Annotated in this window: 57 protein-coding genes, 1 tRNA gene and 3 pseudogenes (2 of these 61 only partly in view); 39 read left to right on the plus strand and 22 right to left on the minus strand. The window is 74.8% G+C overall.

What is annotated here, in order from left to right; all coding sequences use genetic code 11:
* On the plus strand, window positions 1-408 hold the 3' portion of the coding sequence (locus FB586_RS11705; protein WP_281276666.1) for an NAD(P)H-dependent glycerol-3-phosphate dehydrogenase. Its footprint begins 612 nt before the window's first position; 408 of the gene's 1,020 nt are visible here — the last part of the coding sequence; its start codon lies beyond the left edge, outside the window; it ends in the stop codon at window positions 406-408.
* A gap of 36 nt (window positions 409-444) precedes the next feature.
* Here FB586_RS11705 and FB586_RS11710 read toward each other — a convergent pair whose 3' ends face one another.
* Window positions 445-1,674: a trans-sulfuration enzyme family protein gene (locus FB586_RS11710; protein WP_136519468.1), complete on the minus strand. Its 1,230-nt coding sequence runs from the start codon at window positions 1,672-1,674 to the stop codon at window positions 445-447.
* A gap of 74 nt (window positions 1,675-1,748) precedes the next feature.
* On the opposite strand from FB586_RS11710, the gene FB586_RS11715 reads away from it, so the two are divergent.
* The gene (locus tag FB586_RS11715; RefSeq protein WP_136519469.1) at window positions 1,749-2,912 is read left to right on the plus strand and encodes a D-alanine--D-alanine ligase family protein; all 1,164 of its coding nucleotides are present in this window, start codon (window positions 1,749-1,751) and stop codon (window positions 2,910-2,912) included.
* Window positions 2,913-2,958: 46 nt separating this feature from the next.
* Here FB586_RS11715 and FB586_RS11720 read toward each other — a convergent pair whose 3' ends face one another.
* A complete protein-coding gene (locus FB586_RS11720; RefSeq protein WP_136519470.1) occupies window positions 2,959-3,426 on the minus strand; it encodes a DUF3515 family protein in 468 nt (155 codons plus the stop codon).
* A 77-nt stretch (window positions 3,427-3,503) separates the two neighbouring features.
* Here FB586_RS11720 and FB586_RS11725 point away from each other — a divergent pair, with 77 nt between their 5' ends.
* Window positions 3,504-4,481 (plus strand): thiamine-phosphate kinase, encoded by a 978-nt coding sequence (locus FB586_RS11725; protein WP_136519471.1) that lies wholly within the window; start codon window positions 3,504-3,506, stop codon window positions 4,479-4,481.
* A gap of 41 nt (window positions 4,482-4,522) precedes the next feature.
* Here FB586_RS11725 and FB586_RS11730 read toward each other — a convergent pair whose 3' ends face one another.
* Together FB586_RS11730 and rpmB are read right to left on the minus strand one after the other, a co-directional pair.
* A complete protein-coding gene (locus FB586_RS11730) occupies window positions 4,523-5,047 on the minus strand; it encodes a GNAT family N-acetyltransferase (RefSeq protein WP_136519472.1) in 525 nt (174 codons plus the stop codon).
* Between the two features lie 143 nt (window positions 5,048-5,190).
* A complete protein-coding gene (gene rpmB / locus FB586_RS11735; RefSeq protein WP_135974635.1) occupies window positions 5,191-5,382 on the minus strand; it encodes a 50S ribosomal protein L28 in 192 nt (63 codons plus the stop codon).
* A 327-nt stretch (window positions 5,383-5,709) separates the two neighbouring features.
* Here rpmB and FB586_RS11740 point away from each other — a divergent pair, with 327 nt between their 5' ends.
* Genes FB586_RS11740 through rsmD form a run of 5 tightly spaced genes read left to right on the plus strand, consistent with a single transcriptional unit; the run spans window position 5,710 to window position 12,478 of the window.
* The gene (locus tag FB586_RS11740; protein ID WP_136519473.1) at window positions 5,710-7,314 is read left to right on the plus strand and encodes a DAK2 domain-containing protein; all 1,605 of its coding nucleotides are present in this window, start codon (window positions 5,710-5,712) and stop codon (window positions 7,312-7,314) included.
* 55 nt (window positions 7,315-7,369) lie between these two features.
* The gene (locus tag FB586_RS11745; RefSeq protein ID WP_136519474.1) at window positions 7,370-9,619 is read left to right on the plus strand and encodes an ATP-dependent DNA helicase RecG; all 2,250 of its coding nucleotides are present in this window, start codon (window positions 7,370-7,372) and stop codon (window positions 9,617-9,619) included.
* A gap of 14 nt (window positions 9,620-9,633) precedes the next feature.
* Window positions 9,634-10,323, plus strand: coding sequence for an ABC transporter ATP-binding protein (locus FB586_RS11750; protein WP_136519475.1), 690 nt, complete (start codon window positions 9,634-9,636; stop codon window positions 10,321-10,323).
* On the plus strand, window positions 10,320-11,927 hold the full coding sequence (locus FB586_RS11755; RefSeq protein ID WP_136519476.1) for a DUF6297 family protein: 1,608 nt from the start codon (window positions 10,320-10,322) through the stop codon (window positions 11,925-11,927). Before FB586_RS11750 ends, FB586_RS11755 begins: the two co-directional genes overlap by 4 nt.
* A complete protein-coding gene (rsmD, locus tag FB586_RS11760; protein ID WP_136519477.1) occupies window positions 11,924-12,478 on the plus strand; it encodes a 16S rRNA (guanine(966)-N(2))-methyltransferase RsmD in 555 nt (184 codons plus the stop codon). The genes FB586_RS11755 and rsmD overlap by 4 nt, the downstream gene beginning before the upstream one ends.
* Window positions 12,479-12,527: 49 nt before the next feature.
* Here rsmD and FB586_RS11765 read toward each other — a convergent pair whose 3' ends face one another.
* Entirely contained in the window at window positions 12,528-13,166 is a 639-nt protein-coding gene (locus FB586_RS11765; RefSeq protein ID WP_136519478.1) for a GNAT family N-acetyltransferase, read from the minus strand.
* A 111-nt stretch (window positions 13,167-13,277) separates the two neighbouring features.
* Here FB586_RS11765 and coaD point away from each other — a divergent pair, with 111 nt between their 5' ends.
* The 6 genes from coaD (at window position 13,278) to mutM (ending at window position 17,023) form a co-directional block, all read left to right on the plus strand.
* A complete protein-coding gene (gene coaD, locus FB586_RS11770) occupies window positions 13,278-13,781 on the plus strand; it encodes a pantetheine-phosphate adenylyltransferase (RefSeq protein WP_136519479.1) in 504 nt (167 codons plus the stop codon).
* Window positions 13,778-14,293 (plus strand): hypothetical protein, encoded by a 516-nt coding sequence (locus tag FB586_RS11775; protein WP_136519480.1) that lies wholly within the window; start codon window positions 13,778-13,780, stop codon window positions 14,291-14,293. The genes coaD and FB586_RS11775 overlap by 4 nt, the downstream gene beginning before the upstream one ends.
* A gap of 199 nt (window positions 14,294-14,492) precedes the next feature.
* Window positions 14,493-15,068 carry a YceD family protein gene (locus FB586_RS11780; RefSeq protein ID WP_246036711.1) on the plus strand — a complete coding sequence of 192 codons (576 nt, stop codon included), beginning with the start codon at window positions 14,493-14,495 and terminating at the stop codon, window positions 15,066-15,068.
* 2 nt (window positions 15,069-15,070) lie between these two features.
* The gene (gene rpmF, locus FB586_RS11785) at window positions 15,071-15,268 is read left to right on the plus strand and encodes a 50S ribosomal protein L32 (RefSeq protein ID WP_136519482.1); all 198 of its coding nucleotides are present in this window, start codon (window positions 15,071-15,073) and stop codon (window positions 15,266-15,268) included.
* 13 nt (window positions 15,269-15,281) lie between these two features.
* On the plus strand, window positions 15,282-16,049 hold the full coding sequence (gene rnc / locus FB586_RS11790) for a ribonuclease III (RefSeq protein WP_136519483.1): 768 nt from the start codon (window positions 15,282-15,284) through the stop codon (window positions 16,047-16,049).
* Between the two features lie 5 nt (window positions 16,050-16,054).
* Complete coding sequence (gene mutM / locus FB586_RS11795; RefSeq protein ID WP_136519484.1) at window positions 16,055-17,023, plus strand: bifunctional DNA-formamidopyrimidine glycosylase/DNA-(apurinic or apyrimidinic site) lyase; 969 nt, start codon at window positions 16,055-16,057, stop codon at window positions 17,021-17,023.
* Window positions 17,024-17,026: 3 nt separating this feature from the next.
* Here the strand turns inward: mutM and FB586_RS11800 are convergent, their stop codons facing one another.
* The gene (locus FB586_RS11800) at window positions 17,027-17,971 is read right to left on the minus strand and encodes an NAD(P)-dependent oxidoreductase (protein ID WP_246036712.1); all 945 of its coding nucleotides are present in this window, start codon (window positions 17,969-17,971) and stop codon (window positions 17,027-17,029) included.
* An 82-nt stretch (window positions 17,972-18,053) separates the two neighbouring features.
* Between FB586_RS11800 and FB586_RS11805 the strand changes: the two genes are divergently transcribed.
* Window positions 18,054-18,680, plus strand: a complete 627-nt coding sequence (locus tag FB586_RS11805) for a response regulator (protein ID WP_136519486.1) — start codon at window positions 18,054-18,056, stop codon at window positions 18,678-18,680.
* Between the two features lie 12 nt (window positions 18,681-18,692).
* Here FB586_RS11805 and FB586_RS11810 read toward each other — a convergent pair whose 3' ends face one another.
* From FB586_RS11810 to FB586_RS11830, 5 genes are read right to left on the minus strand one after another with little or no spacing between them, the layout of a single operon-like run.
* Entirely contained in the window at window positions 18,693-20,465 is a 1,773-nt protein-coding gene (locus FB586_RS11810) for a sensor histidine kinase (protein WP_136519487.1), read from the minus strand.
* Window positions 20,462-22,294, minus strand: a complete 1,833-nt coding sequence (gene cydC, locus FB586_RS11815) for a thiol reductant ABC exporter subunit CydC (RefSeq protein WP_136519488.1) — start codon at window positions 22,292-22,294, stop codon at window positions 20,462-20,464. Before cydC ends, FB586_RS11810 begins: the two co-directional genes overlap by 4 nt.
* Window positions 22,291-23,955, minus strand: coding sequence for a thiol reductant ABC exporter subunit CydD (gene cydD / locus FB586_RS11820; protein ID WP_136519489.1), 1,665 nt, complete (start codon window positions 23,953-23,955; stop codon window positions 22,291-22,293). Before cydD ends, cydC begins: the two co-directional genes overlap by 4 nt.
* Before the next feature lie 25 nt (window positions 23,956-23,980).
* A complete protein-coding gene (gene cydB, locus FB586_RS11825) occupies window positions 23,981-25,027 on the minus strand; it encodes a cytochrome d ubiquinol oxidase subunit II (protein WP_136519490.1) in 1,047 nt (348 codons plus the stop codon).
* Window positions 25,028-25,037: 10 nt separating this feature from the next.
* Window positions 25,038-26,564, minus strand: coding sequence for a cytochrome ubiquinol oxidase subunit I (locus tag FB586_RS11830; protein ID WP_136519491.1), 1,527 nt, complete (start codon window positions 26,562-26,564; stop codon window positions 25,038-25,040).
* Window positions 26,565-27,018: 454 nt separating this feature from the next.
* Here FB586_RS11830 and FB586_RS11835 point away from each other — a divergent pair, with 454 nt between their 5' ends.
* The 14 genes and pseudogenes from FB586_RS11835 to FB586_RS11895 all read left to right on the plus strand — a co-directional run bounded on the left by FB586_RS11835 (window position 27,019) and on the right by FB586_RS11895 (window position 40,442).
* Window positions 27,019-30,516 (plus strand): Rne/Rng family ribonuclease, encoded by a 3,498-nt coding sequence (locus FB586_RS11835; protein WP_370741073.1) that lies wholly within the window; start codon window positions 27,019-27,021, stop codon window positions 30,514-30,516.
* A gap of 235 nt (window positions 30,517-30,751) precedes the next feature.
* On the plus strand, window positions 30,752-31,060 hold the full coding sequence (gene rplU / locus FB586_RS11840; protein WP_222928360.1) for a 50S ribosomal protein L21: 309 nt from the start codon (window positions 30,752-30,754) through the stop codon (window positions 31,058-31,060).
* Window positions 31,061-31,118: 58 nt separating this feature from the next.
* Window positions 31,119-31,373 carry a 50S ribosomal protein L27 gene (gene rpmA / locus FB586_RS11845; RefSeq protein ID WP_136519493.1) on the plus strand — a complete coding sequence of 85 codons (255 nt, stop codon included), beginning with the start codon at window positions 31,119-31,121 and terminating at the stop codon, window positions 31,371-31,373.
* A 187-nt stretch (window positions 31,374-31,560) separates the two neighbouring features.
* Window positions 31,561-33,075, plus strand: coding sequence for a GTPase ObgE (obgE, locus tag FB586_RS11850; protein ID WP_136519494.1), 1,515 nt, complete (start codon window positions 31,561-31,563; stop codon window positions 33,073-33,075).
* A 68-nt stretch (window positions 33,076-33,143) separates the two neighbouring features.
* Complete coding sequence (gene proB, locus FB586_RS11855) at window positions 33,144-34,283, plus strand: glutamate 5-kinase (protein WP_136519495.1); 1,140 nt, start codon at window positions 33,144-33,146, stop codon at window positions 34,281-34,283.
* Window positions 34,284-34,349: 66 nt separating this feature from the next.
* Window positions 34,350-35,678 carry a glutamate-5-semialdehyde dehydrogenase gene (locus FB586_RS11860; protein WP_136519496.1) on the plus strand — a complete coding sequence of 443 codons (1,329 nt, stop codon included), beginning with the start codon at window positions 34,350-34,352 and terminating at the stop codon, window positions 35,676-35,678.
* A 106-nt stretch (window positions 35,679-35,784) separates the two neighbouring features.
* Window positions 35,785-35,940, plus strand: a complete 156-nt coding sequence (locus tag FB586_RS19425) for a hypothetical protein (protein WP_168800537.1) — start codon at window positions 35,785-35,787, stop codon at window positions 35,938-35,940.
* A 26-nt stretch (window positions 35,941-35,966) separates the two neighbouring features.
* A complete protein-coding gene (gene nadD / locus FB586_RS11865; RefSeq protein WP_136519497.1) occupies window positions 35,967-36,557 on the plus strand; it encodes a nicotinate-nucleotide adenylyltransferase in 591 nt (196 codons plus the stop codon).
* Window positions 36,550-37,782 (plus strand): hypothetical protein, encoded by a 1,233-nt coding sequence (locus FB586_RS11870; RefSeq protein WP_136519498.1) that lies wholly within the window; start codon window positions 36,550-36,552, stop codon window positions 37,780-37,782. The genes nadD and FB586_RS11870 overlap by 8 nt, the downstream gene beginning before the upstream one ends.
* A 72-nt stretch (window positions 37,783-37,854) precedes the next feature.
* A complete protein-coding gene (gene rsfS / locus FB586_RS11875) occupies window positions 37,855-38,241 on the plus strand; it encodes a ribosome silencing factor (protein ID WP_136519499.1) in 387 nt (128 codons plus the stop codon).
* Window positions 38,238-38,951, plus strand: coding sequence for a histidine phosphatase family protein (locus FB586_RS11880; protein WP_136519500.1), 714 nt, complete (start codon window positions 38,238-38,240; stop codon window positions 38,949-38,951). The genes rsfS and FB586_RS11880 overlap by 4 nt, the downstream gene beginning before the upstream one ends.
* Window positions 38,952-39,020: 69 nt before the next feature.
* A tRNA-Ala gene (locus FB586_RS11885) sits at window positions 39,021-39,093 on the plus strand.
* Window positions 39,094-39,289: 196 nt separating this feature from the next.
* Window positions 39,290-39,421: pseudogene (locus tag FB586_RS20315) on the plus strand (helix-turn-helix transcriptional regulator); the annotation flags it as partial.
* 55 nt (window positions 39,422-39,476) lie between these two features.
* Complete coding sequence (locus tag FB586_RS11895; protein WP_136519501.1) at window positions 39,477-40,442, plus strand: site-specific integrase; 966 nt, start codon at window positions 39,477-39,479, stop codon at window positions 40,440-40,442.
* 105 nt (window positions 40,443-40,547) lie between these two features.
* Here FB586_RS11895 and FB586_RS11900 read toward each other — a convergent pair whose 3' ends face one another.
* Window positions 40,548-41,393, minus strand: coding sequence for an alpha/beta fold hydrolase (locus tag FB586_RS11900; RefSeq protein WP_136519502.1), 846 nt, complete (start codon window positions 41,391-41,393; stop codon window positions 40,548-40,550).
* Between the two features lie 108 nt (window positions 41,394-41,501).
* Here FB586_RS11900 and FB586_RS11905 point away from each other — a divergent pair.
* Window positions 41,502-41,834, plus strand: a pseudogene (locus FB586_RS11905) (recombinase family protein); the annotation flags it as partial.
* Between the two features lie 175 nt (window positions 41,835-42,009).
* On the opposite strand, the gene FB586_RS11910 reads toward FB586_RS11905, so the two are convergent.
* Complete coding sequence (locus FB586_RS11910) at window positions 42,010-43,317, minus strand: MFS transporter (RefSeq protein WP_222928347.1); 1,308 nt, start codon at window positions 43,315-43,317, stop codon at window positions 42,010-42,012.
* Window positions 43,318-43,406: 89 nt separating this feature from the next.
* Between FB586_RS11910 and FB586_RS11915 the strand changes: the two genes are divergently transcribed.
* Window positions 43,407-44,330 carry a LysR family transcriptional regulator gene (locus tag FB586_RS11915; protein ID WP_222928348.1) on the plus strand — a complete coding sequence of 308 codons (924 nt, stop codon included), beginning with the start codon at window positions 43,407-43,409 and terminating at the stop codon, window positions 44,328-44,330.
* 492 nt (window positions 44,331-44,822) lie between these two features.
* Here the strand turns inward: FB586_RS11915 and FB586_RS11920 are convergent, their stop codons facing one another.
* A complete protein-coding gene (locus FB586_RS11920) occupies window positions 44,823-45,803 on the minus strand; it encodes an oxidoreductase (protein WP_136519505.1) in 981 nt (326 codons plus the stop codon).
* 52 nt (window positions 45,804-45,855) lie between these two features.
* On the opposite strand from FB586_RS11920, the gene FB586_RS11925 reads away from it, so the two are divergent.
* Window positions 45,856-46,323 (plus strand): MerR family transcriptional regulator, encoded by a 468-nt coding sequence (locus FB586_RS11925; protein ID WP_187697867.1) that lies wholly within the window; start codon window positions 45,856-45,858, stop codon window positions 46,321-46,323.
* Window positions 46,324-46,408: 85 nt separating this feature from the next.
* Here the strand turns inward: FB586_RS11925 and FB586_RS11930 are convergent, their stop codons facing one another.
* Window positions 46,409-47,122 (minus strand): LysR substrate-binding domain-containing protein, encoded by a 714-nt coding sequence (locus tag FB586_RS11930; RefSeq protein ID WP_136519506.1) that lies wholly within the window; start codon window positions 47,120-47,122, stop codon window positions 46,409-46,411.
* A 128-nt stretch (window positions 47,123-47,250) separates the two neighbouring features.
* Window positions 47,251-47,832: an RBBP9/YdeN family alpha/beta hydrolase gene (locus FB586_RS11935; RefSeq protein WP_136519507.1), complete on the minus strand. Its 582-nt coding sequence runs from the start codon at window positions 47,830-47,832 to the stop codon at window positions 47,251-47,253.
* 29 nt (window positions 47,833-47,861) lie between these two features.
* On the opposite strand from FB586_RS11935, the gene FB586_RS11940 reads away from it, so the two are divergent.
* Window positions 47,862-48,248, plus strand: a complete 387-nt coding sequence (locus FB586_RS11940; protein ID WP_222928349.1) for a MerR family transcriptional regulator — start codon at window positions 47,862-47,864, stop codon at window positions 48,246-48,248.
* A 332-nt stretch (window positions 48,249-48,580) separates the two neighbouring features.
* Here FB586_RS11940 and FB586_RS11945 read toward each other — a convergent pair whose 3' ends face one another.
* The 3 genes from FB586_RS11945 to FB586_RS11955 are packed head-to-tail and all read right to left on the minus strand — an operon-like array spanning window position 48,581 to window position 51,833.
* Window positions 48,581-50,443 carry a hypothetical protein gene (locus tag FB586_RS11945; protein ID WP_136519508.1) on the minus strand — a complete coding sequence of 621 codons (1,863 nt, stop codon included), beginning with the start codon at window positions 50,441-50,443 and terminating at the stop codon, window positions 48,581-48,583.
* A complete protein-coding gene (locus tag FB586_RS11950; RefSeq protein WP_136519509.1) occupies window positions 50,431-51,219 on the minus strand; it encodes an ABC transporter ATP-binding protein in 789 nt (262 codons plus the stop codon). Before FB586_RS11950 ends, FB586_RS11945 begins: the two co-directional genes overlap by 13 nt.
* Before the next feature lie 26 nt (window positions 51,220-51,245).
* On the minus strand, window positions 51,246-51,833 hold the full coding sequence (locus FB586_RS11955; protein WP_306419162.1) for a dihydrofolate reductase family protein: 588 nt from the start codon (window positions 51,831-51,833) through the stop codon (window positions 51,246-51,248).
* Between the two features lie 66 nt (window positions 51,834-51,899).
* Here FB586_RS11955 and FB586_RS20045 point away from each other — a divergent pair.
* A pseudogene (locus tag FB586_RS20045) lies at window positions 51,900-52,058 on the plus strand (TetR family transcriptional regulator); the annotation flags it as partial.
* 12 nt (window positions 52,059-52,070) lie between these two features.
* Window positions 52,071-52,466 (plus strand): hypothetical protein, encoded by a 396-nt coding sequence (locus FB586_RS11960; protein ID WP_246036738.1) that lies wholly within the window; start codon window positions 52,071-52,073, stop codon window positions 52,464-52,466.
* Window positions 52,467-52,524: 58 nt separating this feature from the next.
* On the opposite strand, the gene FB586_RS11965 is transcribed toward FB586_RS11960, so the two are convergent.
* The gene (locus FB586_RS11965; protein WP_136519511.1) at window positions 52,525-52,839 is read right to left on the minus strand and encodes an AzlD domain-containing protein; all 315 of its coding nucleotides are present in this window, start codon (window positions 52,837-52,839) and stop codon (window positions 52,525-52,527) included.
* Window positions 52,836-53,567 carry an AzlC family ABC transporter permease gene (locus tag FB586_RS11970; protein WP_370741079.1) on the minus strand — a complete coding sequence of 244 codons (732 nt, stop codon included), beginning with the start codon at window positions 53,565-53,567 and terminating at the stop codon, window positions 52,836-52,838. Before FB586_RS11970 ends, FB586_RS11965 begins: the two co-directional genes overlap by 4 nt.
* Before the next feature lie 65 nt (window positions 53,568-53,632).
* On the opposite strand from FB586_RS11970, the gene FB586_RS11975 reads away from it, so the two are divergent.
* A complete protein-coding gene (locus tag FB586_RS11975) occupies window positions 53,633-54,181 on the plus strand; it encodes a helix-turn-helix domain-containing protein (RefSeq protein WP_136519513.1) in 549 nt (182 codons plus the stop codon).
* On the opposite strand, the gene FB586_RS20320 is transcribed toward FB586_RS11975, so the two are convergent.
* On the minus strand, window positions 54,094-54,462 hold the full coding sequence (locus FB586_RS20320; protein WP_222928350.1) for an MmyB family transcriptional regulator: 369 nt from the start codon (window positions 54,460-54,462) through the stop codon (window positions 54,094-54,096). The two genes, FB586_RS11975 and FB586_RS20320, sit on opposite strands and share 88 nt — an antisense overlap.
* 435 nt (window positions 54,463-54,897) lie before the next feature.
* On the opposite strand from FB586_RS20320, the gene FB586_RS20325 reads away from it, so the two are divergent.
* The 3 genes from FB586_RS20325 to FB586_RS11995 form a co-directional block, all read left to right on the plus strand.
* Entirely contained in the window at window positions 54,898-55,389 is a 492-nt protein-coding gene (locus FB586_RS20325; RefSeq protein WP_370741080.1) for a MerR family transcriptional regulator, read from the plus strand.
* Entirely contained in the window at window positions 55,271-55,720 is a 450-nt protein-coding gene (locus tag FB586_RS11990) for a VOC family protein (RefSeq protein WP_370741081.1), read from the plus strand. The genes FB586_RS20325 and FB586_RS11990 overlap by 119 nt, the downstream gene beginning before the upstream one ends.
* 149 nt (window positions 55,721-55,869) lie before the next feature.
* Window positions 55,870-56,430: the 5' portion of an alpha/beta fold hydrolase gene (locus tag FB586_RS11995; RefSeq protein WP_136519516.1), read on the plus strand. The gene runs 180 nt beyond the window's last position; the window shows 561 of its 741 coding nt (coding positions 1-561); it begins with the start codon at window positions 55,870-55,872; its stop codon lies off the right edge, out of view.

The raw sequence follows: 56,430 nt of genomic DNA on the forward strand, positions 1-56,430 counted from the left end.
GGCATCTCGCAGGGGCGCGGCATGGGCTACAACACGATGGCGACGGTCATCACCCGCGGCCTGGTGGAGATCACACGGCTCGGTCTGGCGCTGGGCGCCGACGCGGAGACGTTCCCGGGGCTCGCGGGCATGGGCGACCTCATGGCCACGTGCGCGTCACCGGACTCGCGCAACCACAGCCTGGGGGTGCACATCGGCCGCGGCATGAGCCTCGACGAGGCCCTCGTCGCCACGGGGGGGACCGCGGAGGGTGTGAAGTCGTGCCGCTCGGTGCTCGAGCTCGCGACCTCGCTGGGCGTCGACATGCCGATCACGGCGGCCGTGGTGCAGGTGCTGCACGAGGGGCTGCCGGTCGACCGGCTCGCCGGCCTGCTGCTCGCCCGCCCGCACAAGGCCGAGGGCGTCTGACGCGCGCGGGCCGTCGGGCGCGGCCCGCGCGTCACGTCACACCGCGTCGGCGTCCGCAGCGGTCCGTGCCGCGTCGAGCCCGACCTCCAGGTCGGCCCACAGGTCGTCGACGTCCTCGATGCCGACGCTCATCCGCACGAGGTCCTCGGGCACCGTGAGCGACTCGGTGGCGAAGCGGCGGCGCCGTTCCAGCATCGACTCGACGCCGCCGAGGCTCGTGGCGGGCACCCACAGGCGCACGGCCGCGACGAGCGCGTCCGCACCGGCGGTGCCGCCCACGGGCCGCACCCCCAGCACCGAGCCGTAGCCGTCCATCTGCGCGCTCGCGCGGGCGTGGCCGGGGTCGTCCGGCAGGCTCGGGTGGCGCACCTCGACGACCGCGGGGTGCGCCGACAGGCGGCGCGCCAGCTCGGCGGCGTTCTGCTGCGCCCGCTCGACCCGCAGCGCCAGCGTCCGCAGGCCGCGCAGCGCGAGCCAGACCTCGAACGGGCCGGCGATCGCGCCGTGGTTCGTGCGGTGCGCGACGAGCCGCGCGTGCAGGTCGGGGTCGTCCGTCACCACGGCGCCCAGGACGACGTCCGAGTGCCCGGCGAGGTACTTCGTCACCGAGTGCACGACCAGGTCGGCGCCGAGCGCCAGCGGACGCTGCACCAGCGGTGTCGCGAACGTGTTGTCGACGGCGACGCGCGTGCCCACCTCGTGGGCGGCCGCGACGAGCGCGGCGACGTCCGCGACCTCGAGCATCGGGTTCGTCGGCGACTCCAGCCACAGCAGGTCCGCCGCAGGCACGTCCTGCCCGCCGCGGACGGCCGCGACGACCGCGTCGGTGTCCGCCACGTCCACGAGCTCGACCGTGAGCGAGCCGCGGTCCGCGAGCTCGCGCAGCAGCACGAGGGTCACCTGGTAGGCGTGCCGGGGCACCACGACGCGTCCGCCGACGGGCACGAGCGCGAGGACGGCGGCGATCGCGGCCATGCCCGACGCGAGCACGACGGCCGGCGGCCCGTCGGTCGGGAGCCCGGCCTCGGCGTGACCGGCCCGCTCGAGCGTCGCGAGCGCCTGCTCGAACGGCTCCCAGGTGGGCGTGCTCGACCGGCCGTACAGGTGCTCGCCGGCGACCGGGACGCCCTGCGAGACGAACGTGGAGGAGAGCACCACCGGCTCGTTCACGGGCGCACCCGGGGTGCGGTCCGGACGCCCGGCGCTGACGGCCAGCGTGCCGGGGGAGAGGCGGGCGGGGTGCGACGGGCTGTGCGGACGGTCCACCCGGGCAGGGTAGCCCGCGCGGCGCGGCCGCCCGCGCCGCCGCCTGCGCCGGCGCCCGGTAGGGTCGGGCGGCGATGGACGCCACGACCGCACCCAGCACCGACGCCCCGGCCAGCGGCCACCCCGACGGGGGGGCCCGACCGCGGGTGATGGTCCTCTTCGGCGGCCGCTCCGGAGAGCACGCCATCTCCTGCGCGACCGCGGGCGGCGTCCTGCGGGCGCTGGACCGCGACCGCTACGACGTCGTCGCCGTCGGCATCACACCGGACGGGCAGTGGGTGCTCGCGGACGACGACCCCGCGCGCTGGGTCATCGAGGACGGCCGCCTGCCCCGTGTCGAGGACACCGCGACCCGGGTCCTGCTGCCGCAGGGCACCGTCGAGCGGGACGTGCAGGTCGTCGAGAGCGGGCGGCTCGCGCGCACGCTCGGGGTGGTCGACGTCGTGTTCCCGCTGCTGCACGGGCCGTTCGGCGAGGACGGCACGCTCCAGGGTCTCCTCGAGCTCGCCGACGTGCGGTACGTCGGCTCCGGGGTGCTCGCGTCGGCGGTGGGCATGGACAAGCACATGATGAAGCTCGTCCTCGCCGGGTCCGGGCTGCGCGTCGGGCCGTTCCGGGTGCTGCCCGCCGGCGCCGGCCCCGACGCGGCGACGCTCGACGCGCTCGTCGCGGACCTGGGCCTGCCGCTGTTCGTCAAGCCGGCCCGCGCCGGGTCGAGCCTCGGCATCACGCGCGTCGACCGGCGGGACCAGCTCGAGGAGGCCGTCGCCGAGGCCCGGCGGCACGACCCCAAGGTCGTCGTCGAGACGGCGCTCGTGGGACGCGAGGTGGAGTGCGGCGTCCTCGGGGGGCGGGACGGGGCCCCGGCGCGCGCCTCGCTGCCCGGTGAGGTCGTCGTCACCGACGACCGGCACACGTTCTACGACTTCGAGGCGAAGTACCTCGACGAGGCCGGCGTGACGCTGTCCTGCCCCGCCGACCTGCCCGAGGACGTGACGGACCGCGTCCGTGAGGTCGCCGTTCGGGCTTTCGACGCCGTCGGGTGCGAGGGCCTCGCACGCGTCGACGTGTTCGTCACGCCCGACGACGAGGTCGTCGTCAACGAGATCAACACCATGCCCGGCTTCACGCCGTACTCCATGTACCCGCGCATGTGGGAGGCGACGGGCATGAGCTACCCCGAGCTGGTCGACGAGCTCGTCGGGCTCGCGCTCGCGCGCCCCACCGGTCTGCGCTGACAGAGGGGCCCGGCGTCGTCCGCGGGCGGGCGGAGGGCCGCAGCGGTCAGAGGCAGGTGCGCTCCTGCTCGGTGAGCGCGACCGCCGGTCCGAGCAGGTCGACGAACGACGTCGTGCTGAACGCCGTCACCGCCTCCGGGACGAGCACCTCGACGGCGGGCACCCGCCCGTACGTCGTGAAGCGCCAGTCGCCGGACTCCTCCACGACGACCCAGTCGATCGTCGGGCCGTTCGGCGTGCTCACCGACTGGCAGCGCTCCGTGGTCGGTCCGAGCGGCTCGACCCCGCAGCGCAGCACGACGGCGGCGTCGGGACGGCCCCAGGCCGTCGTCGCCTGCGCGTCCGTCTTCAGGCGCGGCAGGGCGTCCGACAGCTGCTGGGGCAGCGCGAGCACCACGGACGCGCAGACGGGGTCGGTCGCGTGCGGGGCGGCGTCGACCGCGACGACCGGGGCGCAGGCCGTCAGGGCCAGGAGCGCCGCGGCGGCGAGGGGCAGGGCGCGGCGGGGTGACACGTCCCCACGGTACCCGGCGGCGCGCGGGCTCCCGGGCGCCGGTGCGACCGCGCCGGCGGAGCGTCTAGCGTGTGCGGGTGCCCGCCGAGAGTCCCCGCGTCCGTGACCTCGCCGAGCAGGACCTGCTCGACCGGATCTTCCCGCACCTGCCCGTCGGGTCGCGCACCCTCGTGCCGCCGGGGGACGACGCGGCCGTCGTGACCGCCCCCGACGGGCGCGTCGTCGTCACGTGCGACGTGCTCGTCGAGGACGTGCACTTCCGGCGCGCCTGGTCCAGCGGCGACGACGTCGGCCGACGCGCGGCCATGCAGAACCTCGCCGACGTCGCCGCGATGGGGGCGCGACCCACCGCCCTCGTCGTGGGGCTGGTCGTCCCCGGGGACACCCCGGTGAGCTGGGTCGAGGGCCTGGCGCGGGGCCTGGGTGCGGCGTGCCGGCCGCTCGACGTCGGCGTCGTCGGTGGCGACCTGTCCTCGGGGCCGGTGCTGGTCGTGTCCGTGACCGCCCACGGCGACCTCGAGGGCCGGCCGGCCGTCCGGCGCACGGGGGCCCGGCCGGGCGACGTCGTCGCGCTCGCGGGGCGCTGCGGGTGGTCGGGGGCGGGGTGGGCGCTGCTCAAGGCGGGCCGCGCGGACGTCGACGCGGAGGTCGTCGCGGCGTACCTCGCGCCCGAGCCGCCCGTGGCGGCCGGACCCGCGGCGGCGCGCGCGGGCGCGACCGCGATGCTCGACCTCTCCGACGGGCTGCTGCGCGACGGGCGCCGCCTCGCGCGCGCCAGCGGTGTGACGCTCGACCTGGGGGCGCTCGCCGACGTGCTGGCGGACGACGCGGCCCGGCTGCGACCGGTCGCCGCCGCGCTGAACGTGCCCGTGGAGGACTGGCTGCTCGCCGGCGGGGAGGACCACGGCCTGCTCGCGACGTTCCCGCCGGGGGCGGCGCTGCCGGACGGCTTCCGGCCGCTCGGCGTGGTCCGCGAGCGGTCGGAGGAGCTCGTCCTGGTGGACGGCCGACCGCCGCGCACCGGCTCGCCCGGGTGGGACCACTTCGGGGCGTGAGCCCGCCCCGGGCCGGCCGGCCCGGTCGGCGGCCGGCGCGGTCAGCCGCGGCGGTAGCGGATCTCGAGGAGCTGGGCGCCGCCGACGTCGTCGAGACGCTCGACGCCGTCCGGCTGGAAGCCGTGGCGCCGGTAGAAGTGCCGCGCGCGCTCGTTCTTCGCGAGCACCCACAGGGTCAGGGGCGTCTGCTCGCCGACCTCCGCGACGAGGGTGCGGATGAGCTCGCGCGCGACACCGCTGCCCCACGTGCCGGGGTCGAGGTAGATCGAGTAGATCTCGCGCTCGCCGCGGCGCGCGTCCTCGTCGCGGGACGGGCCGTAGGACGCGAACCCGAGCAGCCGGTCGCCCGACTGGGCCACGAGGGTGCGGACGCGGTCCTCGGGGCCCGCCTCGAGCAGCTCGCGCCAGCGGTGGGCGCGCTGCTCGCTGTCGAGGGAGCTGAGGTAGTCGTCGGGCACGATCCCGGCGTAGGCCTCCTGCCAGGAGCGCACGTGCACGTCGGCGATGGCGGCGGCGTCGTCGGGCGTGGCGGGGCGGATGAGGACCTCGTCGATCGGCTCGACCATGGGGTCAGCGTGCCACACGGCCGAGGGGCGGCACAGGCGTACGGGGTGTTCCGGGCGCAGCACGAGGGCCCGTGAGCGGTTGCTCACGGGCCCTCGTCACGGTTCCTGCGGGCGGACGCCCCGTGGGGCGTCCGTGCACGACCTCAGACGGCGCGCTGGACCTTGCCGGCCTTGAGGCACGAGGTGCACACGTTGAGGCGCTTCGGGGTACCCGCCACGACGACGCGGACCCGCTGGATGTTCGGGTTCCAGCGGCGCTTCGTGCGCACGTGCGAGTGCGAGATGCTGTGCCCGAAGCTCGGGCCCTTGGCGCAGACGTCGCAGTTGGCAGCCACGATCTTCTCCTGGTTCTGGTCTGTCCCGGACCGGCGCGCGGCCCGGTTCGTGCACGACCCGCGCACACGGCCTCGGCCGGGCCCGTCATCCGCCTGGGATGACCGGCCTCGACCGCACGACGGTGCGTCGGGAAGTCGGTGGGGATGCCGGACGGGGTCCGGGCAACCGGACAAGGCTAGCCCACAGTTGGGGTGGCGCCCAAATGTGGGCGGTGTGAGGCACAGTGCTCCGGTGCTCGGCACCGTGGATGCGTCGGGCCGGTGCGGTCCCTGGGCGGCACGATCGGGGCGGGCGTCACGCGGGCGCCGGTCGACGGAAGGGTGCGGATGAGGGTGCTGGGGGCGGACGGCGCGCGCGACGGCGGCGACCGTCCGGCGGACGGTGGTGCCCAGGGGCTGGGCGACGTCGCGGTCCTGCGTGCGTGGGCGGCCGGTGCGCAGGCGGCGTCCGCCGCCACCCGCGCGCGGGTCGACGCCGTGAACGTGTTCCCGGTCCCCGACGCCGACACCGGCTCGAACGTCCACCGCACGCTGGCCGGCGGGGGCGAGGCCGTCGCCGGGCTGCCCGCCGATGCCGACGCCGCACGGGTGGCGCGCGCGTTCGCCGCCGGCGCGGCCGAGTCGGCCCGGGGCAGCTCGGGGGTGATCGTCAGCCAGTGGCTCGGCGGGCTCGCCGCGGCGGTCGGGGCGGCCGCGGACCTGCCCGCGGCGCTCGCCCGGGCGGCGACCGCCGCGCGCTCCGCCGTCCCGGACCCGCAGGAGGGCACCGTCCTGACCGTCGCGCGGGACGTCGCCGACCACGCGGGCACCGCGACGACGGCGGGTGCGACGCCGGCCGACGCGCTCGCGGCGGCCACCGCGGCCGCACGGGCCGACCTGGGCCGGGTCAGCGCCTGCCACGACGTCCTGCGCGCCGCCCGCGTCGTGGACGCCGGGGCGTGCGCGCTGCTCGTCCTGCTCGACGCGCTCACGCACGCGCTGCGCACCGGGTGCGCCGCGCAGCCCGACGACCTCGACCTCTCGTGGCTGCCCGAGACCGGCCCGTCGGCCCTCCCCGACGACGCGCACGGGCACGGCGGGAGCGGGGCGTTCGAGGTCCTGCTGCAGGTCCCGTCGAGCCCGGTGGACGGCGGGACCGCGGCCACCGCGCCCGCCGTCGGTGCCGCGGGGCTCGCGGACGCCCTGCGCGGCGTGGGCGACGCCGTCGCGGTCGCGGAGGTCGGGGGGCGTCTGCACGCGCACGTCCACACGGACGACCCCGCGGCGGCGCTCGCGCTCGTGGCGCCCGGGGTGCGTGAGCAGGTCGTGGTCCGGGCGGTGGACCTCGGGCCCGACGGGGGACCGGGGATCGTGGTGCTGACGCCGTCGCCCGGGCTGGCGGGCTGGTACGCGACGGCCGGGGCGGTGACGCTCGTCGTCGCGCCGGGCGCGGCGGTTCCCGGCGCGCAGGTGCGGCGCGCGGTGACGGACGCGGGAAGCGGTCCGGTGCTGGTGCTCGACGCGGCCGGGGCGGGGCTGGACGAGCGTGCGCTCGCGCGACGGGGCGGTACGGCCACGGCAGCTCAGCCCCCGGTGGCGGTGCTCGACGGGGCACCGGACGGCGTCGCCGTCGTCGCGTGCCTCGCCGTGCTCGCCGCCGCCCCCGGGGCGGGCGAGGCCGCCGCGCGGGCCGCCACGCACCGGCTGCGACACCGGCTCCTGCCCGCCTCGGGCGACGACGCCGGGTCGTCGGCGGCGCTCGTGCGCGCAGCGGTCGACCAGCTCGCGGCGGCCGGGGACGAGCCGCAGGCGGTGACCCTGGTGCACGGCGGCGACGTCCCGGCCCCGGTCGTGGAGGCCGTGACGGAGGCGGTGCGGGCGGCGCGGCCCGAGCTCGAGGTGGTCGTCGTCGGCCCGGCCGGGGACCCCGGCTGGTGGGTCGGGGTGGACTGAGCGACGGACCGGCCGGGACAGGACGAGAGGTGAGGGGACGAGAGGTGGGGCGCGGATGCTGACGACGGACCCGCTGGCGGTGCCGCTCGCGCGCGCGACGAACCCGCGCACGGGCAAGGCGCTCGGCAAGCTCGGGCTCGAGACGGCCGAGGACCTGCTGCGGCACTACCCGCGCCGGTACGCCGAGCCGGGGACCCTCACCGACGTCTCCCGCCTCGCGGTCGGCGAGCACGTGACGGTGGTGGCGGAGGTCCTGCGGACGTCCCTGCGCACGACGTCGCAGGGCAAGGGCCTGCTCCAGTCGACGATCACGGACGGGACCAGCCGGCTCGAGCTCACGTTCTTCGCGACGCACAAGCGCAAGCTCGAGTGGCGCGAGAGCCAGCTGCGCACCGGGCGGCGCGGGCTGTTCACGGGGGTCGTCTCGCTGTACCGGGGGACCCTGCAGCTCATGCACCCCGAGTGCCGCCTCTTCGGCGCCGAGGACGACGCGCACGACGAGGAGGAGGCGCTGCTCGACGCGAGCCGCCCGATCCCCGTCTACCCGGCGTTCGCGGGCTTCGAGTCGTGGAAGGTCGCGCAGGCCGTGCGCACGGTGCTCGACCCGCTGCGCGAGGAGGACGTGCCCGACCCGGTGCCGGCGGACCTGCGCGCCGCGCACGGCCTGCCGACGCTGCTCGAGGCGCTGCGGCTGGTGCACCTGCCGGCCGACGAGCAGGACTGGCGCCGCGGCCGGGACCGGCTCCGCTACGAGGAGGCGCTCGTGCTGCAGGCCGAGCTCGCCCGGCGTCGCGCCCGCACCGCACGCGAGGAGGCGGTCGCGCGACCCCGGCGGAGCGGCGGCCTGCTCGACGCGTTCGACGCGCGGCTGCCGTTCGAGCTCACGGCAGGGCAGCGCACCGTCGGCGAGGAGATCGCCGCCGAGCTCGCGGCCCCGCGGCCCATGCAGCGCCTGCTGCAGGGCGAGGTGGGCTCGGGCAAGACGGTGGTGGCGCTGCGCGCCATGCTCCAGGTCGTCGACGCCGGCGGGCAGGCGGCACTGCTGGCACCGACGGAGGTGCTCGCCGCGCAGCACGCGCGGACCCTGCGCAACCTGCTCGGCGACCTCGCCGACGGGGGCTTCCTGGGCGGTGCCGAGGACGCCACCCGCGTCGCGCTGCTGACCGGCTCCCTGCCGGCGGCGGCCCGGCGTGAGGCCCTGCTCGACGCCGCGAGCGGCCGCGCGGGGATCGTCGTGGGCACCCACGCGCTGCTGTCCGAGCACGTGCAGCTCGCCGACCTGGGGCTCGTGGTCGTCGACGAGCAGCACCGGTTCGGCGTCGAGCAGCGCGACGCGTTGCGCGCCAAGGCGGCACGCACACCGCACACGCTGGTCATGACCGCGACACCCATCCCGCGCACCGTCGCCATGACCGTGTTCGGCGACCTCGAGACGTCGGTGCTCGACCAGGTGCCCGCGGGGCGCCAGGGCATCACGACGCACGCCGTCCCGGCGGACAACCCGCGGTGGACCGACCGCACCTGGCAGCGGGTGCGCGAGGAGGTCGACCGCGGCGGGCGGGCCTACGTGGTGTGCGCCCGCATCGACGCGGACGACGCCCCGGCCGGGGGCGCTCCCGCCCCGGACGACGAGGGCACCGACCTGCTCGCCGCGGCACAGGACACGGTGGGGGGCACCGCACCGCGCCGTCCGCTGCGCGCCGTCACGGAGGTGGTCGAGGAGCTGCGCGGACGACCCGAGCTCGCGGGTGTCGAGGTGGGGCTGCTGCACGGCCGCATGACGCCGGACGAGAAGGACCGCGCGTTCGCGGCGTTCGCGTCCGGGGCCGCGCCCGTGCTCGTCTCGACGACCGTGATCGAGGTCGGCGTCGACGTGCCGGAGGCCACCGTCATGGTCGTGCTGGACGCCGACCGGTTCGGGATCTCCCAGCTGCACCAGCTGCGGGGGCGCGTGGGCCGCGGCACCCGGCCGGGCCTGTGCCTGCTCGTCAGCGCCGCGGAGCCCGGCACGGATGCGCACGCGCGGCTCGAGACGCTCGCCGCCACGACCGACGGCTTCGCGCTGGCGGCCCTGGACCTCGAGCTGCGGCACGAGGGCGACGTGCTGGGCGCCGCCCAGCACGGCCGCGGGAGCTCGCTGCGCCTGCTGCGCGTCACGCGCGACGCCGACGTGATCGACCGCGCCCGCACCGACGCGCGGGCGCTCGTCGACGCGGACCCCGAGCTCGGCACGTGGCCGGCGCTGCAGGACGCGATCGCCCGCTCGCTCGCGGGCGAGCGGGAGGAGTACCTGGACCGCGCGTGACTACCCTGACCGCCATGGCGACACCCGCGGTCCGTGCGCACGACGTCGAGGTCGGCTACGGCGCCGCGCCCGTGTGCCCCCCGGTCTCCTTCACGCTCGAGCCGGGCCGCGCCGTCGCGCTCGTCGGCGCGAACGGGTCCGGCAAGTCCACGGTTCTCAAGACCGTGCTCGGTCTGCTCCCGACCCTCGCCGGCACCGTGGAGGTCCTCGGCCGGCCCGTGGACGAGCGCGAGGCGGACTTCCGCCGCCAGGTCGCGGCCGTGCTGGACGACGACGCGTACTTCCCGGCGCTGACGGTCGCCGAGCACCTCTACCTCACGGCCCGGGGTCACGGCGTCCTCGACGCACGCGAGCACGTGGCCGACCTGCTGGAGGAGTTCGGGCTGGCGGACCACGCGCAGGCCCTGCCGGTCGCGCTCTCGTCGGGGCAGCGCCGGCGCCTGCTGCTCGCCGCGGGGTTCGCCCGCCCGCGGTCGCTGCTCGTCCTCGACGAGCCGGAGCAGCGCCTCGACCGTCGCATGCGCACCCGCCTGGCCGAGCGGCTGCGGGCGGAGACGGCGGCCGGCGGGGCCGTCCTGCTCGCCACCCACGACCCGGACCTCGTGCTCGAGGTGTGCGACGAGGCTGTCCACGTCGACGAGCGCGCCGTCGAGGTCGTGCCCGCCGGTGAGGCGGCCGCCCGGATCGCGCGGGTCGTGCTGTGACGGCGGTGCAGGCGTACCCCGTCGGCACCGTCCCCGCGGCACGCTCGATCCGTCGATTCACCGCCCGGGCGCCGCGCGGCCGGGGCGAGGGACGTCTGGGTGCCCTGCTCGGCGACCTGTACACCGCGCTGGTCAGCGTCGCGGTGTCGGCCGGCGTGGGGCTCGGCGCGGTGCAGCAGCTGCGCGTGGCGCTGCCGCCGCCGCCCGAGGTCCCGCCGCCCGTGGGGCTGAGCCTGCCGGTCGTCGTCGCGGTCCTCCTCGTGGGGGCCGCCGGCGCGCTGCTCTCGCTCGCCGGACGGCTCGGCCCCGTGGGTGCCGGCGGTGCCGAGGCCGTGTGGTGGCTGACGCTGCCCGTGGAGCGGCGCGGACTGCTGCGCCCGGCTGCCGCCCGGCTGCCGGTCCTGGCCGCGCCCGCGGCGGCCGTCCTCGTCACGCTCCTGTCCGCCGGCCTGCTCGGGCACACCGGCGCCGGCCTGCTGCGCGCGGCGCTGGTCGCGGCGCTGGGGGCCGCCGCGGTCGTGCTCGCCGCGGCGCTCGTGCAGTCCGCCGGCCTGCCGCGCCGGGCGACGGCGCTGACCGGGGACCTCCTCATGGTCGCGGCGCCGGTCGGGGCCGCGGTGCTCGCGCTGTCCGGTGCGGCGCCCTCGACCCTGCCGGTCCCCGGGTGGGCCGTGGTCGTCGCCGTCGCGCTCGTCGTCGCCGCGCTCGCGGCCGTGCTCGACGCGCGACTCGGGCGGCTGCCGGCCCGCACCGTGCGCGACAGCGGGTCCGTGGCGGCGCAGGCCCTCGGCGCCGTCGTCTCCCTCGACTCGCGCGAGCTCGGGCGGGCCCTCGCGGGCGCCGTGCTGCGGCCCGGCCGGCGGTGGTCGTCCCGGCTGCGGACGGTCCGGGGCCCGGCGACGGCGCTCGTGACCGCCGACCTCGTGCTCCTGCGGCGCTCGACGCGGCACCTGGTGCAGCTGGGCGTCGCGGTGCTCGTGCCGGTCCTCGTGACCGTGGTGCCGCAGCTCGCGAGCCCCGTGGGAGTCCTGGTCGCGGTGCTCGTCGCCGGTGCGGCGGCGGCGAGCGCGGCGGCGGACGGCGCCCGGTGGGCGCAGATGGCGCCGGTGCTCGACCGTTCCCTGCCGCTGCGGCACACCACCGTGCGGCGGCTGCGCATGGTCGTGCCGGGCCTGGTGGCTCTCGGGTGGTCCGCGGTCACGCTGGGTGCGGTCGCGCTGTGGTCCGAGGGTCCCCTCCTCGACTGGCTCGTCCTGGCCGTCGCGTCGGCGCCGGTCTGGGCCGCGGCCGCCGTGCGTGCCGCGTACCGCCCCGCGCCCGAGTGGGGCGGGCGCCTGGTCATCACGGAGGCCGGTGCGCTCCCGCTGGGAGCGCTGGCCGTCCTGTCCAAGGGGCCCGACCTCGTCGCGCTGTGCCTGCTGCCGCTGTGGGTCGCGATCGGGGTCGCGGCGGTGACGACCCCCGTCGTGACGGCGCAGGTCGTGCTGTCGGCGGTGGCCGTCCTGGTCGCGTCCTCGACGCACGAGAAGGGCTGGTTCGAGCGGTCGCTCGAGGGGGAGCAGCGCGGCCGCCCCGCCGCCGGAGGAGCAGGGGGCGCGGCATGACGCGGATCGTGGCGGGCACGGCCGGGGGCCGGACGCTCGTGGTCCCCGCCAAGGGCACGCGCCCGACGAGCGAGCGGGTCCGGGAGGCCCTGTTCTCCCGGCTCGAGCACCTCGACGCCGTCGACGGCGCGCGTGTGCTCGACCTCTACGCCGGCTCCGGTGCGCTGGGGCTCGAGGCGGCCAGCCGCGGCGCCGCCCACGTCGTCCTGGTGGACAGCGCGCGCGTCGCGGTCGACGCGTGCCGGCGCAACGTCCGCGCCCTCGGGCTCGCGGACCGGGTCGACGTCGTCGCGGACACCGTGGACCGCTACGTCGCCCGCCTGGACCAGCCGCTCTTCGACCTCGTCCTGCTCGACCCGCCGTACGACCTCGGGGACGCGGCGCTCGCGTCCGCCCTCGAGGGGGTGGCGCGGGGCACCGCGCCCGGGGCCGTCGTCGTCGTGGAGCGCTCGGCGCGCGCGGCGGCGCCGCGCTGGCCGGCACCGCTCGTCGCGCTCGACGACCGGCGGTACGGGGAGACGCAGGTGTGGTTCGGCGAGCACCCCGCCTGACGCGTGCGCGCGGCGCCGGCGCGCCGACCCCGCGGTCGGCGCGGCCGCCTCAGCCGCGGCCGTGCATCACCGTCAGCCGCGGGCCGTCGGTGCCGAGCGTGAACGCGCCGGCCGCCGCGAAGCCGTGCCGTGCGTAGAAGGGCACGTTGGTGGGGTCGCTCGTCGCGAGCCACGGCGTGCCGCGCCAGGGGGAGCCGGCGAGGGCGCGCAGGCCGTGGCGCAGCAGCGTCCCGCCCAGGCCGCGCCGCTGGTACGCGGGGTGCACCGCGAGGTAGTTGAGGTACGCACCCGGCCGGGCGGGGGCGTGGGCCCCGGTCGCGGCGAGGGCGGACAGCACCTCGTCCGCCCGCGAGGGCCCGACGAGGGCGCGCAGGACCCCGGCCGGGCGCGGCAGCCGCAGCGGGGGCTCGGGTGCCCCGTCCGCCGCCCGGGGGCGCCACGCCGCGACCGCGACCACCTCGTCGGCGTCCCCGGCGGGTGCACCGACCGCGCCGGCCGTCAGCACGTCGACGTGCCCGACCGCGAGGTAGCGCTCGAGCGCCGGCCCGAGCCAGGCCGCGCACGCGTCCTCCCGCGTCGAGCGCACGGGCAGCACCCACGCCATCAGGGGGTTCTCCGCGTACGCCAGCGCGCAGACGGTGCGGATCGCGGGCAGGTCCTCCGCGCGTGCCGGTCGCGGGTCGTCCATGCGACCGGACCGTACTGCGGCCGCCCGCGGGGGACGAGCACCGTGCGGGTGGTGCGCCGCGCCGGGGGCACGGCGGGTGCCGTCGCGGGTCCGTGACGTAGGTTGGCGTGCGTGAGGATCGCCGTGTGCCCCGGGTCGTTCGACCCGCTGACGCTCGGACACGTGGACGTCGTCCACCGCGCGCGCACCCTGTTCGACGAGGTCGTGGTCGCGGTGGCGCACAACTCCACCAAGCAGCCGCTCCTCGCCGCCGACGAGCGCGTCGCCCTGGCGTCGCAGGCGCTCGCGGGCGTCGACGGCGTGCGGGTCGTCGGCACGCAGGGCCTGCTGGTCGACCTCGTGCGCGACCTCGGCGCGTGCGCGGTCGTCAAGGGCCTGCGCGGGGGTGCGGACGTGGACGCCGAGGTGCCGATGGCGCTGATGAACCGGCACCTGTCCGGGGTCGAGACGGTGTTCGTGCTCGGTGACCCGGCGCTGGCGCACGTGGCGTCCTCGCTGGTCAAGGACGTGGCGCGGCACGGGGGACGGATCGACGACCTCGTGCCGGAGCCGGTGGCGGCGGCGGTGCACCGGGCGCTGGACGCGCGGGCCCGCCAGGGAGGGGACGGACGATGAGCGAGGACGTGCGGGGCGTGGTGCACGAGCCGGACGAGGAGCGCACGGGCGGGGTCGCCGGCGTGCTGGACGCCATCGAGCAGGCCGTCGTGGCGGCCCGCGCGATGCCGATGTCGTCGTCGGTGCTGGTGAACCGGGCGGAGATCCTCGAGCTCGTCGACCAGGTGCGGGCCGCGCTGCCCACCCAGCTGCACCGGGCGGACGCGGTCCTCGCGGACGCGGACGCCGCGCGTGCGGCCGCCCAGGCGGAGGCGGAGGCCGTGCTGGCGCGTGCGCGTGCCCGCGCCGCCGAGCTGGTCGAGCAGGAGGCGGTCGTCGCGGAGGCGCAGGCGCGGGCCGCGCAGATCGTGGCGGACGCGCAGGAGAACGCGGAGGCGCTGCGGCGCGACGCGGACGACTACTGCGACCGCCGGCTGGCCGACTTCGAGATCGACCTCGGCAAGGTGCTCAGCCAGGTGCAGGCGGGCCGCGCGAAGCTCGCGGGCCGGCTGGCGCCGGGCGAGGGCGCCTGACTCGACCCGCCCGCCGTCGAGGGCTGCGCGGTCGCCCGCGGGACGTCACAACGCCCGCGGTTTGGGAGCCCCGCCGCCGTGCCGTACAGTTGACGGTTGGCTCGGCCGGTTGCGGCGGGGCCGACTCGTCATGACATCGCCACCCGACGTCCGGCGCGCCCACGCGCACCGGACGCCCAGGAACGAGGGGGACCGCACCGTGCGCCCGACCCACCTCGATCCCCGCTCGCCGTTCGTGCTCGACACCCACGAGCTCGGCCGACGTCCGGGATCGACGCGGACCGTGCAGCGGACGCTCCCCGCACCCGACGAGCTCGGCACCGGCATGATCGGCGTGCCGTCCGGGAGCGACCTCGAGCTGGACCTGCGGCTCGAGGCGGTCATGGAAGGCGTCCTGGTCACCGGCTCGATCCGCGGCGAGGCCGTCGGGGAGTGCGTGCGGTGCCTGGAGCGTGTCGTCGAGCCCCTCGACGTCCCGCTGCAGGAGCTGTACGTCTACCCCGAGCGTGCCGAGGCGGCGCAGACGGCGGGCGACGAGGACGAGGACGTGCGTGAGCTCGAGGACGACCTGGTCGACCTCGAGCCCGCGCTGCGGGACGCGGTCGTGACCGCGCTGCCGTTCCGGCCCCTGTGCGGGCCGGACTGCCCGGGCCTGTGCTCGGAGTGCGGCGCGCGGCTCGCGGACGACCCGGACCACCAGCACGAGACGATCGACCCTCGCTGGGCAGCCCTCGGCAGCCTGGTGAGCACTGACGACGAACAGAGAGAGAGCTGACCGTGGCGGTTCCCAAGCGCAAGATGTCGCGCAGCAACACCCGTGCGCGTCGGTCGCAGTGGAAGACCACTGCCACGACGCTCACGACGTGCCCCCAGTGCAAGTCGCAGACGAAGCCGCACGTCGCGTGCCCGTCCTGCGGCGCCTACAACGGCCGCCGCTACGCGGAGGCCGTGCGCAGCGAGCACGACGCCGGCTGACGCCCGCGGCCCGATGACCGGCACACCTGACGCCCGCCGCGGCGCCCGTGCGGTCACGGCTGCCGACTCGCTCCTCGAGAAGCTCGGGGTCCGCCTGGACCCCGAGCTTCTCGTGCTCGCGCTGACGCACCGGTCGTTCGCGCACGAGGCGGGTGGCATCCCGACCAACGAGCGGCTCGAGTTCCTCGGCGACACCGTCCTGGGGCTCGTGGTCACCGAGCACCTGTACCGCGCGTACCCGGACCTGTCCGAGGGCGACCTGGCGAAGATGCGGGCCGCGACGGTCTCCCAGCGTGCGCTCGCACGCGTGGCGCGCACGCTCGACCTCGGCGCGTACGTGCTGCTCGGCAAGGGCGAGCTCGCCACCGGCGGCGCCGACAAGGACTCGATCCTGTCCGACATGCTCGAGGCGCTCTTCGGTGCGGTCTACCTCTCGCACGGGCTCGAGACGGCGCGCGAGCTCGTCGACCGGCTCGTGAGCCCGACGCTCGAGGCCGCCGCCGACCTCGGCGCGGGCCTCGACTGGAAGACCTCGCTGCAGGAGCTGTCCGCCCTCCTGGGCCTCGGCGCACCGCAGTACGACGTCACCGGCGAGGGACCGGACCACGCGCGCACGTTCACCGCCCACGCGGTCGTGGGTGGCGAGGTGCGCGGCACCGGCACGGGCACGGCCAAGAAGCTCGCGGAGCAGGAGGCCGCCGCCGCGGCGTACGCGACCCTGTCGGCCGCGCGCGAGGCCGCGGCCCCGGCGCCCGAGGTGCCGGTCGCGCCCGAGGCCTGACCGGCGTGCCCGAGCTCCCCGAGGTCGAGACCGTCCGTGACGGGCTCGCGCGGCACGTCCTCGGGCGCACGGTGCTCGACGTCGACGTCCGCCGGGACTACTCGGTGCGCCGCCACGAGGGCGGACCGGCGGACTTCGCGGCCCGCCTGCGGGGGCGCCGGCTGGACGCGGCCGTCCGGCGGGGCAAGTTCCTGTGGCTCCTGCTCGACGAGGGCAGCGGGCGCGGGGACGACGCGCTCCTCGCGCACCTCGGGATGAGCGGCCAGCTGCTCGTCCGCGGCCCGGCCGCCACGGGAGGCGACGCCGCGACGCCCCTCGACCCCGTCGCCGCCCCGGGGCCGCCCGGGCCGGTCGAGCACCCGCACCTGCGGGTGCGGCTGGCGCTCGACGACGGCTCCACGCTCGACTTCGTCGACCAGCGCACGTTCGGGCACCTGTCCGTCCCGGACCTGGTCGCGACGCCCGACGGCGCTCCCGGCGGCCTCGGCTCCGCGCGGGCGGTCGTCCCGGTGCCGGTGGCGCACATCGCCCGGGACCTGCTCGACCCGGCGCTGGACCGACCGGCCCTCGTCGAGGCGGTGCGCCGACGGCGCACCGGCGTCAAGCGCGCGCTGCTCGACCAGACGCTCGTCTCCGGGATCGGCAACATCTACGCGGACGAGGGCCTCTGGCGCGCCCGGCTGCACTACGCGCGGGCCACGGACACCCTCCGCCGCCCCGAGGTGCTGCGTGCCCTCGACGGCGCGACCGAGGTGATGACGGCCGCGCTCGCCGCCGGCGGGACGAGCTTCGACGCCCTCTACGTCAACGTGAACGGCGCCTCCGGGTACTTCGACCGGTCGCTGGCCGTCTACGGCCAGGAGGGCCGCCCGTGCCCGCGCTGCGGCACGCCCGTGCGCCGGGACGCGTTCATGAACCGCTCGTCGTACACGTGCCCGCGCTGCCAGCCGCGGCCGCGGCACGGGCGCTGGTAGCGCCTACCGCTCGACGACGTTGCGCAGCGGACGGCCGGCGACGAACCGTGCCGCGTTGTCCGCGACGAGGTCCTCCCAGCCGACGGGCCTCCCGCCGGCCGCGTGCGGGCTGACCAGCACGCGCGGCTCGTCCCACAGCGGCGAGTCGGCCGGCAGCGGCTCGGTCGCGAACACGTCGAGCGCCGCCCCGCCGAGCCGTCCGCCGCGGACGGCCGCGAGCAGCGCGTCCTCGTCGAGCGTGCTGCCGCGCCCCGCGTTCACCAGCCACGCGCCCGTGGGCAGCAGGTCGAGGACGTGCGCGTCGATGGCGCCGCGCGTGCCGGGCAGGTCGGGCAGCAGCCCGACGAGCACGTCGGTGCGGGGCAGCACGTCGGGCAGGTCGTCCGCCGTGACCACGCGCGTGCCGTGGCGCTCGCCGGCCGTGCGGGCCACGCCCGTGACCTCGGCGCCGAGGGCCCGCAGCACCGGCGCCAGCCGGGCGGCGATCGACCCGAAGCCCCACACGGTGACGTGCGCGCCGAGCAGCGTGCGCACCTCGCCGGCGGGGTGCAGGGGCTGCAGGCCGCCGAGCTCGCCGGCCCACCGGTGCTCCTGCTGGGCGCGCACGAGGTCGGGCACGCGGCGCACCCCGGCGAGCAGGAGCGCGAGCACGTGCTCGGTCACCGTGGCGTCGTGCAGGCCGCGTCCCGAGGTCACGACCGCGTCGTCCGGGAAGCCCGCGGCGAGGACGGCGTCCGGGCCCGCCATGAGGGTCTGCACCCAGCGCACGCTCCGCGCGGCGGCCGCGAGCTCGCGCAGCCGCTCCGCCGGGTTGCCCCACACGACGACGACCTCGGCGTCGGCGGCCTCCGGCGGCGGGGGGGCGGCGACGTCGTAGCGGACCACCCGCACCCCGTCGGGCAGGTCCGGCACGCCGTCGACGGTCGTGGGCAGCAGGATCGTCGTCACGCCTCGATACGATGCCACGGTGTCCGCGACCAGCCACTCGACGCCGACGCCCACGGGCGCGCGGCCGACGCCCGTGACCGTGATGATCGTCGACGACCACGAGGTGGTGCGGCGGGGGATCGCGGAGGTGGTGGAGCGGACCGACGGCATGACGGTCGTCGCCGAGGCGGGGTCCGTGGCCGACGGCGTGCGCCGCGCCACGCTGGTCCGGCCGCAGGTGCTGCTCGTGGACCTGCAGCTGCCCGACGGCACCGGCATCGACCTCATCACCGCGCTGCGGGAGCAGCTGCCGTCGGCACGTCCGGTCGTCCTCACGTCGTTCGACGACGACGACGCCCTCGCCGCGGCGCTGGAGGCCGGTGCGGTGGCGTACCTGCTCAAGAGCGTCCGGGGCGCCGAGATCACGGACGTGATCCGCGCCGTCGCGGCGGGCCGCACGCTGCTGGACGAGCGCACGGTGGCCCGCCGGCGGGCGGGGCACGAGGACCCCACCGAGGGCCTGACGCCCAGCGAGCTGCGCGTGCTCGACCTCATCGGCGAGGGCCTGTCGAACCGGGAGATCGCCGAGCGCCTCGGCGTCGCCGAGAAGACCGTGAAGAACCACATCACGTCGCTGCTGTCGAAGATGGGCCTGCAGCGGCGCACGCAGGTCGCGGCGTGGGTGGCGTCCCGCAAGCACGCCGGCTGGCGGTCCGAGCCCGGGCACTGACGCCCGCGCGCGTCAGCCCAGGGGGGCCTGCCAGGTCAGCAGCGCGCCCCGGCCGCTGGGCGCCGTGCCGAGCGTGAAGGTGCCGCCGTGGCGCCGCGCGCGCGAGGCGAGGTTGCCGGTGCCCGAGCTGCGGTCGCGCACGGCCGGCAGGCCGGCGCCGTCGTCCTCGACCTCGATCGCCACGGAGCCGGTCGGCCCGCGCCCGCGGACCGCGACCCGCACGGCCACGGACGACGCGTGCGCGTGCCGGGCGGCGTTGGCCAGCCCCTCGCGCACGACGGCGACGACGTCGTCCGTCAGGTCGGCGTCGAGGCGCTCGTCGAGCAGGTCCTCCGCCTCGCCGTCGCCCGGTGCGAGCGGCGTGCCGTCGAGCGTGAGGACGAGCGACGGCGCGAAGCCGAGGCCGGTGCGCGCGAGGGAGGCCTCGCGCCGCAGCCGCTCGACGAGGGCGGTCGCGGCGTCGGGGTCGCGCAGCGCGTGCACGATCTGCCGGATCTGCCGCACCGAGCTGTCGACGTTGTCGAGGGCCTCCTCGACGATGTCGGTCAGCTCGGTCGCGTCCACGCCGCGCGCGGCCCGCCGGCGCACCGTCTCCAGCTGCATGCCCGTCGCGAAGAGCTGCTGGATCGCGAGGTCGTGCAGGTCCCGCGCGATGCGCTCGCGCTCGTCGAGCAGCGCCGCGACGTCCTGCGCGTGCCGCGCCTCGGCGAGCACGTACGCCAGCGCCGCCTGCGAGGCGAAGGACTCCGCGGTCGCGAGGTCGCTCTCGTCGAACGGGGTCGAGCCGATCTTCCGCAGCAGCACGAGCACGCCGACGCCGCGGCCGGAGGACTGCAGCGGTGCGTACATCGCCGGGCCGAAGGCGCGCATCTGCTCGACCTTGACGGTGCGGGACGCGCTCAGCGACGGCACGAGCAGACCCAGACCCTCCTCGAGGGCGGTCCAGGCGCGCCCGTCGCGGGGCATGACCAGGCCCGTGAGCTCGTCGGCGCGGTACCCGTCGGCGAGCTCGACGAACAGCTCGCCGCCGAGCCCGGGCAGGGCGAGGGCAGCCGTGTCGGCGTTGGCGACCTGGCGCGCCGTGCGGGCGATGTGCGCGAGCGCGTCCTCCTCGTCGACGCCCTCGAGCAGCATGGTGGTGATGTCCTGGCCCGCGCGCAGCCAGTGCTCCCGTCGCTCGGCGTCGGCGTACAGCCGCGCGTTCGCGACGGCGACGCCGGCGGCCGCGGCGAGGGCCACGACCATCTCCTCGTCGCGCGCGTCGAACGGCCCGCCGTCCTTCTCGGACAGGTAGAGCTGGCCGTACACCTGCTCGCCGACCTTGACGGACGCCCCGAGGAACGAGCCCATCGGCGGGTGGTGCGCGGGCCACCCGCGGAACGCGGGGTGCTGCGTGAGGTCGTCGAGGCGCAGCGCCCCCTCGACGGGGATCTGCCCGAGCACGCCCTGCGCGTGCGGCGGGTGGTCGAGCATGCGCGCGACCGCGGTCGGCACGCCGGTGTAGACGAACGTCGTGGACCGGCCGCCCTCGTCGAGGACGTTGATCGCGCCGTAGCGGGCGTGCGTGAGCTCGGCGCTCACCTGGACGAACCGGTCGAGCACGGCGGGCAGCTCGAGCTGCCCGGCGACGGCCAGGATCGCGTTGAGCAGGTCCGTCAGTGCGTCACCGGTCAGCGGCGAGGGCAGTGGGCTGACCTCGACCAGCTCGCCGGCGCGGAAGGGCGCACCGGTCGGCTGGGCCGGCGGCCGCGCGGCGCCCGGCGGCTCGACGTACCCGGCGCTCACGCGCCCACCTCGCGGGCGGGGCCGGCCGCCGGGACGACGGCCGGGACGGCCCGGACCGCGGCGCTCTGCTCGCTCTCCACCGCCTCACGGTAGCCGGGGACGTCACGCAGCAGCTCCGCGTGGGTGCCCCGCGCCGCGACTCGTCCGTCCTGCAGCCACAGGACCTCGTCGGCGGCGGCCAGCGTGGTGAGGCGGTGGGTCACGACGAGGACGCCGCGGGCGGCGCCGGCGCGGGTCGGCGGCAGGTGCCACAGCCGGTCGAGCAGCGCGTCGGCCGTCACCGGGTCGAGGTGCTCCGCCGGCTCGTCGACGAGGACGAGCGGGGCGTCGGCGACGAGGGCGCGCGCGAGGAGCAGGCGCCGGCGCTCGCCGCCGGACACGGTGCGTCCGTCGGGGCCGAGGACCGTCCCCAGGCCGTCGGGGAGCCCGGCGAGCCACGCGCCGAGGCCCGCGCGCTCGAGCGCCTCGCGCGCCTCGGCAGCGGTGAGGTCCCCGCGGGCGACCCGCAGGTTCTCGAGCACGCTGGTGCCGAACACGTGGGCGTCCTCGGTCGTGGCGACGGCCGCGGTCACGACCTGCGCGCGGGGGAGAGCGCCGAGGTCGCGCCCGTCGAGCCGCACCGCGCCGCCGGTGGGCGGCAGGAGTCCCGCGAGCGTGAGCAGCAGGGTGGTCTTGCCGGCGCCGCTGGGACCCGCGACGGCGACGCGGCGCCCCGGGGCGAGCACGAGGTCCACGTCGTGCACCGCGGCGGCGCGGCCGGGCCACCCGCACGTCGCGCCCTCGGCACGCAGCTGCGGGCCCGGGACGGCGGCGTCGGTCGCCGGCTCGGGGGCGTGCGGCGCGGCGGGGCTCGTCCCCGGACCGGCCGCGTCCAGCAGGGCCAGGACCCGGGCGGCGGCGGCGCGCGAGCGCTGCACCTGGACGGCGGCGGCCGGCAGGACGGACGTCGCCTCGAACGCGGCGAGCGGCGTCAGCACGACCACGGCCAGCTCGACCGGGGCGAGCAGCCCGGCCCGCACGGCCGGCACGCCGCTGACGAGCGCGGCCACGACGGCGAGCCCGACGGCGAGCTGCCCGAGGGCGGCACTGACCGCGGCGGACGGCGCGCCGGCGTCCGCGGCGGCGGCGAGCCGGCGGTCGGCGTCGCGCAGGGCGGCGGTCTCCGCCTCGAGCCGCCCCGCGACGGCGAGCGGACCGGCGTCGTCCAGCACGCCGAGCGCGGTCGCGGTCATGTCGGCGCGTGCCTGCACGCCGCGCTCCTCGGCGCGCCGCGCCCCGCGGGCCGTCGCCCAGGGCGCGACGACGCCGGCGAGGACGAGGCACAGCGCGAGCGCGAGCCCGGCGGGCGGCCAGAACAGTGCCATGGCGACGCTGGTGCCCACCCCGAGCACCGCGGCGACGGCGGCCGGGAGCAGCCCGCGCACGACCACGTCGCCGACGGCGTCGACGTCCGCGCCGACGCGTGCGAGCAGGTCCCCCCGCCGCACGGCGAGCACCGCCTCCGGCCGGCCCGCCGCGAGCCGCGCGTACAGGGTCGTCCGCAGCGCGACCATGCCGCGCAGCGCGACGTCGTGCGAGACCAGGCGCTCGAGGTAGCGCAGCAGCCCGCGCCCGATGCCGAACGTGCGGACGGCGACGGTCGCGACGGACAGCGTGAGGACCGGCGGCATCTGCGACGCCCGGGCGATGAGCCACGCCGAGACCGCGGCGAGGGCGACCGCGCAGCCGAGGGCGAGCGTGCCGAGCAGCACGGCGAGCGCGACCCGGCGCGCGTCGACGTCGAGCAGGCGGACGGCCCGGCGCAGCGTGCCGCGGTCGGGCGCGCTCACGGGGCACCGACCGTGGCCGGGTCCGCGGCGGCCTGCACCGCGACCACGTCGTCGGCGAGCGCCACGAGGGAGGGGCGGTGGGCGACGAGCAGCACCGCGCTGCCGCGCGCGCGCAGGGCGTCCACGGTGTCCAGGACGACCCGCTCGCCCGCCGCGTCGAGGTGCGCGGTCGGCTCGTCGAGCACCACGAGGGACGTCGGGCGCAGCAGCGCGCGGGTGAGGGCGAGGCGCTGGCGCTGCCCCACGCTCAGCCCGGTGCCGCCGGCGCCGAGCACGGTGCCCCACCCGTCGGGCAGGGCCGCCACGACCGCGTCGAGCCCCGTGCGGGCGGCGGCACGGTCCCGGTCCGCGGGGTCGGGGGAGCCGAGCAGCGCGTCGAGGGTGCCGGGCTCGAGCACCGGGCGCTGCGGGAGCCACGTCACCTGCCGCCAGTACGTCCGCGGGTCCACGTCGGCCACGTCGACGCCCGTGGCGTCGGCGCCGACGAGCCGGACGGTGCCCGCGTCGGGCGGCAGCAGGCCGAGCAGGGCCTCGACCGCGGTCGTCTTGCCGGCGCCCGACGGCCCGACGAGGGCGACCACGCGTCCCGGGCGCAGGGTCAGGTCGAGGGACGCCGGTGCCCAGCCGCCGCGTGCGCGGACCCCCAGGCCCCGCACGCGCACCTCGCCGCGCGCCAGGTCCGGGGCGGGGAGCGTGCCGGGCACGGGCAGCGGCGCCTCGAGGACGGCGAACGCGCGCTCGGCGGCCGCGACCCCGTCGGTCGACGCGTGGAACTGCGCACCGACCTGCCGCAGCGGCGCGTAGACCTCCGGGGCGAGCACGAGCACGGCCAGCCCCGTGACGAGGTCCAGGCCGCCGTGCACGAGGCGCAGCCCGACACCGACGGCGACGACCGCGACCGACAGCGTCGTGAGCAGCTCGAGCACCATGCCGGACAGGAACGCGATCCGCAGCGTCCCCGTCGTGGCCCGCCGGTGCGCGTCCCCGAGCGCCCGCACCCGCGCCTCCGGCCCGCGCTCGCGGCCGAACGCGCGCAGCGTCGGCAGCCCGGCGAGCAGGTCGAGCACCTGGGACCCCAGCCGCTCCATGGTCGCCAGGCCGCGCGCCGACCGGCCCTGCGTCATGACCCCGACGAGCCACATGAACACGGGCACGAGCGGGAGCGTGCCGACCAGTACGGCGAACGACACCCAGTCCAGGCCGAGGGCGACGAGCAGGGTCGCGGGCGTGAGCGTCGCGGCCAGGACGAGCTGCGGCAGGTACCGCACGAAGTACGGCTCGAGCGCCTCGAGCCCCCGCGTGGCGAGCGTGACGACGCCCGCGGCGTCCTCGCCGGCACGCCGCGGCCCGGCGGCGGCCGCGTGCTCCACCACCTGCTCGCGCAGCTCGGCGACCGCCCGCGTCGCGGCCCGGTGCGCGTACCGCTCCTGCACGCCGGCGACGAGCGCGCGCGCCACCACGACGGCGAGCAGCCCGGAGACGAGGGGTACGACGTCGGGCAGCGTGGCGCCGTCCGCCACGGCCGAGCCGAGGGCGTGGGCGAGCAGGAGCGCCTGCGTCACGACCAGCCCGCCCGTGGCGAGCCCGAGCCCGACCGTCAGGGCGAGGTAGCCGCGGGCGGACCGCGCGTAGCGCAGCAGGCGGGGGTCGAGCGGCTTCACGGGCGGGCGCCCGTCACGGTCCTCGTCACGACCGCGAGGTGACGCGGGCGAACGTCAGGCCCGTCGCCTCCGGGATGTGCTCGAGCGTCAGGCGCTTGCGGAACACCCAGTAGGTCCAGCCCTGGTAGAGCAGCACGAGCGGGGTGAGGACCGCGGCGACCCACGTCATGACGGTGAGCGTGTAGTCGGTGGAGGACGCGTTCTCGACGGTGAGGGAGTTCGCGGGGTCGAGCGCGGGCATGACCGCGGGGAACATGGAGCCGAAGATCAGCACGACGGCCGCGACGATCGCGACGGCCGACGCCGTGAAGGCCACCCCCTCCCGCCGCGCGCGGGTCGCCCGCACGACCGTCAGCAGCGCCGCCGCGGCGACGAGCACCGCGGCCCACGTCCACGCGACGGAGTACGCGAGCTGCGCCCACACCGCCCACGTGCCGGCGGCGACGAGCGTGACCACGGAGCTGCGCGACGCGAACGTCGCGGCCCGCTCGCGCATGTCGCCGTCGACCTTCATGGCGAGGAACACCGCGCCGTGCGTGAGGAACAGGCTGAGCGTGACGAGCCCGCCGAGCAGCGCGAACGGCGACAGCAGGGCGAGGAACCCGCCGACGTACTGGTGGTCCGCGTCGAGCTCGACGCCGCGCACGAGGTTCGCGAACGCCACGCCCCACAGCAGCGACGGCACGAACGAGCCGACCATGAGGGCCCGGTCCGCCCACGCGCGCCAGCGGTCGTCGTCGATCTTGCCGCGCCACTCGAATGCCACGACCCGCACGATGAGCGCGAGCAGGATGAGGAACAGCGGCAGGTAGAACCCGGAGAACAGCGTCGCGTACCACTCGGGGAACGCGGCGAACGTCGCGCCGCCGGCCGTGAGCAGCCACACCTCGTTGCCGTCCCAGACGGGGCCGACGGTGTTGATGAGCAGGCGCCGCTCCTTCTCGCGCCGTGCGCGGTCCCCGCGGGGGAGGACGGCCAGCAGCATGCCGACGCCGAAGTCGAAGCCCTCGAGCACGAGGTAGCCGGTCCACAGGACCGCGATGAGGAGGAACCAGATGACGGGGAGGTCCACGGCGGTCTCCTCAGTAGGCGAAGGACAGCGGACGGGTGGTGCCGTCGGCGTCGTCGTCGGCGGGCGGGGCGGCCTCGGGGCTCGGGTCGCGCTCGGTGTCCGCGACGCCCTCGACGGCGTACCGCCGCATGAGCCGGAACCACACGACCATGAGCACGCCGTACAGGAGCGTGAAGCCGACCATCGAGAAGACCACCATCCCGGGGCTGACGACCTCGCTGACGCCGCGGGCGGTGAGCAGCCACACGCCGTCGACGCCCGAGGCGTCGGGGTTGGGTGCGACGATCCACGGCTGACGGCCCATCTCGGTGAAGACCCAGCCGAACGCGGACGCGAGGAACGGGGTCGGGATCGCGGCGAGGCCCAGCGTGGCGAACCACGGCCGGTCGGTCACGGAGCCCTTGCGCCGCAGCAGCCACAGGGCGGCGAGGGCGAGCGCCGCGGACCCGGCGCCGAGGCCGATCATGAGCCGGAAGGACCAGTACGTGACCGCGAGGTTCGGGTAGAAGCGGGTGTCCTCGTCGAAGGTCGGCGGGACGCCGTTCTCCTCCTCCCAGTCGCTGATCCACCGGGCGTAGTGCTCCTGCAGCTCCTCGACCCCGCGGATGGGGGCGCTGAAGTCGCCGGTCGCCAGGTAGGACGTCACGCCGGGCAGCTCGACGAGGTGGCGCACGCCCGCGCAGTCGTTCGTCAGGTCGCCGATCGCCAGGATCGAGAAGGGCGCCCCGTCCTGGGACTCGCACAGCCCCTCCGCGGCGGCCATCTTGGCGGGCTGCTGCTGGAACATGAGCTTGGCCTGCCAGTCGCCGCTGACGGCGACGCCGGCCCCGGAGACGAGCATCGTGACGAGGCCGAGGACGACCGCCGGGCGGTAGACGTCCCGGGCCTTGTCGGCCTGGCCGGAGCGCGCGAGCCGGACCATCCACCACGCGGCGATGCCCGCGACGAACGTGCCCGCCGTGAGGAACGCCGCGGCGACGGTGTGCGGGAACGCGGCGAGCACGGTGGGGTTGGTCAGGACCGCGACGACGTCGGTCATCTCCGCGCGGCCGGTCTCGAAGTTGAACGTCGTGCCGACCGGGTGCTGCATCCAGGAGTTGGCCGCGAGGATGAAGAAGGCCGACAGGGTCGTCGCGACCGCGACCGCCCAGATGCAGGCGAGGTGGATCCGCTTCGGCAGCTTGTCCCAGCCGAAGATCCACAGCCCGAGGAACGTCGACTCGACGAAGAACGCGGCGAGCGCCTCCATCGCCAGCGGCGCGCCGAACACGTCGCCGACGAACCGCGAGTACTCGGACCAGTTCATGCCGAACTGGAACTCCTGCACGATGCCGGTGGCGACGCCGATCGCGAAGTTGATGAGCAGGAGCTTGCCGAAGAACTTCGTCAGGCGCAGCCACCGCTCGTTGCCGGTGCGCACCCACGCGGTCTGCATGATCGCCACGAGCGGCGACAGCCCGATCGTCAGCGGGACGAAGACGAAGTGGTAGACGGTCGTGATGCCGAACTGCCAGCGGGCCAGGTCGAGGGCGTCCACTCAGGTCTCCGACGGTACGAGGGGGGCGGCTCGGCCGAGGCGAGCGGGCGGGGTCCACCGCCTGGCTCGACCGTAGGAAGGGGGGTCGTGCGGGACGGGGGACCAAGGTCCCGAGTTCTGACACGGCGTCGTCACGTGGGCGGACGCGCCGCGCGTGGTCCCGCGGAGGCGTCCGCGGCCCGCTGTGCGATACTCGTCCCGGTCCTGGCGCCACACCGCCGGGTCCGAACGGCCTCGCCGCACCGGCGGTCCGTGCAGCCTCACCGCCGCCCTCCTCGGGGCCGCTCCGATGCGGAGCCCCGAGACGGCCCGGCGGGCGATGGCGCCGGACGCCCGCGCGGCGGCCGCGACCGACGACTTCCGTCGCCGAGCCGGGTCTTCCGGGGGAGCGACGACGACCGCCCGGGGGCGCACGACGTGTGGACGGGGCCCCCGGTACACAGGAGCACCCCGCGTGACCCCCGAGAACACCCCCGAGAACGCGACCGCAGCCACGTCCGGCGGGGGTGAGGCGCCCCCGCGGCGCCGCCGCCGCGTCGTGCGTGACGTGGTGACCCCGCCCGTCGTCGAGGCCACGCCGGCCGTCGAGCCGGCGGCTCCCGCCGCTGCGACGCCCGCGCCCGAGCCCGCCCCCACCCGGGTGGCCGCGGAGCCGGCACCCGTCGAGCCCGCGCCCGCGGCGCCGGCCCGCCCGCGCCGCTCGCGCCGCGTGACCCGCACGGTCGTGCTGCCGGAGGCCGGCGAGGAGACGCCGGCAGCCGCGGAGGCGACCGCGGAGCCGCAGCCGGAGGAGGACGTCATCCCGGCGCCCGCCGAGGACGCGGACGAGGTCGCCCCGGACGACGACGCGCAGCCGCAGGACACGGTGCCCGCCGCCGACGAGGCGCAGCAGGCACCGGCCGAGGAGCCCGCACCGGCCGAGGAGCCCGCGGCCGCCGAGGAGCCCGCACCGGCGCAGAAGCCGCGCCGCAGCCGCCGCCGTGCCGCGGCGGCGCCCGAGCCGGCCGTCGAGGACGCGCCCGCCGAGGCCGCCGAGGCGACCCCCGCCGCCGAGGCAGCACCGGCCGCTGAGCCCACCGAGCCCGCGTCGGACGACGCGGCCGCCGCCGAGGCGCCGGCGAAGAAGACGAGCCGCCGCCGCTCGACGCGCCGCACGCCGGCCACCGTCGAGGACGCGAGCATCGACACCGCGCTCGCCACGACCGCGGCGAGCCCCGCCGCGCAGGAGTCGGCGCCGGAGCCCTCGGCCCCGCAGCTGGACGTGCTCGCCGAGCTCGGCCCCGTCCGCACGCCGACCGCCACCGAGGGGGGCACGCCGCCGCGCGCCCGCCTGGCGACGACGGCCGTCCTGTTCCAGGCGCCCGACGCCACCCGGCCGCGGCGCCGTCGCGCCCAGGTCGCGGCCGGCTCGCCCGAGGAGATCTCGCAGGCGGCGCACGCCGCGCCCGAGGACGAGGTCGTCGAGGAGCAGCCGACCGCCCCGGCCGAGGAGACCGAGGGCGGCACGCGCTCGCGCCGGCGCGGACGTGGCGGCCGCGGCCGCAGCCGTCGCGGCGGCGAGGAGACGACGGAGCCGACCGAGGACGTCACGACGGACGACGAGGCCGTCGTCGAGGACGCGCCGGCCGACGACGTCGCCGACGACCAGGACGACGACGCGCGCATTGACGAGGACGACGAGGGTGCGCCGCGCCGGCGTCGTCGCCGCGGTGGCCGGGGCCGCCGGGGCCGCGCCGAGGGTGCCGCCGAGGGCGACGAGCCCGAGGGCGAGCCCGACGAGGAGGCCGAGGCGGAGCCCGACGAGCAGGCGGCCGACGAGGCCGCCGGCGACGAGGAGGGCGGCGGCTCCAGCCGGCGCCGCCGCCGTCGCCGCCGTGGCGCCCGCGGCGAGACGGCCGACGAGCCGCGGCGCTCGCGCTCGGCCGGGGACGAGGTCACCGCGCTGCGCGGGTCGACCCGTCTCGAGGCCAAGCGGCAGCGCCGGCGTGAGGGCCGCGACGCGGGGCGTCGCCGTCAGATCATCACCGAGGCCGAGTTCCTGGCGCGGCGCGAGTCCGTCGAGCGCTCGATGATCGTGCGCGAGCGGCACGGCCGCACGCAGATCGCCGTGCTCGAGGACGGCGTCCTCGTCGAGCACTACGTGTCGAACCAGGCGCAGGCGTCGATGGTCGGCAACGTCTACCTGGGCCGCGTGCAGAACGTGCTGCCGAGCATGGAGGCGGCGTTCGTCGACGTCGGCAAGGGCCGCAACGCCGTGCTGTACGCCGGCGAGGTCAACTGGGACGCGGTGGGCCTCGAGGGGCAGCCGCGCCGCATCGAGCAGGCGCTGAAGTCCGGCGACTCCGTGCTCGTGCAGGTCACCAAGGACCCGATCGGGCACAAGGGCGCGCGCCTGACGAGCCAGATCACGCTCGCCGGCCGCTACCTCGTGTACGTGCCCGGCGGCGGCATGACCGGCATCAGCCGCAAGCTGCCCGACACGGAGCGCTCGCGCCTGAAGAAGATCCTGCGCGACCTCGTGCCCGACTCGGCCGGCGTCATCGTGCGCACGGCCGCCGAGGGGGCGAGCGAGGAGGAGCTGCGCGCCGACGTCGCCCGTCTGCAGGGCCAGTGGGAGGCCATCGAGAAGAAGGCCCGCACCGCGTCCGCACCGGCGCTCCTGCAGGGGGAGCCGGACATGGCGATCCGCGTGGTCCGCGACATCTTCAACGACGACTTCTCCTCGCTCGTCGTCGAGGGCCACGACGCGTGGACGACCATCTCGACGTACGTCGGCGAGCTCGCGCCCGACCTCGCGGCGAAGGTCTCGAAGTGGACCGGCACGCAGGACGTGTTCTCCGCGCACCGCGTGGACGAGCAGCTCGCGAAGGGCATGGACCGGAAGGTCTGGCTGCCCTCGGGCGGGTCGCTGGTGATCGACCGCACCGAGGCGATGACGGTCGTCGACGTCAACACCGGGAAGTTCACCGGCGCCGGCGGCACCCTCGAGGAGACGGTGACGCGCAACAACCTCGAGGCCGCGGAGGAGATCGTCCGCCAGCTGAGGCTGCGCGACATCGGCGGCATCATCGTCATCGACTTCATCGACATGGTGCTCGAGTCGAACCGCGACCTCGTCCTGCGCCGCCTGGTCGAGTGCCTCGGCCGCGACCGGACGAAGCACCAGGTCGCCGAGGTGACCTCGCTGGGTCTGGTGCAGATGACCCGCAAGCGCGTCGGGCAGGGCCTCGTCGAGGCGTTCAGCGAGACGTGCGAGCACTGCCACGGGCGTGGCTTCGTGGTGCACGCCGACCCGGTCGAGAAGAACCCGCGTCCGGACGCCGGCGCACCGCAGGCGGCCGAGGGTGAGTCCAAGCGCTCGCGCCGCAAGCGCGGCAACGGCGGCGCGGCGGAGGCCGCCCCGGCGCCCGCGCCGGTCGTGCCGGTGCTGCCCGAGGCGCGCGAGGCGGTCAAGGCCACGCTCGCGACGATCGCCGCGGCGGCCGCGCACGCGCACGACCACGACCACGACCACGCCGACGAGGCAGACCGTCCCGGCGACCCGGCGGGCGGCCCGGCCGCGGGGGACGTGGCGGTCGTCGAGGAGACGGTGACCCAGGTGACGACGGACGTCGTCGTCGAGGCCACGCTCGCAGCACCGGCCCAGGACACCGCCGCCTCCGACGAGGCCCCGTCCGACGACGTCGTGCACGACGACGCCGGGTCCGACGCCGCGCCGGCCGCGCCCGCCCAGGGCGCGCCGGAGGCCCCGACGCTCGACGTGCTCGCGGAGCTCGCCGCCGCGGGCGTGGCCCCGGCGGCGCCGGGTGCGACGCCCGAGGACGCGCAGGGGACCTCGGCGCAGGAGGTGCTCGAGCTGCACGCGGTCGCGCCGGAGGTCTTCGACGTCCCGGCGGACGACGACGAGCAGGGCGACCCGGACGGCGACGCCGTGCGGGACGGGGACGACTGACGCACCGGGGCGCGTTTGACCCGACGCGACGGGGTCCGTACCCTAGAACGTCGGTGCGCCGCGTGCGCGCCGGTGCGTGACGGCCCCGCGGCCGCCGCGCCGGTGCCGGTGCACGTGCCGTCGACCGCCGACGCGAACCCCTGAGCCTGCTGGCCGGGTGGTGCGCGGGCACCGGCGGTGACGAGACACCGAACGAGCAGTACCGAAGGTCCGACGAGCAGAGATGAGCAGCAACGTGGTGTACGCGATCGTGAAGGCCGGCGGCCGCCAGGAGAAGGTCGCCGTGGGCGACGTCGTCGTCGTCGACCGCCTCGCCGCGGAGACGGGGTCGACGGTCCAGCTGCCGGCGCTCCTGCTCGTCGACGGCGAGAAGGTCACGACGGACGCCGCGGCCCTGGCCGCGGTGACGGTGACGGCGGAGGTCGTGCGGGACGAGAAGGGCCCGAAGATCGACATCCTCAAGTACAAGAACAAGACCGGCTACCGCAAGCGCCAGGGTCACCGCCAGAAGCTGACCCGCCTGAAGGTCACCGGCATCCAGTGAGCGGGGCCGCCTCGAGCGGCTCCTCCCCGTCGTCCCGCAGCAAGAGAGCAGGTCAGTCATGGCACACAAGAAGGGCGCGAGCTCCTCGCGCAACGGTCGCGACTCGAACGCGCAGCGCCTCGGCGTCAAGCGCTTCGGCGGTCAGGTCGTCAAGGCCGGCGAGATCCTCGTCCGCCAGCGCGGCACGCACTTCCACCCGGGCGCCAACGTGGGCCGTGGCGGCGACGACACGCTGTTCGCGCTGACCGCCGGTGCGGTCGCCTTCGGCACCCGTCGTGGCCGCAAGGTCGTCGACGTCGTCGCGGACCTCTGAGGCGCGACACACAACCCGATCGCTGACGGAGGGGCGCACCGGTGCGGTGCGCCCCTTCGTCGTGTGTGACGATCGAAAGGAGGCGGAGCGGCACCCGCCGCCCCCTCACGAGCACGTGGAAGGCCCCCGCCCGACGGCGGCAGGGCCAGGACCAGGCAGGCGCACCCGCGCCGGAGGAGGACACACCGTGGCGACGTTCGTCGACCGGGTCGTGCTGCACGCGACCGGTGGTGACGGGGGGCACGGCTGCGCGTCCGTCCACCGCGAGAAGTTCAAGCCCCTGGCGGGCCCCGACGGCGGGAACGGGGGCAACGGCGGGTCCGTGATCCTCGAGGTCGACCCGCAGGTGACCACGCTGCTGCCGTTCCACCACCTGCCCCACCGGCACGCCGGGAACGGCACGCAGGGCATGGGGGACCACCGCAACGGCGCGACCGCCGAGGACCTCGTGCTCGGCGTGCCCGACGGCACCGTCGTGAAGTCGCCCGACGGGCAGGTCCTGGCGGACCTCGTCGGCGCCGGCGCGCGCTACGTGGTGGCCGCCGGCGGCCGCGGCGGGCTCGGCAACGCCGCGCTCGCCTCGCCGCGGCGCAAGGCGCCCGGGTTCGCGCTGCTCGGCGAGCCCGGCGAGGCGGCCGACGTCGTCCTCGAGCTGAAGACCATCGCCGACGTCGCGCTCGTCGGCTTCCCCAGCGCGGGCAAGTCCAGCCTCGTCGCGGCGATCTCGGCGGCGCGCCCGAAGATCGCCGACTACCCGTTCACGACGCTCGTGCCGAACCTCGGCGTCGTGCAGGCCGGCGACGCCCGGTACACCGTGGCGGACGTCCCCGGGCTCATCCCCGGGGCCTCGCAGGGCAAGGGCCTGGGCCTGGAGTTCCTGCGGCACATCGAGCGCTGCGCGGTCGTCGTGCACGTGCTCGACTGCGCGACGCTGGAGCCCGGTCGCGACCCGATCAGCGACCTCGACGTGATCGAGGCCGAGCTCGCCGCGTACGCCGAGGACCTCGAGGTCGCCGCCGGCGGCGTCCCGCTCGTCGAGCGTCCCCGGGTCGTCGTGCTCAACAAGGTCGACGTACCGGAGGCGCGCGAGCTGGCGGACATGGTCCGGCCCGACCTCGAGGCGCGCGGGCTGGCCGTGTTCGAGATCTCCACCGCGAGCCACGAGGGCCTGCGCCCGCTGACGTTCGCGCTCGCCGAGCGTGTGGAGCAGGCGCGCCGCGCCGCGCCGCCGGCCGAGCCGACGCGCGTCGTGCTGCGTCCGCGTGCCGTCGACGAGTCCGGGTTCACGGTCACGCGGCGCGAGGCCGGCGGGCAGGTCTGGTTCGCGGTGCGCGGCGAGAAGCCCGAGCGCTGGGTGCGTCAGACCGACTTCTCCAACGACGAGGCCGTCGGCTACCTCGCCGACCGGCTCGCCCGGCTCGGCGTCGAGGACAAGCTCTACGAGGCGGGCGCCGTGGCCGGGGACGAGGTGCGCATCGGCCCCGAGGAGAACGCCGTCGTCTTCGACTGGGAGCCGACGCTGCTCACCGGTTCCGAGCTGCTCGGCGGGCCGCGCGGGTCCGACCTGCGGCTCGAAGAGCGGGCGCGTCCGACGCGCGGCGAGAAGCGCCAGGAGTACAAGGAGCGCATGGACGCCAAGACGGCCGCGCGCGCCGAGCTGTGGACGGAGCGCGAGCAGGGCGTCTGGACCGAGCCCGAGTGACGCACGCCGCGCGTCCGGGCACCGGAAAGGCGTCGGGTCGCGTGGCGGTGGGACGGCATCATGGCCGGGTGAGCTCCGCCGCCCTGCAGGGCCGTGACCAGCTGCCGGCCGCGGGCCGGCTCGTCGTCAAGGTCGGGTCGTCGTCCCTGACGACGCCCGACGGCCACCTCGACCCCGAGCGGCTGCGCGTCGTGGTCGACGTGCTCGCCGAGCGCCGGGCTGGCGGCACGCAGGTCGTGCTCGTGTCGTCCGGCGCCATCGCCGCGGGCATCGGGCCGCTCGGGCTCGCCGCCCGGCCGCGCGACCTCGCGACGCAGCAGGCCGCCGCGTCGGTGGGCCAGGGGCTGCTCGTCGCGCACTACACGCGGGCCTTCGCCGCGCACGGGCTGCGGGTCGCGCAGGTGCTGCTCACCGCCGAGGACACGTGGCGGCGCGGGCAGTACCGCAACGCGCACCGTGCGCTGACCCGGCTGCTCGACCTCGGCGTCGTGCCGATCATCAACGAGAACGACGCGGTCGCCACCGACGAGATCCGGTTCGGCGACAACGACCGCCTGGCGGCGCTGGTGTCCCACCTGGTCCACGCCGACGCGCTCGCGCTGCTCACCGACGTCGACGCCCTGTACACGGGCGCGCCGTCCCGACCCGGCTCCCGGCGCATCGCCGAGGTGCGCGGCCCGGCCGACATCGCGGACGTCGACGTGTCGTCCCGGGGGAGCGCCGTCGGGACGGGCGGGATGGTGACGAAGCTCGACTCGGTGGCCATCGCCACGCAGTCGGGCATCCCGGTCGTCCTGACGTCGGCCGCCCTCGCCCGCCGGGCGCTGGCCGGCGAGGACGTCGGCACGTGGTTCGCGGCGACGGGGCGGCGGTCGTCGATCCGCCGCCTGTGGCTCGCGCACGCGGCGCGCACGCACGGGCGCCTCGTGCTCGACGACGGCGCCGTGCGCGCGGTCGTGGAGCGCGGCACGTCGCTGCTGCCGGCGGGCGTCACCGGGGTCGAGGGCGCGTTCGAGGCGGGGGACCCCGTCGAGCTGGTGGACGGCGCCGGCGCGGTGGTGGCGCGGGGTCTCGTCTCGTACGCCGCCGACGAGGTGCCGCAGCTGCTGGGCCGCTCCACGGGCGACCTGCGCGACGCGCTGGGCCCGGGGTACGACCGCGAGCTCGTCCACCGCGACGACCTGGTGCTGGTCCGCCGCCGTCGCTGACGCCGGGCCCGCGCCCGCCCGCCGGACGCCCCTGACCGGCGGGGGAGCGCGGACTACCCTGGCGCCATGACGACCCAGCTCGAGCCCACGGCCCCGTCGCCCGCGTCCGGCGCGGTGCCGGCCCCGGCGGGCACCGCCGAGGACGCGGTGCTCGCGGTCGCGCGGCGCGCGAAGGTCGCCGCCCGCAGCCTCGCGACCGCGACGCGCGCGACCAAGGACGCCGCCCTGCACGCCATGGCCGACGCCCTCGTCGACGCCGCGGACGCGATCGTCGCCGCGAACGCCGACGACCTCGCACGCGGCCGCGAGGCCGGCATGTCGCCCGGTCTGCTGGACCGCCTCGCGCTGGACCCGACCCGCATCGGCGCGATCGCCGACGCGCTGCGCGAGCTCGCGGGCCTGCCCGACCCGGTCGGCGAGGTCGTCCGCGGCCAGACGCTGCCGAACGGCCTGCGGCTGCGGCAGCTGCGCGTCCCCATGGGCGTCGTCGGCATGATCTACGAGGCCCGTCCCAACGTGACGGTCGACGCCGCCGGGCTGGCCCTCAAGAGCGGGAACGCCGTCGTGCTGCGCGGCGGGTCCGCCGCCGCGAGCAGCAACGAGGCGATCGTCGGCGTGCTGGCGCGCGCGCTGGAGGCGCAGGGCCTGCCGGGCGACCTCGTGCAGTCGATCGACGCGTGGGGCCGGCAGGGCGCGGTCGCGCTCATGCACGCCCGCGGGCTCGTGGACGTCCTCGTGCCCCGGGGCGGGGCGGACCTGATCGCCACGGTCGTGCGCGAGTCGACCGTGCCCGTCATCGAGACGGGCGTCGGCAACGTGCACGTCTACGTCGACGCGTCCGCCGACCCGGCCGTCGCCCTGCCGATCCTGCTCAACGCCAAGACGCAGCGCGTCGGGGTGTGCAACGCGGCGGAGACCCTCCTCGTGCACCGCGACGCCGCCGAGGGCTTCCTGCCGTCCGCGCTGACGGCGCTCGCGGAGGCGGGCGTGACGCTGCACGGCGACGCCCGGACCCAGGAGCTCGCACCGGCGGACGTGCCGGTGGTCCCGGCCACGGAGCACGACTGGGCGACGGAGTACCTCGCCCTCGACCTGGCCGTGCGCGTCGTCGACGACCTCGACGAGGCGCTGGAGCACATCCGCACCTGGAGCTCGGGCCACACCGAGGCCATCGTGACGCGGGACCTCGCGGCGAGCGAGCGGTTCGTCGCGGAGGTGGACTCGGCGGCCGTCATGGTCAACGCGTCGACGCGGTTCACCGACGGCGGTCAGCTCGGGCTGGGCGCCGAGATCGGGATCAGCACGCAGAAGCTGCACGCCCGCGGGCCCATGGGCCTGGCCGAGCTGACGACCACGAAGTGGGTCGTGCACGGCGACGGGCACGTGCGGCCCTGACCGACACGCCCGGGCGTCCGTGCGACACTGGGACGCCGTGGCGCCGACCGGCGACCGGACCGGGGCCCACCCGCGACAGCCACGCGACGACCACCAGGAGGACGACGTGCACGCCACCCTGATCGCCGCGGCCGAGGAGGCCGCCGCCCACGGGACCGAGCTCCCCTTCCCGCCCGCCGTGTTCGGCGTCGGCGGCTTCGTCGGCCTCCTGGCGCTGCTGCTCATCACCTACGCCTTCCGCAGCGTCGGGTCGCGCCACTGACGGTGCTCTCCGCAGCCGAGGGTCACGTGCCGCGCATCGGGGTGATGGGCGGCACGTTCGACCCCATCCACCACGGCCACCTGGTCGCCGCGAGCGAGGTCGCCGCGCGGTTCGCCCTCGACGAGGTCGTGTTCGTCCCGACGGGCCAGCCCTCGTTCAAGCAGGACACGGTCGTCACCGAGGTCGAGCACCGGTACCTGATGACGGTGATCGCCACGGCGTCGAACCCGCGGTTCACGGTGAGCCGCGTCGACGTCGACCGGCCCGGGCTGACGTACACCGTCGACACGCTGCGGGACCTCAAGGCGGAGCGTCCGGACGCCGACCTCTACTTCATCACCGGTGCCGACGCGATCGCGCAGATCCTCACGTGGAAGGATGCTGCCGAGCTCTTCGACATGGCGCGGTTCGTGGCGGTCACCCGTCCCGGGCACGCGTTGTCGGTCGCCGGCCTGCCCCAGGGGCGGGTCGACGTCCTGGAGGTCCCCGCGCTGGCGATCTCCTCGACCGACGTCCGTGCACGGGCCCGGGCGGGAGAGCCGGTGTGGTACCTCGTCCCGGACGGGGTGGTCCAGTACATCGCCAAGCACAGGTTGTATCGAGGTCGTGATGAGTGAACCCGGAGAGCGCCGCCGCCGTCGCGAGATGGAGCGGGCCGCCCTGGAGGGCGCGTCCGCGACCGGACCGACGGGTCCGTCCGCACCCGTCGGCACGCCCGGCGCCGGCGAGTCGCCGGTGCCCGGCTCACGCCGTGCGATGCGCAGCCGCCTGGTGACCCCTCCCGGCGGGACGAGCGCCTCCCCGCAGCAGGGCGGCACCCCCTCCTGGACGCCCGGGCAGCAGCCGCCCGCGCCGCGTGGGCCGGTGCCGTCACCGCAGCCCGCGCCCGGCCCCCCCGCGGCGGACGCCGGCGCCCGGTCGCGCCGCTCCTACCGCGACCCCTCGCTCGACCCGACCGCGTCGCCGCGGCCCGCGCCCGCGACGTGGCAGGCGTCGGCCCCGCCGCCCGTGGCGACGCCGCGACCCGACGACCGTCCCCGCACCGCTCCCGCCCCGCGGCCCTCCGCGGCCCCGCAGCCCGGGCCCGGTGGTGCGGGTGCGCCGCGCGGCTGGTCGCCGGCTCCGGCCGAGCCCCCGCGCGCCGCCGAGCCCCGCGCCGCGGCACCGGCGGACGCGCGTCCGTGGGGACCGCGCGACGGTGCCGCCGGCGGTCCGAGCTGGGCCGCCTCCGCGCCCGCCGTGCCTCCCGCGCAGCCGTCGCCGCCGCGCACGTCCGCGTGGGGCGGCGGCGGTGCCGCGAGCGCCTGGGGCGCGACCGAGGCCCCGGCAGCACCCTCCGCCTCGCCCGGTGGCCGCACCGCGTCCTCGGCACCCCGTCCCGTGCCCGCACCTGCGCCCGCCCCGGCCCCGTCCCAGGGTCCGGTCTGGGGCGCGACCGCAGGGCGGCCCGCGGGCGCCCCCGCTGCCGGCGCCCAGGGCCTCGCGGGCGCTCCCGCGAGCGGGACCGAGCCGGCCGCGTCGTCGGCTCCCGCACCCGGGGCGCCGCCCCGGCCGCAGGCGGGCTCGCCCGACCCGGTCGTCCCGGTCCGCGGTGACGCCCCGACGCCCTGGGGCCGTGCAGCCGCCGCCGAGGACGAGCACGACGACGTGGACGACCTCGACGACGAGCGCGAGCGCCGGCGGCACCCGTACACGTGGCTGCACCTGCTGATCCTGGCGCTCGTCGCGTTCGTGCTCGGCTTCCTCGTCATGCTGCTGCTCATCCGGACCCGCGAGGACACGGCAGCGGCCCTCGTGCCGACCCTCTCGCTGCTGGTGGGCGGGGGAGCACCACCGCTCTGACCGTCGCGCGGACGCCCACGCGGTCCGCGCCCACCCGGCGCCGTCCGGCACCGACGACCCCCGAGGAGACCCGTGCCCGCGAGCACCCGTGCGATCGAGCTGGCCCACGCGGCCGCCCGTGCCGCGTCCGACCTGAAGGCGCAGGAGATCATCGCGCTCGACGTCAGCGAGCAGCTCGTGCTGACCGACGTGTTCCTCATCGCGTCCGGCACGAACGAGCGCCAGGTCGGCGCCATCGTCGACGCCGTCGAGGAGGCGCTGCACAAGCAGGGCGCGAAGCCCGTGCGACGTGAGGGCAAGGCGCAGGGGCGCTGGGTCCTCATCGACTTCGGCGACGTCGTCGTGCACGTGCAGCACGCGGAGGACCGCGTGTACTACGCCCTCGAGCGGCTGTGGAAGGACTGCCCCGTCATCGAGCTGCCCGCGGACGAGCGGGGCGCGCAGGACGGCGAGGCGTGAGCGCGGCCGGCGCCCGCGCCGGACGTCTCCTGCTGTGGCGGCACGGCCGCACGGCGTACAACGCGACCGCCCGCCTGCAGGGGCAGGTCGACATCCCGCTCGACGACGCCGGCCGGTGGCAGGCGCGCACGGCCGCGGCCCGCATCGCCGCCCGCTACACCCCGACGCTGGTCGTCAGCTCCGACCTGTCCCGTGCGGCTGAGACGGCCGACGCGCTGGGTCGCGTGCTCGACATGCCCGTCGAGCGCGACCCGCGGCTGCGCGAGCGCGGCTTCGGCGTGTGGGAGGGCCTGACCGGCCACGAGATCGAGGAGCGCTGGCCCGCAGAGTTCGCCGAGTGGCGCGCCGGCGGAGACCCCGCGGGGGTCGGTGCCGAGAGCCGCGCCGAGGTGGCCGCTCGCGTCGGCGCCGCCGTGCGCGAGCACGCCGCGCGGGCGGGCCGTGACGGGACCGTCGTCGTCGTCTCCCATGGCGCGGCGATCGGCTCGGTCGTCGCGGACCTGCTGGGGCAGGCGCCGCACTGGCGGGGCGTCGTGGGCATGATGAACGCCCACTGGGCGGAGCTCGCCGCGGACCGCTCCGACGCCGAGCCCGGCTGGCGCCTGCACGGGTACAACCTCGGGCCGACCGACGCGTCCTCGGACTGGAACGCCGGCCCGGACGTCCCCGCCGAGGAGGACGCCGACTCCGAGACGCGCGACCCCGATTAGCGTTTCGGGGCCCGATCGTCCTATGCTTCCTGAGCGCCTCACGGGGCGCACGGGGTCCGCGAGGACCACGGGGCTGTGGCGCAGCTGGTAGCGCACCTGCATGGCATGCAGGGGGTCAGGGGTTCGAGTCCCCTCAGCTCCACCGAAACCGCTGGTCAGAGGCCACGCCGGGATCCTGAACACAGGAGCCTGACGTGGCCACTGGACTTTTAATGGACACTTGTCCGCAGCGCATCGGCCCGGCGGGTCCCCGCCTCGGCCGTCCTCGGCGCGGTTGGAGCGCTCAGCGCACACCTGCTGGCATGGACACCGACGTGACGTCGCCCACGCAGGCGACGATGACCCTGGCCGAGCTCGCCGAGTACCTGTCGGTCACCCCGCAGGCGCTCTACGACCTGCGCTCCCAGGGACGCGGGCCGCGCGGCTTCCGCGTCGGCCGGCAGCTGCGGTTCCGGCCCGCCGAGGTCGAGGCGTGGATCGCCGGCATGGAGTCCGCGGGCGGCGCAGGCAGAGCTCAAGGCACGAGTGCTGGGCCGACCGGGCCACGGCACGGGCGGCGCGCTCGGCCCGAGCAGCGGCTTCCGCGAGCTGTGCGAGCTGTGGCCGGCCGACCTCGAGCTGCGGGACATCTCCGAGGGCACGAAGGACGGCTACCGCGACGACCTGCGCCTGCACGTCGGGCCCCTCTTCGACGGCTGCACACTCGGCGAGATGACCACCGGCCGGGTGGAGTGGTTCCGCAAGCAGCAGGCCGCGCGCTCGTACTCGCGCGCCAAGCACACGAGAACGCTGCTCAACCAGCTCGTCGCCTTCGCGCTGCGGCAGGACGCGATCGCCCGCAACCCGGTCGAGGGCACCTCACCGCTCAGCCGGCGCAAGCACCAGATCCACGCGCCCACCCTCGAGCAGGTGCAGGCGATCCGTGCCGCCGTGGCGGCATGGCGGACCGGCCCCGACGTCCGGGAACCCAAGCCGGACGGCAAGGTGCGGGACATCTGCGAGGTGCTGCTGGGGACCTCGATGCGACCGGGCGAGGCGCTGGCGCCGCGCCCCTGCGACGTGACCGAGACGCGCCGCGGGATGGTCGTGCACGTCCAGGGCACCGTGGTCCGCCGGAGCGGAGTCGCCGACTTCCGCCAGGACCAGCCCAAGACCGACGCCTCCAACCGCCGCATCGCGGTGCCGGAGTTCGCGGCGGAGGTCATCCGCCGGCGCATCGCGGACATGGACGGCTCCGGCCCGGAGGTGACGATCGTCCACAACCGTGACGGCGGCGTCATCACCCTGCACGATCTGCGCCGCACCTTCCGCGAGTTCGTCCGCGACGCAGGTCTGGAGGACCTCGGCATCACGCCGCGCTGGTTCCGCCGAACCGGCGCGACCGTCCTGGCGCGCGGCCTCGGGCTCGACGCAGCGGCGTCGTTCCTCGGACACACGAGCACGGCCATCACCGAGGGGCACTACGCAGGCACCGGAAACGACCGTTTCTGACGATGCGCGCCGTTGCCTGCGCACGCCGTGCCGCAAACGGTCACCGATTCGGCTGGCTGGCCGGATGCCGATCCAACCGCCAGGGGGTTCCGGCCGTGCCGTCCGTTACGTCGTTGCGGGTGCCGTGCCGACGGTGATTGTCCACCGGGTGATTTCTGCGGACAGAGCCGCAGCAGCATCAAGTTGTATGAGGTGTCCTGCGTCTGGGATCAGCTCGACGGTCGCGTGAGGGATCGCCTCACGGAGACGGTCGGCGCGGTCAGCGGGGATCCAGGTGTCCTCCGTTCCCCAGATGATGTGGACAGGCTCGGTGATGCTGCCGAGGAGCGGCTCGATCTCAGTCGTGAAGGACTCGTCTGCTTGGGCGATCTGCCGGTAGAACGCCGGCTGACCGATCTCGCCGGTCCACGGCTCGACGAGCATTCGGAGGTCGTCGGCGTGCAGGCCCTTGTGGCTGGCGCCGCTGATGTAGGCCTCCAGCGCGCCGCGGTGAACTGCAGGCGGGAGCTGTTCGAACACAGGCGCGTTTGCTTTGACGAGATTGAAGAAGGGTGAGCCCCAGGGCGCGAGCGCGACCACGTCGGTCAGGCACAGGGAGGCGTACGCCGCGCCGTGGAGCAGACGGGCTCTGAGTGCGACTGCGCCACCGAAGTCGTGTGCGATGACGTGTGGGGTCGTGAGCTCCCAGTGCTCAAGGAGCGCCGCGAACAACTCGCCCTGTACGCCCAGATCGACTCGGTGAGAGGGGTCTTTGGATGAGCACCCGTACCCGGGCATGTCCCACAGGTACACGGTGAACGACTTCGATAGCGCTTCTGCGATGGGACGCCACAGTTGCGATGACCAGGGCGTGCCGTGAAGGAACACGAGGGCCGGCCCGCTTCCGAAACGATCCCAGCGGACGGTCCGCCCACGCCACGCGAAGTTCTGCGTCAAGAGCGATGTCGCCATGCGAGGATTCTCCCAGGTCCGGTCCAGGGGCAGTCACGCCGTACCGGGTTGTAGCTTCCCTCAACGGGCCGAGACTGATCGTTTTCTGGTCGGCCCGCCGGCGACACCCTCGTCGTGCGCCGGCTCGACCGGATCGCCGGTAGCGAGAAGATGGCCATCGAGACCATCGACGAGCTGCACGAGCGCGGCGTCAACATCACGTCGTCGACGGAGCCCGACATCGACACCTCAACCCCGATGGGGCGCGCGCTGTCCGGGATCGTCGCGGTGTTCGCGCAGCTGCGAGCGACCGTGCCACGAGCCTTCGTCCCGTGCACCGACGCCGTGGCCGCGCTGTCGGCATCACGCTGTCGCCGGCCGGCCTCGGCGTGGCCGCTTCGCGCACGGTGGATGGGCCCGGATGCGGGCTCGTCCGGCCCGAGCACCCCAGGACCGCGTTGACGGCGACGCCTACGGCGACTTCGCGCGACGCAGTCGGCGCGCGCACGCACCCCGCGACGTCCGCCCCGTCGCGGGGTGCCGGCTGGTCTGGCCGTTGCACGTGCACGACAGCGACGGCGCCTTGCGTGCCGTGCGCACACGCCTCAGAGTCGGGTTCTGGGATGTTCGCCCGGCTCTACCGGGAGGCGTGCTCGGGACCTGCTGTACGAGAGTCGCCAGGGGTCGGGACAGCTTCTGCGACCCGCGCGCGCTGGGGGCCGGGGCCGGTGAGGCCGATGACCAGCGAAGCAAGGGAAAGGGCGGCGGTTGACCGAAGGAGCGTCACGATTCCCACGTTCTCCAGGATCAGCCCTCCCACGAACGCGCCGAGGGCGATGGACGCTGTGAAGACTCCGACGTACAGGCCAGTCACGTGCTCGACTCGGTCTGGTGCTGCGGCGGCCATCCACAGCTGTACGCCCACTGAGATGCCTCCGTAGGCCACGCCCCATAGGGCGATCGCGATCCCGGCGGCGAGTGCGTTGGTTCCGAACGTTGCGAGGATCGTCAGCGCCACGGCGACCCCGGCGGCCAGCAGCAGAACCGTCGGGCGCGGCCGGCGTCCGGCAGCGGCACCGGCAGCGAAGTTCCCGATCAGCCCGAACGTGCCGTACAGCAGGAGCAGCAGGGCGATGGTGTTCGCAGACATCCGCGGCAGCTCTTCGAGTACTGGGCGGACGTAGGTGTAGGCGGCGAAATGTGCCGTGACCAGGAGCACCACCACGACCAGCCCGGAGATCACCGCCGGACGTGCCAGGGAACGACGAGCGCCGGCGTCGGCCTCGGGACCGACCGCAACGGGGCGGCGCAGGACGGGCAATCCGAACCGGAGCGCGGCCGCGACGATCAGCGCCAGCACGGCGAGCGCGGCGAACGCGGCTCGCCAGCCGAGGACATTTCCGACGAACGTCCCGAGCGGCACGCCGAGCACCGAGGCGGCGGCCACGCCGCTCACGGCCAGGGACACCGCCAGGGCGACGTCGCGGGGCTTGACCAACCGGGCCGCGACAGCCGAGGCCATGCCCCAGACCGCGCCCATGCCGATGCCGAGCACGACCCGCGACACCGCGAGCATCTCGAACGCGGCGGCGATCGCTGTGAGCCCGTTGCCGATCGCGAGCACGACCATCGCGGCAGCGAGTACGGCGCGTCGATCCAGGTCTCCCAACAGCCGCGGCACCACCGGGGCGGTGACGGCCGAGACCACTCCCGTGATCGTCAGGCTCGCGCCGGTCGCGCCCGACGAGATGCCGAGCCCGGTGGCCATAGAGGTGAGCACTCCGACGGGGAGCATCTCAGAGGTGACCACCAGGAACGTCGCCACGGTCACGGCGCCGACCGCGAGCCACTGGGGCAGGGAAGTTCGCTCGTCACGAGCGGGCTCACGGGGGGGTGCAGAAGAACTCATGCCCTTCACCCCACCGCCTTCCAGCAGCGGGAACAACGACGATCTCCTCATGGATCGATCAGTCAGCCTCATAGATGGCTGGTAGGTTCGCCGAGGTGGGCACCGAGTCTCGAACGATGCACCAGGTGCACGTGCAGCAGATCGAGTGCCTCATCACCCTGGCCGAGGAGCTGCACTTCGGTCGCACCGCTGAGCGCCTCGGGCTGTCGCAGTCTCGGGTGAGTCAGCTCATCGCCACCCTGGAAGCCCGAGTGGGCGCGCGGTTGGTCGCCCGCACCAGCCGGCGGGTCGCGCTCACCCGGGCGGGAGCTCAGTTCGTCAAGGACGTTCGACCGGCCTACCTGGGGCTGCTGCGCACGTTCGATCGCGCCCGCGACCGGGCGATGCGCGGTGCACTGGAGGAGCTCCGGATCGGGTTCACCGGCATGGTCTACGCAGAGATCATCGCGACCTTCCGGACCCTGCACGCCCAGCACGGTGTGTCCGTGCACACCCACGACGTCCCCCTCGGATCACCGTTCACTGCGGTCCTCGACGGTGAGCTCGACGCTGTCATCGCGGAACTACCCGTGCATGAGCGGGAGCTGACGATCGGGTTCCGGTTCGCGGCGCAGGATCAGTTCGTCGTGGTCAGCACGGATCACCCGCTCGCCGACAGGGAAGCCGTCGACCAGGAAGACCTCGCCCAGTTCGACCTCCTGCATCGGATCGGCGACGCCCCGGACTACTGGAAGGCAGCTCGCACGCCGTCGATGACACCTGCCGGCGTTCCCATCCTGTCCACCGCTGGGATCACCACCATCCAGCAAGGCATCACTCTGGCTGCATCCGGGCACCATGCCATGCTGGCCTGCCGTCCGCTGATCGAGCACTACGCGCGCACGGGCCTACGCACTCTGCCGGTCCGCGGACTGGAAGCCACCAGTCAGCTCGGCCTCGTCTGGCGCACCGACCAGACGAACCCGACGCTCCTCACCCTCGCCGGACTTCTCGAACTTGCCCGTCCGGCGATCACGTCCTTGGGCGCTCCGGCGTCCCATCAAGGCTGAGGTAGCGAAGATCAGTGGCCGACCGATGGTTGCGCATCGTCGTGGCCTGGCGCCACCACCGCATCACCGCGTCCATCGAACGCGTAGGCGCCGCCGGAGACAAACACCGCCGAGACGGCTTGCGCGCATGACACCCGTCGAGTTCGAAACCGTCTCCGCTCTCAACACCCTGGCCCTCGCGGCCCGGCTCGAAGAGTCAACCGATGCCGGGGCAGTTCCCCATGCCGTTTCCGGGCAACCGCGGAAGATGCTCAGACGCAGCGCGTCGCCCAATTGCGGTTTCCGGGCCGTTCAAGCGCGACGGAGGGCCCTGGAGACCGAGCGTTTCCGGTTGTCAGATGGGACTTCGGCGGGTCGGGATGGCAAGAGCCGGCGCCGTTCATGTGCCCGCGTACGCCGGGTTCGACGCCGACGACCCGATTCCCTCCGGCCTGGTTTGTCGGCGCGGTGAACGCGGCGGCCGGCGTAGGCGGGGCAGAGCGCTGCCGCCGGTCAACGTAGCGCGCCCGGTCCGAGTTCGGTGATTCGCGCCGAGTACTCCCATAGCCGCTCCGCCTCGGACGGGTCGATGGCCCAGGGCGCGACACCGGGGCCGGCACCGTCAGGGGCGGCGACCGGCGCGATGTCGCAATCCTCGCAGTACACGCCGGTGCGGTCGGCCAGTAGTGGCGAGGTCGCGGCCCAGACGATCGTCGCAGCGCCTTGCGCCGGCGTCTTGAACTCCGGTCCGGGCCGTCCCAGTTCGTCGATCCAGCCGAGCTCGATCTGCTCGGCGCGCGGTATGTGCCGCTGAAGGGGCGTGATGATGAGCCCTGGGTGGACCGAGTAGGCAAGGATTCCCCGATCGCGGCCGAGGACGCTCAGTTGGGTGGCGAAGAGGGCGTTGGCGGTCTTCGACTGTCCGTACGCTTGCCACCGATCGTAGGCGTGGTGCTCGAAGTGGATGTCGTCCCAGCGGATGCCCGTGATGCGGTGAGCGCCCGACGAGACGACGACGACGCGGGCCCCGACCGGGTTGAGCACGGGGACGAGCCGGTTGACCATGGCGAAGTGGCCGAGATGGTTGGTCGCGAACTGAAGTTCCCACCCGGCGCCGACTCGCTGCTCGGGGCATGCCATCACACCGGCGCCCGCAACGACCAGATCGACGGTGATCCTTCTGTCGGCAAGTTGGTCGGCGAAGCTGCGGATGCTCGCGCCATCGGCGAGGTCCATCTCGGCAACCTCGACACCCTCGGTGCCGTGCAGCGCCTCACGCGCGGCGTTCGGGCGTCGGGCAGGCACGATCACCCGGGCCCCGGCGGTCGTGAGCGCTCGTGTGGTGGCCAGTCCGAGGCCGGAGTGCCCGCCCGTGACGACCGCCGTCATCCCGGACAGATCGGTGTCGGAGAGTACATCGTTGGCAGTACTAGTCGCCCCGAAGCCTGAGCGGAGGGGTCGTTGTTGCGCGAGCAGGTCGTTGAACGTCGTCATATCGGCGACGGTAGGTTCTAGAGTCTGCTCTAGGTCAAGCGGTGGAGGTGCGGTGACAACGACGGCGGGTGGAGCCGCTCGGCACAATGCGCTGTCGATCGGTGAGGTCGCCCGACAAACGGGCCTGTCCGTGCACACGCTTCGTTGGTTCGAGCGTGAGGGCCTGTACCTCCGCCCCATCCCGCGCGCTGGTCAGCGCCGGGTGTTCGACTCGGCCGATGTCGCCTGGCTGTTGCTCTGCAACCGCCTCCGCGCTTCGGGTATGCCGATCGCCGAGATCCGGCGGTTCGCGGCGCTTGTACAGGCCGGCCCCGGGAATGAGGCCGAGCGCCTAGCCCTGCTCGAGGCACACGAGCAGGAGGTCCGTAAGCGGGTCACGATGCTGATGGAGTGCCTCGACATCATCCACGGAAAGGTTGATGTCTATCGGAGGCACCTCGCCGCTGGCACCGCCGACCGGTTGTGGGCACCACCGTTCGCCGACGTGGGCGCCGACGCTGCACGGCAACCGACGCCATAGTCCGTCTGGAGATCGAGACCGCATCGACGATCTCTGAATCGATGGATGGCTGCTGGTGGTAGATGGGTCGTCGCGCAGGTGCGGCTCATGCTGGCGTTGCCGGTGGCCGGATCTGGTCGAGGAAGGCTTGTGCGGCCGGGCTGGGGTTGAAGTCGCTCCAGGCGAGGTACTCGATGCGGACGGGGCCGTTCGCGACCTCGATGGTGCGGAGTCGGTCGTCGGCGGGGACGACGTCGGGGGCCAGGAGCGCAACCGCGAGGTCGTGCCTGACGAGGTCGAGGATGAGTCCGGTGCTGGTGGCTTCGAACGCGACTTCGCGAAACAGGCCGCGCGCCTGGAAGGCGCGGTCGGAGGGCGCTCGGCCCGGGGTGCCGGCAGGGAAGTCCACGAACGTCTCCTCCGTCAGGTTCTCGAGCCGCAGCCGCCGGCGGTGGGCGAGCGGGTGGTCTGCGGAGACGACCGCGACGAGGTTCTGACGGGCGAGCGTTCGCGTCCGCACGCCCTTGACGGACGCGGACTCCGGAAGCCCGAGGACGGCGACGTCCATTCGCCCCTCGGCGATGGCGGTGATGAACTCGTCGCTGCCTCCGGTGCGCAGCGTGATCCGTACCTCGGGGTGGGCTTCGTGGAAGTCGCCGATAGCGGCGGGCAGGTCGACGGCGGTGACCGTGGGGATCACCCCGATCGTCAAGGTGCCGCGAATCCGTCCGGCAGAGGCCGCAGCGTCGTTGACGGCGCGTTCGGCCGACCTCGTCTCGCCGTACTCGACGAGCTCGAGAACCCCAGCGACGAACGTCACTTCACCGTCGCTGAGCCCAGCGCCTCGACGGCCGCGAGAGCGGGCCTGACTGACCGATTCGGAGGCCGTTCAGGAACGGTCCTGGACGTCTCGAGACCAGATCGAGGTCCGACGTCGGCGGGCGGGCACTACACGAGCGCCTCACCGACGATCGGCAGCTCGGTGATGCCCTCGGCCGCGAGAAAGTGACCCGCAGCGGGCACGACCCGGGCGGCGGTCCCGAGCTGTTCGGCCAGTCGGTCAGTGTGTGCGGGCGGGACGATCGAGTCGTTGTCCGAGCGGACGATCACGAGTCGGTTGACGTGGTCGCTGAGTCCGGTCACGTCGCAGCCGTCGCCGATGAAGTCGTCCAGCTCGGGCAGAACGGGGAGCCGCTCGAGAAAGCCCGAGACAAGCACCAGGGCACCCAACCGCCAAGGGCCGACGAGCGAACGCAGATAACGCAGCACCGACAGGCAGCCGAGACTGTGAGCGATCACGCTCACGTGTTCGTCCGGATCGCCGAGGGCGGCTCGGATGCTGTTATCCCACTGCCGGACATCCGGTTCGAGCGGGTTCGGCAGTGCCGGGATCGTGACCCGGACGCCGGCGTCTTCGAGCTGTTCCGCAAGCCAGCCGAACCAGTGGTCTGCGGGCGTCGCCCCGTAGCCGTGAAAGATGATGGCACGCCGCGGGGTTGTCTCGGGATGCCGCGTTGTTGTGGTCGTCATGGCGCGGAACAGTAGAGGTTGACGCCAGCGTGAAGGTCAAGGCGAGCAGGCAGGAGGAGCGCAGGGTGCAGATCAGCGAGCTCGCGAGAGCGACGGGAGTGAGCGCGAGAGCGCTCCGCCACTACGAGGACCGAGGACTGCTGATCCCCGGCCGCACGGGTGCCGGGTACCGGGACTACTCCGAGAGCGACGTCATCCGCGTCGCACAGATCAGAGCCATGATCGGCGCCGGCCTCAACACCGCCACGATCCAGCGCTACCTCGACTGCGTTCGCGTCGATGGCCATAGACCCTCGCTCACGATGTGCCCGGACCTCCGGGCTGAGCTGGACTCCATCGCGGAGCGCCTCGCTGCGAAGCAGGCCGACCTCCGCAGGACGCAGCAACGGCTGAACGAACTCGCGTCAGCCGGCTGACAACGGTTCGTGGACTGGACGTCACTCGCTCGACGCCGCGGGGTGCGCACTCAGCCGGGCGACCTCAGTGCGGAACGTGGCCTCCCACTCCGGACGTGCGCGACGAGCGTGACCCTCAGCGCCCCCTGCTGTCAGGGGCCCGACATCGGTCGCCGTAGAGGCGAGCGGACCGTCGGGACCCTAGCGCCATTCAGCCGACGGTGGAACCCCGACATGGTGTATCAGAACCGACGATCCTGAGGCGCATCAGAACCGGCGCCTGGGCGTTTCAAAACCTGCCCGAAGCGCCCGCGCTCCACCGGAGCCAGGGCGTGCCGTGTGTCAGGATGCGGCTATTCCACGCGAGCCCGAGCATGCGCAAAGATGCGGGCCGCGCCAGCGGCCAGGAGCAGTCCGAGAAGGATGAACGCCACTGCGGCCGGCAGCTGGAGATCCTCCGGCAGCGAGAGGGCGACGAACCAGCCCGTGATGCCGCTGTCGGCCAGCAGGTGGACGGCTGCGACGAGGCCCTGCGGCACCGCCGCGAGGATCGCGGCGATGAACAAGGTCCAGAACGCGGCGCTCTCCGCCGGTCGCATGCTCTCGAACCCGGACACGCGCGACACTCGGTCGCGTTCGGCGGTTGCGTCTGTCCCGATCCCGCTCTCGTCCGTTTCTGCATCCGCCGCGTCGTCGGTCGTGCCGGACCGCATCGTGTGCATCAGCTCGGGGCCCCGCTGCGAGAGCCGGACGATGGCCGCCCGCCCCAGCACCCAGGGCGCAAGGACGGCGGTCGCGCACGCCGATGCGACGGGCCCCCACCTCGACCATCCGTCACCCGCGAGCGTCGCAGCCGCCAGCAGACCGACGGTGGGGGCGGCGAGCACGAGCGCTGCCGCGATCGCTACGAACCCCGGTCCGGTGAGGTCGCTGTGACCGGCCGGTGAGTGCTTGGTGGTGTGAGGGTCCGCGACGGGCACCAGGGCGTAGACCGAGAGGAGCACCACCAGGCCCGAGCTGGCGCCGAGCAGGGCGAGGAACGAGCAGACCGCCCAGGGCACCAGGGCCGGATCCGGGTGGAGAAGACACCCCGCTGCCGTGAAGGCGGCCCCGAGCCCACCGAAGACGACCAGCCACGCGAGCTGCCGCCCACGCACGTCCTCGCGCAGTGCACCCGGAGCCAGCAGCAGCATCCACAGGGACGTGCCGCTGGCGCCGTAGAGGTTGCAGCTGGTGGCCACGCCGAGGAGCACCAGCGCGACGCCCGTGAAGGGGAGCAGCCCTCCGAAGCCGATGACGAGCGGCAGGGCGGTCGTCCCGAGTGCGTATGCCACCGGCAGCACGACGTCCTGCAGGCGGAGGGAGTCACGTCTCCAGCCGAGGAGCTCCTTCCGCAGTGCGCTGACCGGCGAGGCCGTCGCACGTCGCGGCGCCCGGACGACCGAGGCGCGAAGGGGGGCGGCCGTCACCACGCGTGTCCACCAGAGGTAGAGCAGCACACCGAGAGCGGCCAGAGCACCGAGCAGAGCGAGAGCCAGCCCCCACTCACCCCCGCCCGCAGCGTCGACGGCGAGCAGCCCCCAGCTGCTCGGCAGAACCGCCAGTGCGGTACCCAGCCCTCCCGGAAGGCCGGTCTCGGCGTGGACCATGATGGCGATGAGAAGGATCCAGCTGTGCTGGGCCACCACGATGATGGCGGCCGTGACGACCGAGCTGATCGCCGCCCCCACGCGCGACCTCGACACGGCGGCGAACCAGATCGCCGTGAGGCGCGCGGCGACGATCACGACCAGGACGCTCAGCAGCGTCGCCGGGACGGAGACGAGGACCGCACCCGGTCCGAGCGGGATGGCGGCGACGACGATCGTGGCGAAGGCGGCCAGTGCGACCATGGCGGGCAGGCCGGTGCAGGCAGCGGCGAGCAGGCCTCTCGTCAGGGTGCTGCGCCTGACCGGGTGGAGCCGGAAGAACTGCCCTGTCAGCTCGGGCCCGCCGGTGAAGCTGGGGGCCACCATCCACCCGATCAGCCAGAGCCCCAGTGCGAGGCAGACGAGGTCCCGTCGGGCCGCGGGAGGGATCTCCAGCAGCGCGAGCAGGAGCGTGGTGCCCGCGAGCGAGAAGCCCAGGGTGGCACCGAGCGCCCGCTGCGCGGCTTTGCCGCCGGCGACCCGGTTGCGGACGAGGGTGCGGTCGAGCTGGACGATCACGTCAGCCATGACAGCTCCTGATCGTGGTCGTCGTGCGGTCGCCCGGCCGCGCTGAGGAACGCCTCCTCGAGCGTTCCCTGGCTGAGGACGTCGGCCATGGGCGCGGTGCGCACGATGCGACCGCCGACCATGATCGACACCGCATCGCAGAGGTGCTCCACCAGGAGCATGGAGTGACTCGACATCACCACCGACCCGCCGGCGCCCACGAACTGCTCGAGGATCCCTCGTATCGCGATCGCCGACAGCGGGTCCACCGCCTCGAAGGGCTCGTCCAGCACGAGGACGCGCGGGGCGTGGAGGAGGGCGACGGCGATGCCGATCTTCTTGCGCATACCGGTGGAGTAGTCCCGCACCAGGGTGCGGGAGGCGGACCCGTCCAGCTCCAGCAACCGCAGCAGGTCGTTCGCCCGTGAACCGACGGTGGCCGGCGCCATCCCGTGCAGTCGCCCCCAGTACCCGAGGAGCTCACTCCCGGACAGGTGCTCGGGCAGAGCGAGGTTGTCGGGCAGGACACCCAGCAGTCGACGCGCGTCCAGCGGTTGACGCCAGACGTCCAGGCCGAACACCTTCGACGACCCGGCGTCGGGTCGGTCCAGCCCGACCGTGCAGGCGATCAACGTGGACTTCCCGGCTCCGTTGGGCCCCAGGAGCCCGGTGAACGACCCCGGCTCGACGACCAGGTCGACGCCGTCGACAGCGGTCGTGTCCCCGAAGGCGCGGCGCAGACCGCTGACGAGCAGTGCCGGGGTGGCGTCGTCCGCTGCTCGTGGTGTGGGTGTCATCGGTGCTCGGTCCTTCGTCCAGGTGCTCATGCGTCGTGACGGGCGACGTACTCCTCGACGACGACCCCCGACTCGAAGGGCCGCGCCGAGACGAGATCGAACCGGCGTGGAGCGTACGGCGCCCGGCCGAACAGCGGGATGCCGGATCCGAAGGCGAACGGGTTGCGCTTGAGCACGAGGCGGTCGATCTGGTCGATGAGCGTGCCGGCGAGCTCGCCGCCGCCACAGAGCCAGATGTCGAGGCCCTCCTCCTCCTTCAGCTCGCGCACCGTGGCGACGGGGTCGTGCATGAGCGTGATGCCCGGCGCCACCTGCTTGTCGCTGCGGCTCGCGACGTACTGACGCAGATGGGGGTACGGGCTGTCGACCCCGATCTCCATCCCGGGCAGCAGGGTGTTCCAGCCCATCACGACGGTGTCGAACCGCGTACCCGGCGCCGAGAGGCCGAGGGCTGCCAGGACGTGGCTGGGGATCGCGTCCCCCAGCTCCCCGAACATGACCGAGGAGTGGTCACCCTCCACGAGGAAGGCATCGAAGCCGCCGTCGGGGGCGGCGATGTGGCCGTCGAGAGAGACGGCGACGTAGTAGACGAGCTCGCGCAACTCGCGCTCCAATCACGACATCAGTAGTGGTCGAGGAGACACTACGACACCTGTTGTGGTTTGCGCTACCCTCGGGTCATGGCCAGGAACGCCGACCGCCGAGCCGCACTCGCTGACGCAGGCATCCACGTCCTGGCCCGGTCGGGTGCACGTGGACTCACCCACCGTGCCGTCGACGCCGAAGCCGGGACGCCTCGGGGGACCGCGTCGAACTACTTCCCCACGCGAGACGCCCTGGTCGCCGAGCTGGTGAGCCGCATCGGAGAGCGTCTGACCCCCGACCCGGAACTGCTCGCGTCGCGCGCGACGCAGAAGCCCACACGCGCGCTGTTCGCCACCTACATCCGCGACGTGGTCGCCCGGCTCAGCGCGGACCCCGACGTCTCGCTCGCCCTGTTCGAGCTGCGGCTCGAGGCGGTCAGGCGTCCCTCGGTCGCCGAGGCGCTGGGCGCCTGGCGTCGACGCGCCTTCGAGGGCGACGTCGTCTTCACCACCCAGGCCGGCCTGCCCGGGACGCGCAGCGAGATCGCACTCTTCCACTACGCCCTCGACGGGCTCATGCTCGACCGGCTGACCGTGCCGATCGACCCCGAGACCTCCACCGACGAGATCGTCGAGCAGCTCGTCTCTCGGCTGCTTGCCTGAGCCCCCTGCTGACCGAGTCGAGGCGAAGGAGCGCCCGGAACGGTGTCGCGGAGCGGTCTCATGCGGTCCAGCCGACCAGCCGCAGCAGCGCGGCGACGGCGGCCGCCACCACGACCACGACGAGGAACGGCGCGCGCAGCCGCAGCAGGACGCCCGCGACCACGACCGCCGGCACGCGCGCATCGAGCACGACCGCCATGCCGGATCCGACCGTCTGCACCGCGACGAGCGCGCCCAGCAGGGCGACCGTGAGCAGATCGGCGATCCGGACGGAGCGCTCGTGCTCGAGCCAGCCGGCGGGCACGAGGTACCCGACGACCTTCAGCGCCAGGCAGATCACGGCGGCCAGCAGGGTCGCGGTCCACATCGTCATGACGTCCGCTCCTCTCGCGCCCCGACGCCGACGAACCTGCCGACGAGGATCGCCACGACCGCCGCGATCAGCACGTGCATGCCCGGCATGAGCCAGGGCGTCAGGGCGCCGGCGACGACAGCGGCTGCGACGCCCACTGCGGCGGCCTGACGCGAGCGCAGCCGCGGCCACAGCAAGGCCAGGAACGCCGCTGCGGCGGCCGCGTCGAGGCCGTACGCCCGCACGTCACCCAGCACGTCGCCCAGAAGGGCGCCCGCGAGCGTCGCGAGGTTCCAGCCGAGGTAGATGCCGAGGCCCGTGACCCAGAAGCCGATCCGGCGTGCACGCGGCTCGGTGTGCGCGAGGGCGACCGCCGCGGACTCGTCGATCGTGAACTGCGCGGCCGCGATCCGGTGCCACCACGACAGACCCACGACGGCGTTCATCCGCACGGCGTAAGCGACGTTGCGGACTCCGAGAAGCGCGGCGGACGCGATGGCCGAGGGTGCCGCAGCGAGCCCGCCCGACGCGATCACTCCGATGAACGCGAACTGCGATCCGCCCGTGAACATCAGCAGGCTGAGCACGCACGTCTGCCACACGCCGAGCCCGGCGGCGACCGCTAGCGCGCCGAAGGAGACGCCGTACGCGCTGGTCGCGACCGACACCGCCACGCCCTGGCGCCAGGCGCTGCGTTCCTCGGCAGCCCGGGGTGCGCGCGTCCAGGGCGTTCGCTTCATTGAACGCATGGTCAGCATGGTGAACAACGCCGAGCCGTTTGTCAACGCAAACGGACGTTTGCCATCATGAACACATGGAGGGTCTGCAAGCCCGTATCGCGCGCGCTCTCCGGCGAGAGCGCGAATCGGCGGGCATATCCGTGTCCGAGCTCGCGCGCCGCGCGGGAATCTCGAAGGCGACCGTTTCACAGCTCGAGCACGGCGCCGGTAACCCGAGCGTCGAGACGCTGTGGGTGCTCGGCGTCGCTCTCGGCGTGCCCTTCGCCACACTCGTCGACCAGCAGGACAACGCGCCGACCCTCATCCGCGCGGCGGACCGTTCCGGGGTTCCCTCGGCGGTCGCTGCGTACGACGCGACGCTCCTGTCCGCCTCGCCCCCTGGTGCCAGGCGCGACGTGTACCGCGTGCGGGCCGATCCCGGTGAACCGCGGCGCTCTGATCCGCACCATCCCGGGACGACGGAGCACGTCGTCCTCCTCGCAGGACGCGCGGCGGTCGGCCCTGCCGAAGCGCCGGTCGAGCTGGAGCCGGGGGACTATCTCGCATATCCGGGCGATGCACCGCACGTGTTCGAGGCACTCCAGCCCGGCACGAGCGCTGTGCTGATCTCCGAGCTGCGCTGAGCCCGGCGGGTGGGCCACCACCACGCGCGGCCGTCGTTCGGTCCGCAGAGCGCCCGCTCGTAGACGTCGTCGATCGGGCTGCAGCAGTGCCCTGGCGTCTCGCGAGGTCTGGTCGCGGGGGTGTAGACCTCGAGCCGGTGGTCGCGGCTGTCCGGCTGCAGCCAGACCTGGTATTCCACGTCGACGGCGCCGACGGTGGGGTGGTGGAGCTGCATCGCGCCGCTGGTGCAGTCGGCCACGTCCCCGGCTGCCCAGATGGCGGCGACGTCGCGGCTGTGCATCGCAGAGCTCGCCGACGAGCTCTCCGAGCTTCACGTCGTCGGGTTACCTGCCGGAGGTGAGGCGGAGGTAGCCGATGTGGATCCGCGCGAGCTCGTCCCAGTTCCGATACAGGTCGCGGTGCAACGGGTCCAGGAAGAAGGTGCGCGGGATCGAGGGGGACCCGTGCGCGCCGCACGGAGGGAGCAGCCCTGCGCCGTTCGCTACACTGAACGCTAAACCATTATTCTGAACGATGGCAGTCGTCCGTCGGGCTCGGCCACCGAGCACCGATCGTCGCTCGTCTGCAGCAGCCCACAGCTCACCCCGACAGGGCTCGACTGAGATCGAAGGGTCCACCCATGCACGGAACCAGTTCGGACGACGGCAGGTACTACAGCACGAGGTCCCGCGAGGACCCGCGCCCCGGCGCCCTCTCCCGCGTCACCGTGGGGGAGATGTCCAGGCGCACGGGAGTGAGCGCGCGATCACTGCGCTACTACGAGCAGCAGGGCCTGCTCGCTCCCGGTCGCACCCGGGGTGGCCACCGTGTCTACACGGCCGCTGACGAGGTCGCCGTGCACCAGATCAAGCAGCTGCTCCGTGCCGGATTCTGCAGCTCGGTCATCCGGCAGCTGATGCTCCCGCTCTCGTGCCCGGCCGGGAGCGGGGCGCTGCTCCGGAGCGCGTTCGACGCGGCCGAGGAGCGCCTGGTGAGCGAGCGACGGGCGGTCGATGCGGAGATCGACGAGCTTCGGGCGCTGCGGGCGGAGCTCGGACTTGCATCTGACGTGCATGTCAGGTCGCAGGATGACGCCCATGACGACGAACTTGCCCTCTCCCACCCAGCTCCGTCTGATCATCGAGACCGAGGACTTCGACAGCGCCCTGCGCTTCTACCGCGATCTGCTCGGCATGCCGGAGCAGATCGCGTTCGCGACGCAGGGTGATGACCGGGTCGCGATCCTGCACGCCGGCATCGCGACGATCGAGCTGGCCACGCCGACACATGCGCAGAGGATCGATGAGGTCGAAGGAGCACCTCGATCTGGTGCCCCTCGGATCGCGCTCGAGGTCGAGGACGCCGAGCTCGCTTCAGACCTTGCCGTCCAGGAGGGCGCGGAACTCATCGCCCCGCCCGTTCGAACCCCTTTCCAGACCATCAACGCGCGAGTGCGAGCCCCCGCGGGCTGGCAGGTCACCTTCTTCCAAGAACTCCAGACGCTCGAGGCTCGCGCGGCGCTCGAAGGATTCTCGACGGACGACGCGCGAGCTCGGTAGCCGCATCCCTGAGCGGTGCAGGCCCGCGCTCCGCTACGGCGCGGCATCTCCGACGAGGATCGAAGTCGCCTCCGCTCGTCTCGCGGCTGCGCCTTCGCCATGACACCAGGCGTGAAGACGCCTCCGCAGCAATCTCGAGAAGGACGGACATGACCACCACGACAAACCGACCGACCATCGTTCTCGTCGCCGGCCACTGGCTGGGCGCCTGGGCGTGGGAGGAAGTTCTCGAACACCTGAATGCCGACCACCCGCGCGCCATCGCGATCACCCTGCCCGGCCTCGACGGTGCGGACCCGGCGCGTTCGACCAGGACCCTCGACGACCAGGCCGAGGCGATCACCGACGTCCTCGCTCGACTCGACGCCTCCCCGGCACGGCCCGTGACGCTCGTCGCTCACAGTGGGGCGAACGCTCCTGTCAGCATCGTCATGGACCGGCATCCCGAACTCGTGGGCCGGGTGGTGTGGATCGACTCCGGTCCGTTGGCGTCCGGGACTGCTTTCGCCCCAGATCTCCCTGAGGAGCTGGAAGAGCTTCCCCTCCCAGCCTTCGACGTCCTTGCACAGGAGGCGAGCCTGGAGGGCCTGAGTGCAAAGGTCCTCGAGCGTTTCCGCACCAAGGCGGTGCCCGAGCCGGGTCCCGTTCTTCGGCAGACGGTCGAACTCACGAACGGCGCCCGAAACGCCGTGCCGACCACCCTGGTGTGC

This window comes from Cellulomonas telluris, assembly GCF_004886325.1.
Lineage (GTDB): Bacteria > Actinomycetota > Actinomycetes > Actinomycetales > Cellulomonadaceae > Cellulomonas > Cellulomonas telluris.

Coding starts and splice junctions, on each gene's coding strand:
- FB586_RS11715 (WP_136519469.1), top strand. CDS start 1,749: ATGGACGCCACGACCGCACCCAGCACCGACGCCCCGGCCAGCGGCCAC.
- FB586_RS11730 (WP_136519472.1), bottom strand. CDS start 5,047: ATGGTCGAGCCGATCGACGAGGTCCTCATCCGCCCCGCCACGCCCGAC.
- FB586_RS11740 (WP_136519473.1), top strand. CDS start 5,710: ATGAGGGTGCTGGGGGCGGACGGCGCGCGCGACGGCGGCGACCGTCCG.
- FB586_RS11745 (WP_136519474.1), top strand. CDS start 7,370: ATGCTGACGACGGACCCGCTGGCGGTGCCGCTCGCGCGCGCGACGAAC.
- FB586_RS11750 (WP_136519475.1), top strand. CDS start 9,634: ATGGCGACACCCGCGGTCCGTGCGCACGACGTCGAGGTCGGCTACGGC.
- rsmD (WP_136519477.1), top strand. CDS start 11,924: ATGACGCGGATCGTGGCGGGCACGGCCGGGGGCCGGACGCTCGTGGTC.
- FB586_RS11765 (WP_136519478.1), bottom strand. CDS start 13,166: ATGGACGACCCGCGACCGGCACGCGCGGAGGACCTGCCCGCGATCCGC.
- FB586_RS11775 (WP_136519480.1), top strand. CDS start 13,778: ATGAGCGAGGACGTGCGGGGCGTGGTGCACGAGCCGGACGAGGAGCGC.
- rnc (WP_136519483.1), top strand. CDS start 15,282: ATGACCGGCACACCTGACGCCCGCCGCGGCGCCCGTGCGGTCACGGCT.
- FB586_RS11805 (WP_136519486.1), top strand. CDS start 18,054: ATGATCGTCGACGACCACGAGGTGGTGCGGCGGGGGATCGCGGAGGTG.
- rpmA (WP_136519493.1), top strand. CDS start 31,119: ATGGCACACAAGAAGGGCGCGAGCTCCTCGCGCAACGGTCGCGACTCG.
- FB586_RS11860 (WP_136519496.1), top strand. CDS start 34,350: ATGACGACCCAGCTCGAGCCCACGGCCCCGTCGCCCGCGTCCGGCGCG.
- FB586_RS11870 (WP_136519498.1), top strand. CDS start 36,550: ATGAGTGAACCCGGAGAGCGCCGCCGCCGTCGCGAGATGGAGCGGGCC.
- FB586_RS11900 (WP_136519502.1), bottom strand. CDS start 41,393: ATGGCGACATCGCTCTTGACGCAGAACTTCGCGTGGCGTGGGCGGACC.
- FB586_RS11920 (WP_136519505.1), bottom strand. CDS start 45,803: ATGACGACGTTCAACGACCTGCTCGCGCAACAACGACCCCTCCGCTCA.
- FB586_RS11935 (WP_136519507.1), bottom strand. CDS start 47,832: ATGACGACCACAACAACGCGGCATCCCGAGACAACCCCGCGGCGTGCC.
- FB586_RS11945 (WP_136519508.1), bottom strand. CDS start 50,443: ATGGCTGACGTGATCGTCCAGCTCGACCGCACCCTCGTCCGCAACCGG.
- FB586_RS11950 (WP_136519509.1), bottom strand. CDS start 51,219: ATGACACCCACACCACGAGCAGCGGACGACGCCACCCCGGCACTGCTC.
- FB586_RS11965 (WP_136519511.1), bottom strand. CDS start 52,839: ATGACGATGTGGACCGCGACCCTGCTGGCCGCCGTGATCTGCCTGGCG.
- FB586_RS11970 (WP_370741079.1), bottom strand. CDS start 53,567: ATGCGTTCAATGAAGCGAACGCCCTGGACGCGCGCACCCCGGGCTGCC.
- FB586_RS11975 (WP_136519513.1), top strand. CDS start 53,633: ATGGAGGGTCTGCAAGCCCGTATCGCGCGCGCTCTCCGGCGAGAGCGC.
- FB586_RS20320 (WP_222928350.1), bottom strand. CDS start 54,462: ATGCACAGCCGCGACGTCGCCGCCATCTGGGCAGCCGGGGACGTGGCC.
- FB586_RS20325 (WP_370741080.1), top strand. CDS start 54,898: ATGTCCAGGCGCACGGGAGTGAGCGCGCGATCACTGCGCTACTACGAG.